This window comes from Nitrosospira sp. NpAV, assembly GCF_000832065.1.
Classification (GTDB): Bacteria; Pseudomonadota; Gammaproteobacteria; order Burkholderiales; family Nitrosomonadaceae; genus Nitrosospira.
The window spans coordinates 1-57,671 of sequence record NZ_JXQM01000001.1 but is presented as its reverse complement, the minus strand read 5'-3'; the positions used below and the strand labels follow the sequence as shown (position 1 = coordinate 57,671).

The 57,671-nt window shown below is 52.6% G+C and carries 46 protein-coding genes, 3 tRNA genes and 1 pseudogene (1 of these 50 running past the window's edge); 30 read left to right on the top strand and 20 right to left on the bottom strand.

Going from position 1 to position 57,671, the window contains the following annotated elements; genetic code table 11:
• The 8 genes from SQ11_RS00245 to SQ11_RS00210 all read left to right on the top strand — a co-directional run.
• On the top strand, nt 1–353 hold the end of the coding sequence (locus tag SQ11_RS00245) for a sodium-dependent bicarbonate transport family permease (RefSeq protein ID WP_041512134.1). Its footprint begins 628 nt before the window's first position; only the last 353 of its 981 coding nucleotides appear in the window; the start codon falls outside the window, past its left edge; the stop codon is at nt 351–353.
• A gap of 118 nt (nt 354–471) precedes the next feature.
• Nucleotides 472–795: a transcriptional regulator gene (locus SQ11_RS00240; protein ID WP_306463954.1), complete on the top strand. Its 324-nt coding sequence runs from the start codon at nt 472–474 to the stop codon at nt 793–795.
• A gap of 74 nt (nt 796–869) precedes the next feature.
• Nucleotides 870–1,505 (top strand): cytochrome P460 family protein, encoded by a 636-nt coding sequence (locus SQ11_RS00235; RefSeq protein ID WP_052493891.1) that lies wholly within the window; start codon nt 870–872, stop codon nt 1,503–1,505.
• Nucleotides 1,506–1,831: 326 nt separating this feature from the next.
• The gene (locus tag SQ11_RS00230; RefSeq protein ID WP_232297835.1) at nt 1,832–2,356 is read left to right on the top strand and encodes a winged helix-turn-helix domain-containing protein; all 525 of its coding nucleotides are present in this window, start codon (nt 1,832–1,834) and stop codon (nt 2,354–2,356) included.
• A gap of 1,062 nt (nt 2,357–3,418) precedes the next feature.
• A complete protein-coding gene (locus SQ11_RS00225) occupies nt 3,419–4,774 on the top strand; it encodes a SulP family inorganic anion transporter (RefSeq protein WP_041512131.1) in 1,356 nt (451 codons plus the stop codon).
• 86 nt (nt 4,775–4,860) lie between these two features.
• Nucleotides 4,861–5,277 (top strand): universal stress protein, encoded by a 417-nt coding sequence (locus SQ11_RS00220; RefSeq protein ID WP_198140761.1) that lies wholly within the window; start codon nt 4,861–4,863, stop codon nt 5,275–5,277.
• 440 nt (nt 5,278–5,717) lie between these two features.
• Entirely contained in the window at nt 5,718–6,149 is a 432-nt protein-coding gene (locus SQ11_RS00215) for a hypothetical protein (protein ID WP_041512129.1), read from the top strand.
• Nucleotides 6,150–6,424: 275 nt separating this feature from the next.
• Nucleotides 6,425–7,012, top strand: coding sequence for a gamma-glutamylcyclotransferase (locus tag SQ11_RS00210; RefSeq protein WP_052493889.1), 588 nt, complete (start codon nt 6,425–6,427; stop codon nt 7,010–7,012).
• A 236-nt stretch (nt 7,013–7,248) separates the two neighbouring features.
• Here SQ11_RS00210 and rsgA read toward each other — a convergent pair whose 3' ends face one another.
• From rsgA to SQ11_RS00195, 3 genes are all read right to left on the bottom strand, one after another.
• Nucleotides 7,249–8,031 (bottom strand): ribosome small subunit-dependent GTPase A, encoded by a 783-nt coding sequence (gene rsgA / locus SQ11_RS00205; RefSeq protein WP_232297834.1) that lies wholly within the window; start codon nt 8,029–8,031, stop codon nt 7,249–7,251.
• A 110-nt stretch (nt 8,032–8,141) separates the two neighbouring features.
• The gene (locus SQ11_RS00200; RefSeq protein WP_052493888.1) at nt 8,142–8,483 is read right to left on the bottom strand and encodes a 4a-hydroxytetrahydrobiopterin dehydratase; all 342 of its coding nucleotides are present in this window, start codon (nt 8,481–8,483) and stop codon (nt 8,142–8,144) included.
• Nucleotides 8,484–8,651: 168 nt separating this feature from the next.
• The gene (locus SQ11_RS00195) at nt 8,652–9,908 is read right to left on the bottom strand and encodes a M48 family metallopeptidase (RefSeq protein WP_041512127.1); all 1,257 of its coding nucleotides are present in this window, start codon (nt 9,906–9,908) and stop codon (nt 8,652–8,654) included.
• 103 nt (nt 9,909–10,011) lie between these two features.
• Between SQ11_RS00195 and orn the strand changes: the two genes are divergently transcribed.
• Together orn and glgP are read left to right on the top strand one after the other, a co-directional pair.
• Nucleotides 10,012–10,557, top strand: coding sequence for an oligoribonuclease (gene orn / locus SQ11_RS00190; RefSeq protein WP_041512126.1), 546 nt, complete (start codon nt 10,012–10,014; stop codon nt 10,555–10,557).
• A 337-nt stretch (nt 10,558–10,894) separates the two neighbouring features.
• Nucleotides 10,895–13,450 (top strand): alpha-glucan family phosphorylase, encoded by a 2,556-nt coding sequence (glgP, locus tag SQ11_RS00185; protein WP_041512125.1) that lies wholly within the window; start codon nt 10,895–10,897, stop codon nt 13,448–13,450.
• A gap of 197 nt (nt 13,451–13,647) precedes the next feature.
• On the opposite strand, the gene glgA is transcribed toward glgP, so the two are convergent.
• A complete protein-coding gene (glgA, locus tag SQ11_RS00180) occupies nt 13,648–15,132 on the bottom strand; it encodes a glycogen synthase GlgA (protein WP_041512124.1) in 1,485 nt (494 codons plus the stop codon).
• Between the two features lie 382 nt (nt 15,133–15,514).
• Nucleotides 15,515–17,734 carry a 1,4-alpha-glucan branching protein GlgB gene (gene glgB / locus SQ11_RS00175; protein WP_232297833.1) on the bottom strand — a complete coding sequence of 740 codons (2,220 nt, stop codon included), beginning with the start codon at nt 17,732–17,734 and terminating at the stop codon, nt 15,515–15,517.
• 425 nt (nt 17,735–18,159) lie between these two features.
• On the opposite strand from glgB, the gene glgC reads away from it, so the two are divergent.
• From glgC to SQ11_RS00130, 10 genes and pseudogenes are all read left to right on the top strand, one after another.
• Entirely contained in the window at nt 18,160–19,437 is a 1,278-nt protein-coding gene (gene glgC / locus SQ11_RS00170; protein WP_041512122.1) for a glucose-1-phosphate adenylyltransferase, read from the top strand.
• A gap of 153 nt (nt 19,438–19,590) precedes the next feature.
• A complete protein-coding gene (locus SQ11_RS00165; protein ID WP_041512446.1) occupies nt 19,591–21,291 on the top strand; it encodes a glycoside hydrolase family 57 protein in 1,701 nt (566 codons plus the stop codon).
• A 196-nt stretch (nt 21,292–21,487) separates the two neighbouring features.
• Nucleotides 21,488–22,291, top strand: a pseudogene (locus SQ11_RS18170) (glycosyl hydrolase); the annotation flags it as partial.
• Between the two features lie 30 nt (nt 22,292–22,321).
• Entirely contained in the window at nt 22,322–23,545 is a 1,224-nt protein-coding gene (locus tag SQ11_RS00160; RefSeq protein ID WP_368730360.1) for an alpha-amylase/4-alpha-glucanotransferase domain-containing protein, read from the top strand.
• Between the two features lie 204 nt (nt 23,546–23,749).
• On the top strand, nt 23,750–24,073 hold the full coding sequence (gene fdxA, locus SQ11_RS00155; protein WP_041512445.1) for a ferredoxin FdxA: 324 nt from the start codon (nt 23,750–23,752) through the stop codon (nt 24,071–24,073).
• Nucleotides 24,074–24,100: 27 nt separating this feature from the next.
• Entirely contained in the window at nt 24,101–26,866 is a 2,766-nt protein-coding gene (locus SQ11_RS00150; protein WP_041512121.1) for a PD-(D/E)XK nuclease family protein, read from the top strand.
• Nucleotides 26,863–30,420 carry an exodeoxyribonuclease V subunit beta gene (locus SQ11_RS00145; protein WP_052493887.1) on the top strand — a complete coding sequence of 1,186 codons (3,558 nt, stop codon included), beginning with the start codon at nt 26,863–26,865 and terminating at the stop codon, nt 30,418–30,420. The genes SQ11_RS00150 and SQ11_RS00145 overlap by 4 nt, the downstream gene beginning before the upstream one ends.
• An 81-nt stretch (nt 30,421–30,501) precedes the next feature.
• Nucleotides 30,502–31,485 (top strand): lytic murein transglycosylase B, encoded by a 984-nt coding sequence (gene mltB / locus SQ11_RS00140; protein WP_041512120.1) that lies wholly within the window; start codon nt 30,502–30,504, stop codon nt 31,483–31,485.
• 505 nt (nt 31,486–31,990) lie between these two features.
• Complete coding sequence (locus SQ11_RS00135; RefSeq protein ID WP_052493886.1) at nt 31,991–32,500, top strand: hemerythrin domain-containing protein; 510 nt, start codon at nt 31,991–31,993, stop codon at nt 32,498–32,500.
• Between the two features lie 120 nt (nt 32,501–32,620).
• Nucleotides 32,621–33,022, top strand: coding sequence for a PRC-barrel domain-containing protein (locus SQ11_RS00130; protein WP_041512119.1), 402 nt, complete (start codon nt 32,621–32,623; stop codon nt 33,020–33,022).
• A gap of 307 nt (nt 33,023–33,329) precedes the next feature.
• Here SQ11_RS00130 and SQ11_RS00125 read toward each other — a convergent pair whose 3' ends face one another.
• The 4 genes from SQ11_RS00125 to SQ11_RS00110 all read right to left on the bottom strand — a co-directional run bounded on the left by SQ11_RS00125 (nt 33,330) and on the right by SQ11_RS00110 (nt 38,295).
• Entirely contained in the window at nt 33,330–34,427 is a 1,098-nt protein-coding gene (locus SQ11_RS00125) for an ADP-ribosylglycohydrolase family protein (RefSeq protein WP_041512118.1), read from the bottom strand.
• A 73-nt stretch (nt 34,428–34,500) separates the two neighbouring features.
• Nucleotides 34,501–35,574, bottom strand: coding sequence for an ABC transporter ATP-binding protein (locus SQ11_RS00120; RefSeq protein WP_041512117.1), 1,074 nt, complete (start codon nt 35,572–35,574; stop codon nt 34,501–34,503).
• A gap of 11 nt (nt 35,575–35,585) precedes the next feature.
• Nucleotides 35,586–37,154: an iron ABC transporter permease gene (locus SQ11_RS00115; RefSeq protein WP_041512116.1), complete on the bottom strand. Its 1,569-nt coding sequence runs from the start codon at nt 37,152–37,154 to the stop codon at nt 35,586–35,588.
• Between the two features lie 127 nt (nt 37,155–37,281).
• A complete protein-coding gene (locus SQ11_RS00110; protein ID WP_041512115.1) occupies nt 37,282–38,295 on the bottom strand; it encodes a Fe(3+) ABC transporter substrate-binding protein in 1,014 nt (337 codons plus the stop codon).
• 93 nt (nt 38,296–38,388) lie between these two features.
• Between SQ11_RS00110 and SQ11_RS00105 the strand changes: the two genes are divergently transcribed.
• Together SQ11_RS00105 and SQ11_RS00100 are read left to right on the top strand one after the other, a co-directional pair.
• Nucleotides 38,389–38,670, top strand: coding sequence for a hypothetical protein (locus SQ11_RS00105; RefSeq protein WP_041512114.1), 282 nt, complete (start codon nt 38,389–38,391; stop codon nt 38,668–38,670).
• Nucleotides 38,671–38,781: 111 nt separating this feature from the next.
• Nucleotides 38,782–39,102, top strand: a complete 321-nt coding sequence (locus SQ11_RS00100; RefSeq protein WP_041512113.1) for a heavy metal-binding domain-containing protein — start codon at nt 38,782–38,784, stop codon at nt 39,100–39,102.
• A gap of 78 nt (nt 39,103–39,180) precedes the next feature.
• On the opposite strand, the gene SQ11_RS00095 is transcribed toward SQ11_RS00100, so the two are convergent.
• The gene (locus SQ11_RS00095) at nt 39,181–39,873 is read right to left on the bottom strand and encodes an SDR family oxidoreductase (protein ID WP_041512112.1); all 693 of its coding nucleotides are present in this window, start codon (nt 39,871–39,873) and stop codon (nt 39,181–39,183) included.
• A gap of 105 nt (nt 39,874–39,978) precedes the next feature.
• On the opposite strand from SQ11_RS00095, the gene SQ11_RS00090 reads away from it, so the two are divergent.
• Nucleotides 39,979–40,794, top strand: a complete 816-nt coding sequence (locus SQ11_RS00090; RefSeq protein WP_041512111.1) for an SDR family NAD(P)-dependent oxidoreductase — start codon at nt 39,979–39,981, stop codon at nt 40,792–40,794.
• 157 nt (nt 40,795–40,951) lie between these two features.
• Here SQ11_RS00090 and SQ11_RS00085 read toward each other — a convergent pair whose 3' ends face one another.
• From SQ11_RS00085 to SQ11_RS00045, 9 genes are all read right to left on the bottom strand, one after another.
• Entirely contained in the window at nt 40,952–42,010 is a 1,059-nt protein-coding gene (locus SQ11_RS00085; RefSeq protein ID WP_041512110.1) for an AI-2E family transporter, read from the bottom strand.
• Between the two features lie 880 nt (nt 42,011–42,890).
• Nucleotides 42,891–43,301, bottom strand: a complete 411-nt coding sequence (locus SQ11_RS00080) for a heme-binding protein (RefSeq protein ID WP_041512442.1) — start codon at nt 43,299–43,301, stop codon at nt 42,891–42,893.
• A 112-nt stretch (nt 43,302–43,413) separates the two neighbouring features.
• Nucleotides 43,414–45,447 (bottom strand): sodium-translocating pyrophosphatase, encoded by a 2,034-nt coding sequence (locus tag SQ11_RS00075; protein WP_041512109.1) that lies wholly within the window; start codon nt 45,445–45,447, stop codon nt 43,414–43,416.
• A gap of 142 nt (nt 45,448–45,589) precedes the next feature.
• Nucleotides 45,590–46,849, bottom strand: coding sequence for a 6-phosphofructokinase (locus tag SQ11_RS00070; protein ID WP_041512108.1), 1,260 nt, complete (start codon nt 46,847–46,849; stop codon nt 45,590–45,592).
• 197 nt (nt 46,850–47,046) lie between these two features.
• Nucleotides 47,047–47,700, bottom strand: coding sequence for an adenylate kinase (gene adk, locus SQ11_RS00065; protein WP_041512107.1), 654 nt, complete (start codon nt 47,698–47,700; stop codon nt 47,047–47,049).
• A 226-nt stretch (nt 47,701–47,926) separates the two neighbouring features.
• Nucleotides 47,927–50,713, bottom strand: a complete 2,787-nt coding sequence (locus SQ11_RS00060) for a valine--tRNA ligase (RefSeq protein ID WP_041512106.1) — start codon at nt 50,711–50,713, stop codon at nt 47,927–47,929.
• A 139-nt stretch (nt 50,714–50,852) separates the two neighbouring features.
• Nucleotides 50,853–51,218, bottom strand: coding sequence for a hypothetical protein (locus tag SQ11_RS00055; RefSeq protein WP_041512105.1), 366 nt, complete (start codon nt 51,216–51,218; stop codon nt 50,853–50,855).
• Between the two features lie 42 nt (nt 51,219–51,260).
• Nucleotides 51,261–51,683 carry a DNA polymerase III subunit chi gene (locus SQ11_RS00050; protein ID WP_041512104.1) on the bottom strand — a complete coding sequence of 141 codons (423 nt, stop codon included), beginning with the start codon at nt 51,681–51,683 and terminating at the stop codon, nt 51,261–51,263.
• A 7-nt stretch (nt 51,684–51,690) separates the two neighbouring features.
• Entirely contained in the window at nt 51,691–53,190 is a 1,500-nt protein-coding gene (locus tag SQ11_RS00045; protein ID WP_041512103.1) for a leucyl aminopeptidase, read from the bottom strand.
• Nucleotides 53,191–53,603: 413 nt separating this feature from the next.
• Here SQ11_RS00045 and SQ11_RS00040 point away from each other — a divergent pair, with 413 nt between their 5' ends.
• The 3 genes from SQ11_RS00040 to SQ11_RS00030 all read left to right on the top strand — a co-directional run bounded on the left by SQ11_RS00040 (nt 53,604) and on the right by SQ11_RS00030 (nt 55,824).
• Nucleotides 53,604–54,107, top strand: coding sequence for a methylated-DNA--[protein]-cysteine S-methyltransferase (locus SQ11_RS00040; protein ID WP_041512441.1), 504 nt, complete (start codon nt 53,604–53,606; stop codon nt 54,105–54,107).
• Nucleotides 54,094–55,005 carry a site-specific tyrosine recombinase XerD gene (gene xerD / locus SQ11_RS00035; protein WP_041512102.1) on the top strand — a complete coding sequence of 304 codons (912 nt, stop codon included), beginning with the start codon at nt 54,094–54,096 and terminating at the stop codon, nt 55,003–55,005. The genes SQ11_RS00040 and xerD overlap by 14 nt, the downstream gene beginning before the upstream one ends.
• Nucleotides 55,006–55,152: 147 nt before the next feature.
• Nucleotides 55,153–55,824, top strand: coding sequence for an OmpA family protein (locus SQ11_RS00030; protein ID WP_041512101.1), 672 nt, complete (start codon nt 55,153–55,155; stop codon nt 55,822–55,824).
• A gap of 77 nt (nt 55,825–55,901) precedes the next feature.
• Here SQ11_RS00030 and SQ11_RS00025 read toward each other — a convergent pair whose 3' ends face one another.
• Nucleotides 55,902–56,342, bottom strand: a complete 441-nt coding sequence (locus SQ11_RS00025; protein WP_041512100.1) for a YbaN family protein — start codon at nt 56,340–56,342, stop codon at nt 55,902–55,904.
• 202 nt (nt 56,343–56,544) lie between these two features.
• On the opposite strand from SQ11_RS00025, the gene SQ11_RS00020 reads away from it, so the two are divergent.
• The 4 genes from SQ11_RS00020 to SQ11_RS00005 all read left to right on the top strand — a co-directional run bounded on the left by SQ11_RS00020 (nt 56,545) and on the right by SQ11_RS00005 (nt 57,609).
• Nucleotides 56,545–57,009, top strand: coding sequence for an FKBP-type peptidyl-prolyl cis-trans isomerase (locus tag SQ11_RS00020; RefSeq protein ID WP_041512099.1), 465 nt, complete (start codon nt 56,545–56,547; stop codon nt 57,007–57,009).
• Between the two features lie 165 nt (nt 57,010–57,174).
• A tRNA-Tyr gene (locus SQ11_RS00015) sits at nt 57,175–57,259 on the top strand.
• A gap of 125 nt (nt 57,260–57,384) precedes the next feature.
• Nucleotides 57,385–57,458: transfer RNA gene (locus SQ11_RS00010), tRNA-Gly, on the top strand.
• Between the two features lie 76 nt (nt 57,459–57,534).
• Nucleotides 57,535–57,609 (top strand) — tRNA-Thr (locus SQ11_RS00005).
• Nucleotides 57,610–57,671 lie beyond the last annotated feature (62 nt).

Sequence of the window (57,671 nt, the reverse complement as noted above, 5' to 3'; positions counted from 1 at the left end):
TATGCATATTCCTGGCCGATATGGGGATGGAGGCGGGAAAAAGACTGTCGGAATTCAAGCAGGTGGGTGTCTTCCTGGTCGGCTTTGGCATAGTGATGCCCTTGATCGGCGCCACTGTCGGGATACTTACGGCTCATTACTTCCTTCACTACTCCGTAGGCGGAGTCACCCTGGTGACGGTACTCGCGGCCAGCTGCTCCTACATCGCGGTACCCCCGGCGATGCGTCTTGCGATACCGGAGGCTAATCCGTCTTTCTATCTAACACTGTCGCTCGGATGTACTTTTCCATTCAACGTGGTGGTCGGCATTCCCTTGTACTACGGCGCGGCCCAGTATTTGGCCGGACAGTAAGCCCAATTATTCCGGGATGATTTGTCAATTCATTAAGAATTTGAGAGATGGGCTGTGATTTGTTGAAAGCATTCGAATCCAGCCTATCGTGTAACCACTATCGGGAGAAACCATGATAATGAGACCAGAAACATTAATTGCGATGAAGCGGATCGAAATTGTAGTGGACGAAGAATCACTGGGTGATTTGCTTGATCTATGCAGGTCGGCTGGCGTGCGCGGTTATACCACCATCAAACATGCGGGCGGACTGGGCTCGCGAGGTGAGCGGCGTCCGGACGACTATGCGTTGGAGGAGAAAAATGCGGTGGTGATTCTTGCCTGCGAAGAAAAACAGGCGGAGAGGGTAGTCATGACGATCCGTCCTAAATTAAAGGAGTTTGGCGGAATGTGCCTGGTTTCAGACTGCGAATGGGTGATAGGGCCCGCCGTATCATATTGATGCTACAGTCATCATTGATGCGGTTTGGAATTTGAATCTCGTAATCCGTTTCCAAATAATCGAAGGAGTTGATTATGCTGAAGCAGCGACTTTCCAGGAAAATATTGTTAGGTAGCGTTTTGCCATTATTGCTGTCAGGCATGTTAGTCACGCAGGCCACCCCTGCGAATGCATTGGATACCGTATACGCTAAATTCAATAAAGCGGGGGAACTGGTTCGTCCCGTTCACTACCGGGAGTGGATTTTTGTCGGTTCTCCTGTCACTCCCAAAGACATGAATGATGGCAAACCGGCATTTCCGGAGTTTCATAACGTTTATATTGATCCCGCAAGCTGGCGTTACTGGAAAAGAACGGGAAAATTCCGCGATGGAACCATTTTTGTGCTGGAAATGGTCAGCGTGGGTGACAAGAAATCATCCAGCGGAAACGGCTACTTCCAGGGAGAGTTTAGTGGCGTCGCAGCCGCAGTCAAGAGCAAGAAACGCTTCAAGGATAAGATAAATAATTGGGCCTATTTTGGCTTTGGCGACAAACCAACCGCCGTGGCGCAAGCCGACGATGCCTGCGCGGCATGCCATCAGGCCAACGCCGCTGACGATATGGTTTTTTCCCAGCACTACCCGGTATTGCGCGCGGCCAAGCCGGGGGAAAAGCCCAAGCGCCGGGGAATAGGCCAGGGCAGTATGGATCTCGAACGTGGGCAGTAAGGGCGCCGATTGGTGAGTCCGCTTCGTAGTATCTTTGATGCGAGAACTGCATGAATTCATGCTCCCGCAACGTGATGCGGGAAAGAAAGGCGGGCCGGCTCCGCGCTAAAATGGTTTGTGACGGTTTCTCCATATAAGCGGTGTACATCGATACAACGGGTTTCAATCTGCCTGGGAGTCGCTGAGTTGCCGGGTCACTGGCGAAACGGACTAAACCTTTGAATTCTTACTTCGCAGGTTTTTTCTTACCATTACCAGCAGCCCAAGTGCTTATGAAACCATGCAGACAAGACTTTCGGGCAACCAATTGTGTGGAATCATCCGTTGTGTATTCAACATTAACCTTATTCGAGCATGCGATGGCGAGACCTGTGACGGGAAGAGAATTTGTGAAGACGGCGAAGGAAAGAATTCAGACCGCAAAGACGGTTGATGCTTTACGGGCAGCTCAAGCTCTACTATTACCACTGGAGTTCGGTCTCTCGCTGGAACAGACGGCTACTATCATCGGACTTTCCAAAAGTCGCACGGGAAAATTACGGACGCGGTTTCAACGTATCGAGACCGGTGTCGAACAGGTTAAAACAAAAAAAGGGCTTCGTAATCATGCGCGCATGAGCCTGGATGAAGAAGTGAATTTTCTTACTCCTTTCATTATCGAGGCACAGAATACGGGGGCTTTGCATATTCCACAATTGAAAGCGGAACTTGAACGCCGTGTGGGCAGATCGGTATCGACGTCGACGGTTTATCAATTACTCAGGCGCCACGGATGGTCAAAACTTGCACAGCATCCGAGAACCGATATTGAGGTGATGCAGGCATGGAAAAGAATGGGTTCGAAAAAATAGACCTCTCACAGGAAAGGATATTTATATCCTTCCTGTTTGCGGTGGTTTTCGGTTCATAAAATCTATTTGCCATCTTCTGCCGACAAGCGGCCCCCATTTTCAATTCCATCAAACTGTCTCGGGTCGAAGAAATAGTTTCTAGTAAAGTAGTATTTAATCTCCGGATCTCTCCATTTCCTTTCGTATATCCGCTAGTCGAACGTACCATTTCACGCAAATCGTTCCTATCTAAGCCCCTTTTGGTTTTTCATCCTGACGGGAAATAACTTCGGGTCGAATTCGAGGAACCAGCAGTGTTGGCTGGCGTGAGAACCCCTTTCCTCTGGCGGCGTCGGCACTTTCGTTTAGAGATGATGCTCGTGGCCCTGCGTCCGATGGCCGCCCCTGATGCTTACACCATTGGCAGATCGATGTTCAGCTACCTGTCCGGTGCAGGCAGCTACATCTCCATTCCGCGATCCGGTGAAAAACCCGGACCGACATAATCCTATCCGAATCCAACCATAACAATATCAATAAAAGATCACAAATAGAGATTTATGCAGATCTCTTTCAATCGACCTCGTGAGTTTGATATTTTCCGCAAGAGGGTATAGAGACATAAATATATAATTGATTTATATAAAAAATATAAAATATTAAGCCTGCTTTTAATCATAGGTTTCTGCTATGGACGACGATATTCATACCAGAAATCTTATTGTACTTCACAAATTCTTTATAAATAGCAAACAGTTTCTTCACACATGTAGTGATATGTTAGCGTCGTGTTTAAGGCATTAACGAAGCGTTGCGATTTATATAACGCTTTCGATGAAGGCAGTTGCTAAGCATTCATTACAAAATGCCATCGCACTGGATCGGGAAAAACTTTTGGAAGAGGTTGGGTTGTTGGGGGATCGGGCGCCATACGCTGTTTATGCTATACGTCAGATCAGCCGTTTTTCTCACCCGTAGGGCAGCAGAGGTCAAAGCAATGACAGAATCAGGCTTCGTGGCGGTTTATTCTTTTTGTATGTAAAACTTTTCGATAGTTAAATTTTTTAAGGAAGGATGAGTATTATGAGTTCATATACTTCAGACAAACCGCTTGTACCGTCGGATGATCACCAATCCGACGGGACACCGGAACCAATTGTCCCCGTAGGGTCAGCGGGATTTCAGGCTAAATATGTTGCCCGCGATCTCCAGGCGGGGATCATAACGGGAGCCATGGCGATTCCCCTGTCTGTCGGGATTGCCTTGATGTCCGAGTATCCCATCAAGGTGGCCCTGGCGACTGTTGCGTTCGCCTGTTTCATCGGTTGGATCAATGCTTTCATCAGGCCGGGCAACTACATTGGCACTCCTGGGGTGGCAGCGGGCTTGGCGCCAGTCCTGGCGATGGGGGTTCACAGTTTTGGCATCGAAAACATGGCGTTCGTTATTTTCCTGACTGCCGCCATGCAAGCGGTGATATGGAAATTCGATTGGCAAAAATATATTTTGCTGGCGGTGCCAAGCTATCTTGTCGAAGGACTGCTGGCGGGGGTCGGCTTGAAGATCGCTCTCAAGTTTTTGACATTTACCTATGAGTTGCCCGCTGAGCAAGAATCTGCTGATGCATTCTGGAACGGTGCACGTGTACAAATGGCGCTCGTATCCTTAGCCGGTTTTTCCATGTTTGTATACCTGTTTTCGAAATTCAAGGATACAAAACCAGCGATTCCCTATTTCCTGTTGATCGGGGCAAGCATAGCGCTTGCACAATTCATGCCCATGTCCATGTTGCACGTGGATGATGTGGACCTCGCATTGGCTTTGCCGATACCGCACTTCGACAGCGCATTGACCTGGATGTATGTGATCGGCTTTGCGGCCATGCTGGCGGTGATCGATGTGATAGAACAGGTCATGAGCAACGCCGCCATCGAGAAAATAGATCCGCTAAAACGCAAATGCAACACCAATAACAGCTTGCTGGCTATCTGGATATCCAATATGGGTTCCAGCTTCTTCGGCGGCATGACCAATCTGGACGGCCTGGCAAAAAGCACCACCAATAGATTGGCCGGTGCCATGACCAAGTTCTCCGTCCTTATCGTAGGCATCGTGGTCACATTCTTTGTCCTTAACTCCCAGTATCTTGAGTATCTTCCCAAGTTTTCGCTGGCGGCCATCATGATTTTCTCCGGCTGGAAAATGATCATGGGACTATGGCACGTGGCCCATTACGGCCAATACGCCATGATATTGGCCACGCTTTGCGGCCTCCTAGTCTATAAGGTCGGTATTTTCGAAGGTTTGCTGATCGCCATGGCGGTGCACGGCCTTGTCAACTATCTGGTTTTCAAGCAAGCTGGCAAAATACCGAGCAAGGTCATTGTCAAAAAATATTTTGAGAAATTCTCGGTGAACGCAAATGGCGGTGCCGACTGATCGGTAGTTTCCTGGCAACGGATGGCGGGCCGAGGCATGCCCGCCATTTTATAGATCTTTCTTTATCAAGAGGAATTCAAATGTACATGAAAATCATGGTCGCGATAGGCGACGATGAAATTTCCCGGAATGCATTACAAGAAGCTCTGAGTATTGCCGGCGCGTACGGCGCCAAACTATGCGTGGTTCATGCCGTGGCGGAATCCGATGCGGACGAAGAAAGTGGCGGGAATCGAGAAAAGGGGGCGGGCCTACTTGAAAGAGCCAAGTCCAACGCCAGCAATGCGATCACGGTGGAAACCCGCCTACTGGACGCGGACGGCGAATATGGTTTGAACGGCGTATCGGAAGCTATCGCCAATGCCGTCACCGAATGGGGGGCCGATTTACTTGTGGTAGGAACAAAGGGCCGGCGAGGCCTGGAACGCCTGGTTATCGGGTCCGTGGCGGGGCAACTGGTGAATACGGTGGATACTTCGATTCTTCTGGTTCGTCTCCCGTAAATCCTCACAAAAAAAATGGGATCCGGGTTATTCGGATCGATCTTGCGAATGCAAGGAATGGGCGGGAATTGTGAAGAAATTGTTCCTGTACCTGGACGGCATTCAATAATTTTACCGGATTTCAGATGTTGAAAGTGGGGGAGCAACGGCTCGTAAGTTAGTCTAGAAAACTTGGAGGAGTCGGGATTGGATTATCGGCTTGCCGGTCTCGGTTAATGAAGTATTTCGAAGGCTTGGTTTCCTCCCGTTTGCTCCCCCTGCGGATTCCCGATGCGCAACAAAAAAGTGTATTAGATTCAGAAAAAGCTCTTTACAAATGTCAAGAAAGTGTATAATAGATGTCAAGAATTTGTGAATAGACGTTAGATTCAATCCGTAATAAGAAGTCGCCGAGAATCAGCTTCGGAATAATTAGTACCGTTTCGTTTTGTGGAAGATTAATGAAAAGCAGGATTGTTAAAGTGCTCATTCTCGCAAGTATAGGGTTCATCGCGCTTCCGGTCTCCGCAAAGGAGGGCAACACCGGGGTGGCGGGTGCGCAAATAGATATTTCCTGCATACAGAACGCCATTGACGAACGTGATACTTCGCTGGCAAATATGGTAAATATCTGGTCATCCTTAGCCGGGAACGCACTGGAAGCCCGGCGCGACGCAGAAAAGGCCAGCTGGAATATCCCAAGCTATAAAGAACGGCGGTTTTCTCAAAGAAAGGCGTGGAGCGATTACGGAAAGAGTCTTCGCGCTGCGAATGCCGAAAAAAAGAAGGAGCGGGTACGTATATGGAAGAAATTCGATCACGACCGTAAAGAGTGCGAGGGCGCTTATTCACCCGAAATGAACACGGGTAGTACCTATGACGCAAATCTATAGATACAAGCATAAGCGCTCCACAGGGTCGGAAGCTATGCGGTAGAAGCTGTAACTGAAAAACGAAGGAATAAATCAGATAATAGAAGTTAGAAGTATAGGAAAAGAGTGTGTTAGAAACGGTAAAAGGATAGCGGGTGGCAATAAACCGGCATTCCGGCCAGCACGAATGACACAACCTTTATCTTAGTTGTCGTTAAGTAGTGGTTCTAAACATGTATCCGTCAAGCATTCAGATGCTCCGGATTTTTTCCAACCATTTTTATAGATAATCAATCATGCAAAAAATATCGACCCAGACATTTTTCTATTTCGCCTACGGTGCAAATATGTTTTCCCGTAGGCTTCAAGCCTCGAATATCGCACCATCCGCTGTCGCAATCGATGTCGGTTTCGTTCAGGGCCACAGATTTACTTTTGGCAAAGTCAGCCGCGATGGCTCGGGTAAATGCGATATCGAAACGACGAATAATCCCAATAATCGGGTTTATGGAGTTCTTTACAAGATAAATGTAAAGGACAAGGAGAGCCTCAACGCGGCGGAAGGCCTTGGAACAGGATACAGTGAAGCCAATGTTCAGGTGGTTACCGCAACGGGTACGTACCCCGCGGCAACTTACGTGGCCAGCTATAAAGAAGCGGTGCTGCGGCCCTATCAATGGTATAAGGCATTCGTCATAGCAGGTGCTCTCGACCATGGCTTGCCGATTGAATACGTCGAATGGCTGCGGACATTCGAAGCACAAGCGGATTCAAATAGCGATCGCCGTGCCGAGAGGGAGGCGCTGTTATTTGGCGACCTGCCGCTAAGCCGTTTTCATGTCGATGTGGATAGCACACGGCAGGCTCTGGCTAAAGAGGCATAAGGTACTTCAGCGTCATCTGAGCGCTTGTCGGCAGTTGTAAAGTCTCCCAAACCGGGGTTATTTGCTCGCGGAAAGTGTTTGTTTCGTCTGCGTAGGTATTTAACCCCGGAATCTCCCGGAATCGGCAGCGATAGCGTTCCGGTTAGTCCACATTAGTTTCCCCTTCTTGGCCGATAAAATAATCGTTGGCCTTCGAAATCCTAAAGATTATCCCCCCATACCCTCTCTTTCACGTTTTAAGCGCGGCAAGCTGCCAGCGTGTGATAGAAACGTAGGCGCCGCCGGCTGATTTTTCCTTCCTGCACCGCTTGAGTAAGCGCGCAACCCGGTTCAGCGGTATGGCGGCAATTGTTGAATCTGCATCGTCCAATATAAGGATGAAACTCAATAAATCCCCATGCCAAATCTTCGCCATCAATATGGTGCAGGCCGAATTCCTGCATACCCGGAGAATCGATAATGCGAGTGTTTTCATCGAGGTGGAAGAGCCGGGCATGGGTAGTGGTATGCCGTCCGGTATCAAGCGCAACGGAAATACTGGCGGTAACGCGTTCAGCATCCGGACTCAGAGCGTTGATGAGGGTGGATTTGCCCATGCCGGATTGCCCAACCAGAACGCTAAGCTGATCTTTAAAATAGGGTAGAAGCGGCGCAACGCTGGTTTTGGCACTGATTTCCAGCAAGGGATAACCTAAGTCCCGATAAAGGGAGAGGGAGGCAGCAGCAGCACGCGTAGGTTCAATAAGATCTGCCTTGTTGAGTACGATCAAACCCTTGATACGCTGGTTCTCGGCGGCTGCGAGACAACGATTGACAAGTTCCTCGCTAAAGCTCGGCACGGCCGCCACCACGATGACTACCTGGGTGACATTGGCAGCGATAATTTTTTCACGATAAACGTCACTGCGGTAAAGCAGCGCACTGCGGGGTAGAATCGTTTCGATCACGCCTTGTCCCGACGCGGTGAGCTTGATTTCCACATGATCACCGCATGCCGCACCCCCTTTTTTTCCGCGCATTACACAAGAAAGTGATTCGTGGCTTGCGGTTTTAACAAGAAAATGCCGGCCAAACGCAGCAACTATCTGTCCCGGAATTGCTGATGGGGAAGAAGTGCGGCGAGTTGGACTCAAATCTTGAAGAGCGTGTCTATTTTTGCGGCACAAATGAAATCATTCTCGGACAATCCATTGATGGCGTGAGTGGTGTACTCCACGTGACATTTATTATAGCCAACAGTCATATCCGGATGGTGGTCTTCGCGATGCGAGATCCATGCAATGGCGTTGACAAAAGCCATCGTCTGATAGTAATTGTTGAAATTGTAGGTCTTTGCAATGAGTTTGCCGGAAAACTCCCATCCATCAAGCTGATCCATCAGTATGGTAACTTCCGTGGATGAAAGCGGCGGCATTCCCCCCTCGCAGGGCCTGCATTGCTTGGTGGCCAGATCGTTGACAACAGTATCCATTAGCGCTCCCACTGGTTAATGATATAAATTAAGTCGATATCCCACATTTAAGAAGAGGCCGCAAAAATTTCAATTTCGCAGCCATCTGATTTCCATATATCGGTCATAGGCGCCGGCGTCAATATTCTTGTTACCCTGGATCTTGAATTTTTCAGACGTGCCTTGGTGTCAATTATGCGCCAGGTTTTGTAGCCGTGCTATTCTCATTGCCGCGGGCGGATGCGAGTCATAAAACGCCGAATGCAGGGGATCGGGGGTAAGCGTTGCCGCGTTGTCCTGGTAGAGTTTTACCAGGGCTCGTATGAGATCTGTGGCGGACGCATTGTGCGCCGCATACTCGTCCGCCTCAAACTCGTGCTTACGCGAGTATAGGCTCGCCAACGGTTGGAATAGAAAGGTGAATGCAGGCATTATCAGAAAAAACAGAAGTAGCGCCATCGCAGTTGAAGGGAGGGCAGAAACCGAAACTCCCAATCCCCGGTAAAACCAGTCCTGCTGCATCAAATAGCCAAGCACCCACAAGAATATCAGGCTCATGGCAAATGTCCAGAGGATGCGCTTAATGACGTGACGGCGCTTGAAATGTCCCAATTCATGCGCCAATACCGCTTCAATCTCGGACCCATCCAGCCGGGAGAGAAGGGTATCAAAGAAAACGATCCGCTTGGTTTTGCCGAAGCCGGTGAAGTATGCGTTGCCATGATTGCTGCGGCGCGAGCCATCCATCACGAAAAGACCGCTGGACTTGAAGCCGCACTTACGCATGAGTTGTTCAATACGCATCTTGAGCGGAGCATCTTCAAGCGGCGTGAATTTGTTGAACAGGGGGGCGATCCAGGTGGGGTAAATGGCCAGAACCGCCAGATTGAAACCCATCCAGGCGAGCCAGACATATATCCACCAGTTTGTACCCATTTTTTCCATTAGCCAGAGCACGACAAACAACAAGGGCATGCCCAACAGCATCCCCAGTGCAGCCCGGCCGGCGAGGTCCTTCAGGAACATCCGAGGCGTCATTTTATTGAAGCCGAATTTTTGCTCGATAACGAAGGTTCGATAATAGCTTATGGGAATGCCAGCCAGGCTTATCAGCGACATGACGCTGATAATTAGCGCCATGCCATGAGCAAGCGGATTGCTTAACCAGGCCGACCAGAATGCGGCCAGCGCATTCAGCCCGCCTCCCAGGGTAAATATCAGCAAAAGCCCTGTTTCCAATAATATGCTGGCGTAGCCGAGGCGGGTCTTCGCGCACGTATAGTCCGCAGCTTTCTGGTGTGCTTCAAGATCGATCCGCGAAGAAAAATTTGCCGGCACCTTATTGCGATGGGCGAGAACATGATGGATATGCCGTGTTGCCAACCACATCCGCGCACAGAATGTAAGCAGCAGGGCAACGAGAAATACAGCTGTAAAAGTTTGCATATATTATTCGCCGATGATCGAATTGATGAGCCTGACGAAAGGTGACGGGCCACCACCAATATGACACAATTACAGATTGAAAATTCAGGAAACCGGTTCAATTATGGCACAAGATAGCAATAACCTCATCTGGATAGATATGGAAATGAGCGGATTGAACCCGGATAATGACCGCATCATCGAAGTTGCTTTGGTAGTCACTGATTCTCAATTGAACGTGCTGGCTGAGGCACCGGTTCTGGTGATATCACAATCCGAAGCGGTGCTGGATGGAATGGATAGCTGGAATAAATCCACTCACTCCAAATCCGGTCTGATAGACAAGGTCAAGGCATCCAGACTGAATGAGGCCGAGGTGGAAATGCGCATGATCACATTTCTGCAGGAACATATTTTACCCGGGGTTTCTCCTATGTGCGGCAACTCGATCTGTCAAGATCGGCGTTTTCTGGCTCGTTGGATGCCACAACTGGAAGCCTATTTTCATTATCGTAATCTCGATGTGAGTACTCTGAAGGAATTGGTAAAACGTTGGAAGCCGGAGATCGCCGCGGGGCTGACCAAGCAATGCAAGCACGAAGCCTTGTCGGATATTTATGATTCCATTGCCGAGATGAGCTATTATCGCGAACATTTTATTAAAATATAGAATACCGCTAAATTCCGTAGTTGACCGCTCATTAAATCCAGTTAGGCTCAAAGAGTCGCCATGGTTATCTGGGTTTAACAGATCATGTTAAGATTACCAATAATGTTTCGTATTATTTGACTCCCCCTTCGGGTGGGGTCGCTACGGGGGTGAATCACATAGTTTTGCGATATGGCGCGTTGTTCGCCACGCCTTGGAATGAAACAGCCATTCCGCGTCGTGCGCCTTGCTCCGCACCCAGAGAACCCCACACTTCACCTGCCACTACCGGATTTAGGATAAACGCGATCTCCGGGTGGAGATAATCTTTTTCCAACTCTTTCAAGGAAAATCACGCATGTCTTCCGGCACCGCTTTCACTATCGCTGTCAACCCAAAAATTCCCCCTCGCCTAGCGCGTCTTGAGGAGCTTGCCAACGATCTCTGGTACAGCTGGGATCGTTCCACACGCTCGTTGTTTTCGCGCCTGCATCCCGGACTCTGGGGTGCGGTAGGGCATAATCCCAAAGCCTTTCTCAAGCGGGTGGATGAATCGATATTGCTGAAAGCGACGGAAGATCCGGTGTTCATGGCTAACTACAATAGCACAATATCCGCCTACGATTCCTATCAGTCCGGGCCGGCACACCCGGATAGCGGCGGAGGTTTTCAGCCAAATGACCTGGTAGCATATTTTTGTTTCGAATTTGGATTCCACGAGAGCTTCCCGATCTATTCCGGGGGTCTCGGCATCCTTGCCGGTGATCATTGCAAGGCAGCGAGTGATTTGCGCCTGCCATTGATTTGTGTCGGGCTACTTTATCGTCAAGGGTATTTTTTCCAGACCATCGATAATCAGGGGAACCAGCAAGTCACCTATACCGACTCGGATTTCGAGGATTTGCCGGTCGTGCCCGTACTACATGAGAATGGTTCGGAAGCGCGCATCGAGGTGGAATTGCCGCATCGCAAGGTGGTCGTGAAGGTCTGGCGGGCAAAAATCGGTCACGTAGTACTCTATTTGCTGGATACCGATCTACCGGAGAATTCAATGGGAGACCGTGATATCACCCATCAACTCTACGGTGGCGACAGAATCATGCGCATCGAGCAGGAGATCATTCTTGGCGTGGGCGGCGCCCGTGCGCTACGGGAAATCGGGATCACCCCGACGGTATGGCATATCAACGAGGGGCACGCGGCATTCATGATGCTGGAGCGCATGCGTGATTTGGTGAAGCACGGTCTGGATTTCGCTGGCGCGCTGGAGGCGGTTGCGGCAAATACGGTGTTCACTACCCATACTGCGGTTCCGGCGGGACATGATTATTTCAGCCATGATGTGATATCAACATATTTCGAGGGATTTTGCCAGAATCTCAAGATAAGCCGCGAGGAGCTTATTTCGCTGGGACATGTGCCAGGCAGCAACGATTTCAACATGACGGCCCTCGCCATTCACGGTTCACGCTTTCACAATGGCGTAAGCAAGATACATGGCAACGTATCGGCGCACATCTGCAAAGATTTATGGGCTCAGATCGAGCCGGAAGAAAATCCGATGGCGTACATCACAAACGGCGTTCATGTGCCAACCTTTCTGGCGCAGGAATGGTCCGATCTGTTCGATCGCTATCTCGGTTACGAGTGGCGCACCAATATTACCGATCCTGAATATTGGTCACGTATAGAGGGTATCCCTGATCATTTGTTCTGGAGCGTACGGCAAACGCTGAAATCGCAAATGCTCTATGGCATACGTGCCCGTCTTGCGTTGCAGAATTCGCGCAATCACGGTTCTGAAGCGCATCTCGATCGCCTGCTCAGATTCACCGACCCCATTAATCCAAATATCCTGACACTCGGCTTTGCCCGCCGTTTCGCCACTTATAAACGCGCTGCATTGCTGTTCGAAGATCTTGACTGGTTGCGAAGAATTGTGATTCATCAAGAACGCCCGGTGGTGATGATTTTTGCGGGCAAGGCACATCCCGCCGATGTGCCAGGACAGGACTTGATCCGGCGTGTCAGCCAGATTGCGCAGCGTCCTGAATTCGAGGGGCAGCTTCTTCTGGTCGAGGGCTACGATCTCCGTCTTGCCCGCCGGTTGGTGGCGGGAGTGGATGTGTGGCTTAACAGCCCGGTATATCCTCTGGAAGCCAGTGGCACCTCGGGTATGAAAGCGGGTATAAACGGCACAATCAATCTGAGTGTCCTCGACGGTTGGTGGGGAGAAGGTTATAACGGTAAGAATGGCTGGGCCATCAAGCCGGGGCCGGAGAATATGGCGCCATCGTTACGCGACAAGGAAGAAAGCAGGGATTTCTACGAAACCCTGCAAGACCATGTGGTGCCGCTCTATTACAACCGCGATAAATTCGGTTATTCGCCAGGGTGGGTGAAAATGGCCAAAAACTCGATGATGTCGCTGCTGCCAAGATACAATGCCGCACGCATGGTCAGCGAGTATGCCAAAAATTTTTATGTGCCAGCCAGCAGGCAGGGTGCGCTGTACGCCGATAAAGATTTCAGCGGCGCAAAAAAAATTGCCGTGTGGAAAGCTTTTGTGAGAAAGGCGTGGCATGGCGTATCAATACGCCGATTGGACACGCCGGGGAAGCGCATTAGTTTTGGCGATGCGCTGCATTTCGATGTAGCGGTGAGACTGAACGGTTTGCAGCCTGAGGACGTAGTGGTGGAGTTGCTGATTTGCCGTCAACTCAAGAAAAGCAAGCTATGCGATTTCAAACACTTTGCGTTCGAGTTTTCCGGTATTGAGGAATCGGGTGAGTATCAGTTCACGCTGAATCTTACTCCGGATTTATGCGGAAAACTGGAATATTACATACGCGTTTATCCGTCCCACCCATTGCTGACGCATCCCTTTGAAATGGGCATGATGGTCTGGCTATAATCGACGCCACGGCCTAGATCCGATAGTTGGATGAGGTAAAGTGTGCGGTTTTCGGGATGCGGAACAAGGCGCAACGATGTGGAACGACTATTCCCATTCAAGCGTTGCGAACACCGTAACCCGGCTTGCCATCATTTTGCGTCCCCATGGATTATTTTGGTTAATGCGCGGCGGCCAACCACCGGATTTGGGTTCAATCAAGATCGCAGCGACAAGTAGATTCTCCGGTAGGCGTCGGCGCTGGAGCGCCAGCTGAAATCTTTGGCCATGCCGTTTTTCATTAAGCGGCGCCAGACAGGTTTATTATTGTAGGCGACGGTGACCCGCTGGATAGCACCGAGAAAGCTATCGGCGGTCATATCGAAAAACAGGAAACCGCTAGCGCTTCCATCAGCAAGGGTTGCGGGTGTGCAATCGACCACCGTGTCTACAAGTCCCCCTGTCGCATGTACCAGCGGGGGCGTCCCATAGCGTTGGCTGTACATCTGATTCAAGCCGCAGGGCTCGAAACGGGAGGGCATCAGAAAGCTATCCGCTCCGGCTTCGATCAAGTGTGAAAGCTTTTCATCAAATCCGATATGTATGGCGATTTTTCCGGGATGGTTTCTCGCCAACGCCGTCAATGCCTGTTCCAGCTTGACCTCACCACTACCCAGAACTGCCAGTTGCGCCGGCAGTCCGGTCAATTGCGCCGCTACCTCAAGTAACAGATCGTAGCCTTTCTGGTAAGTGAGTCGGCTTACAGCTCCGAACAGCGGAATGCGGGGATCGACGGCCAATCCCAGCAACTGCTGAAGTGCCTGTTTATTGGCGGCTTTGGCCGCGAGTTTATTGGCGCTGTAATTTCGCGAAAGATTGGGATCGGTGGAAGGATCCCATTCGATGGTATCGATGCCATTGACGATGCCGCTGATATGCTTGCTGCGTGCCGACAGTAAACCCTGCATGCCAAAACCCAGGGATTCCTCCTGAATTTCCCTGGCATAGGTGGGACTCACGGTCGCGATGTGATCGGAATAATAGAGCCCAGCCTTGAGAAACGACATGCCGCCATAATATTCGGCCCCATTTATGTGGAAGCTGGCGGCGGGCAATCCCAATTGAGCAACCGTGTCTGCAGGAAATATTCCTTGGAAAGCAAGATTATGGATCGCCATCAGGGAAGCCGCTTTTTCGCCAGGATGAAAATTCAGATATGCCGGCACGAGACCGCTTTGCCAATCATTGCAGTGAACGACCTGTGGGCGCCAGGGAAGTGGGCTGGCATCGCTCGCCAGAATTGCGCCAATTTTTGAAAGAAGACCGAAACGCAATGCATTATCGGGCCAATTATGACCCGCCGCATTCACATAAGGGTTCCCTTCACGCCGGTAAAGACTGGGGCAGTCGATGATAAATACGGGAACACTCGCAGACGCCCTCAACGGTAATCTGGCGGATAGCAGTAGCGAGGCCGGGAATGGCGGCTGAGCGGCGAACTCCGCAATTTTACGTTTGTGTTTGAGTCCATCCAGTACTTGAGGATAGCCCGGGATAAGCAGGCGGGCGTCCACTTTCAGCTCCCGCAATGCCGCCGGCAATGCCGCGCTCACATCACCCAGTCCACCGGTTTTGAGTAGAGGATAGACTTCCGGTGTTATGAACAGAACGCCGGGAGGTAAATTTGATGGAACAGGCGACATGAGTGGGTCCTTGATCAACCGGATTTAGGTTCAAGCCTTACCTGTTTTGCGTCGGGGCATGATCCGCCACGCAAAACATTGTATTCCTGACGGTGCGATTTTTGCGGCTGCGAGGGAGGCTGAGAGCGCTTCACGGCTGTGTCCGGAATACTGTCACGTTCTTAACCGGTCCAGATCGAAATCCCTCGCTTCCGGCCTTTGGCTTGGGGCTCCACAATCAGCCACGGTTTGCGTTGCCCGAGCTTCCCCGCTATAGGGTACGAGTTTTCGGTCATTCTCGCCGCTTGCGCGGCGTCCATGGGACTACGACCAAGCTCTGGGACTTCTCCCGACCGGCAAGACTGCCCTGCAACCCGTCTCGCACCTCTCGCTTCCTAACGGATTATCTGGGCTCAAGCGAAAGGATAATTCCCGCGAGCGGTGGCAGCGTAATAATAACGGAATCCGGCAGCCCCATCCATGGCTGGCCTAATGTATCGATTTCCCCCATGTTGCCCACATTACCGCCACCATAGTGTGAAGAATCGCTATTGAATATCTCATGATAGGGTCCTGGGGAAGGGGCGCCAATGCGGTAGCCTATTCGCGGGACCGGTGTAAAATTAAGAATGACCAGCACGGGTGAACCATCGCATGCGCGCCGGATATAACTGATAACGGAGTTATCGGCGTCGTGGCAATCTATCCAGGCAAAACCCTCCGGTGAGAAATCGAGCTGATGCAACGCGGGAATATTGGCGTACAGATGGTTGAGATCGCGCAATGCCGCCTGGACGCCGCTATGCTGTGGATAACTTGACTGATACCAGTCCAGTTCCCGGCTGGAATTCCATTCGCGCCCCTGTGCAAATTCGTTCCCCATAAAATTGAGCTTTTTGCCGGGATAGGTCATTTGATAAGTAAATAACAGGCGCAGATTTGCGAACTGCTGCCACGCGTCACCCGGCATTTTGCTTAGCAGCGAGCCCTTGCCATGCACGACTTCATCATGTGAAAGCGGCAGCACGAAATTTTCGGTGTATGCATACAACTGACCGAAAGTAAGCCTGTCATGATGAAATCGCCGATGGACCGGATTCTCGAGCATATAAGAAAGGGTATCGTTCATCCAGCCCATGTTCCATTTCATTGAGAATCCCAGCCCGCCAACATAGGTAGGCCGGGATACGGCTGGCCATGCGGTGGATTCCTCGGCAAGTGTCAAGGCACCCGGAAACTCTTCGTGCACCATAATGTTCAGTTCACGCAGGAAATCGATAGCCTCCAAATTCTCCCTGCCGCCATATCTATTGGGCAGCCATTCACCCGGACGGCGGGAATAGTCCAGGTAGAGCATCGACGCAACGGCATCCACCCGCAATCCGTCAAAATGAAATTCCGACAGCCAGTAATGGGCGCTGGATAATAGAAACGATTTCACTTCGTTGCGTCCGAAATTAAAAATATAGGTGCCCCAATCCTGATGCAGGCCCACACGCGGATCTTCATGTTCGTACAGAGCGGTGCCATCAAATCGGGATAGGGCGAATGCGTCTTGCGGAAAGTGCGCCGGCACCCAGTCGAGCAAAACACCGATGCCTGCTTGATGACAGGTATCGACAAAAAATTTTAAATCATCCGGTGAACCATAGCGGCTGGTAGCGGCGAAATAACCTGTTGTCTGATATCCCCATGATTCGTCGAGCGGATGCTCGGAAACGGGCAGCAATTCGATATGGGTGTAGCCCATCTCGCGGATATAAGGAACCAGGTACCGGCCAAGTTCCCGATAAGTATAAAAGCGTCCGTCCGGATGCCGTTTCCAAGATCCCGCGTGAATTTCATAAATATTCAATGGTGCCCGCAGCCAATCCCATGCCGCACGATCTGCTATCCACCCAGAATCGTGCCAGCCTATTTCACCCTTATTAGGCGTGCATGCGGCATTATTTGGACGTAACTCGTACTGCGTGGCATAAGGATCTGTTTTGAGAAGAATTTCACCACTGTTGCGATTACGTATCTCATATTTGTAGAGTGATCCCGGGGGAAGACCTGGAATGAATAGTTCCCATACTCCGCTGGAGCCATGAACCGACATCGGATGAACTCGCCCATCCCACCGGTTGAAGCTTCCCACTACACTGACACGCTCCGCGTTGGGTGCCCATACAGAGAAAAGTACGCCGGCAATACCTTTGATTTCCATAGCATGCGAACCCAACGTGCGATAAGCTTGCCGTAGCCGGCCTTCGTTGAACAGATACAAATCATGATCGGAAATTTGCGGCGGAAAAGCATAGGCATCATAGGTTTCGTATACTATTCTTTCAGGCGCTGCGCTACCGTCCTCGATACGCAAGAGATAAGGCATCTGCGGCAAGGCTGGGCCGTGCCATTCGAAAACGCCAGCGGGGTGGACTCGGACCATTGGCTCGAATTCGCCTGCTATGTTGACCCACACATTCGCTGCATAGGGATAAAACGCGCGCACCAGGCTGTAGTCCCGCTCCTTGCGAGCGCCGAGATAGGCGAAAGGATCATGCAGCCGCGCGGCCAATAGGATGTCCAGCATCGGGTTGTTCCTGTAGGGAATGCCGGATTTCATAAGATTTGGATTCATGCCGGGATTATAGCTTGCTTGACGTGGCTATGGATTTAGATCGGTAAACCCAGATAATCCATTCGGACGAGAGAGAATGGCGAGGCGGGTTGCGAGAGGCGGTTCTGCTGAGGCGCGCTAAAATGCCCGAAATTGACCGCCAGCACTTGGGAGGCCCCACAGAGCCGCCATATGAATTATCTGGATTTAACACTACGATAAGCTTCGCCATCGCAATAGGTGCATAGGCGGAAAAGAAGTGGTATAAACATAATGCAGATGTTCCATTACGCGTGTTCTCGCTGTATTGGTTTCGTGTGGAAGTTTTGTTCAGTCGGGCGCATGAATAGCAACGCCGGCCTTTACAAGATATCCCAGAAAAACAAGGCCCTGTATTACGCGGATTTATGGAACATCCGGTATAAAAACATGCGGAGGACTATCCGATGACACAAGAAGCGGATTTGCGTTTTCATAGCCAGGTTACGCGTAATTCAATCGCGTTGATATTGGCGGGGGGGCGGGGTAGCCGTTTGCGGCAGCTTACCGATTGGCGCGCCAAACCCGCCGTGCCTTTTGGCGGCAAATTCCGCATCATTGATTTTCCCCTCTCAAACTGCGTTAACTCCGGTATTCGCCGGATTGGCGTCGCCACTCAGTACAAGGCGCAGAGTCTTATCAGCCATATCCAGCACGGATGGGGTTTTCTCGACGGGCGCTTTAAGGAATTCGTCGAGCTGCTGCCGGCTCAGCAGCGGATCGAGGAAACCTGGTACCAGGGAACCGCCGACGCCGTGTACCAGAATATCGATATCCTCCGCCGGCACGATCCTCAGTATGTGCTGATCCTGGGGGGTGATCATGTTTACAAGATGGACTATAGCAAATTGCTGGCGGATCATGTGGAGAAGGCCGCAGACATGACAGTGGCGTGTATCGACATTCCGGCGGCTGAAGCGGGCGCATTCGGCGTCATGAGTATTAACGACGATTGGCGCGTCACCAGCTTTGCGGAAAAACCCGCGGACCCCACGCACATTCCGGGGCAACCTGGACAAGTGCTTGCGAGCATGGGTATTTATGTGTTCAATGCCTCGTTTCTTTTTGAGCAATTGATTCACGACCATGATGAACGGCGCTCGTCCCATGATTTTGGCAAAGACCTGATTCCGTACCTCGTGCCTCGTCACCGGGTATTCGCCCACCGTTTTTTTGACAGTTGCGTCAACGTGGCATCCGGCGTGCCTTACTGGCGGGACGTGGGCACCATCGATGCTTACTGGGAAGCCAATCTTGATCTTACTCATGTGACGCCGGATCTCAATTTGTATGATGAGGATTGGCCGATCTGGACTCATCAGGAACAGTTGCCCCCCGCTAAATTTGTATTTGATGATGATGATCGGAGAGGTCAGGCGCTCGATTCGATGGTTTCGGGCGGGTGCATTATCAGCGGCTCGACGGTGCGACGCTCGCTATTATTTTCCAATGTTCAGGTACGCAGCTACAGCAGCATCGAGGATTCGGTAATTCTACCCAATGTGGATATCGGCCGTAACGTGAGCCTGAGGCGGGTAATAGTGGACAAGAATTGTATGATTCCACCGGGTTTGATGGCGGGATTCGACCCGGAAGAGGATCGTAAGCGATTTCATGTCACCGAAAATGGCGTCACATTGATTACCTCCGAAATGCTTAACCAAAGAATACATCATGTCAGGTAACCAGGAGATAATGCCAGAGAAATCCTGAATAAGTCCCAAGTTTTTCGGTAACACGCGCACGACAGGACCTATGCTGGGATTCCTCAAGAAATCAGGAATGGAAATTATGAATAATTTATGGCACGTAAGCTGTCGAATCAGGTCTATATCGAAATGCAACCAATAAATTTTGTCCTGCTGTGGCACATGCATCAGCCGGATTATCGCAATTACGAGACGGGCGAATTCATGCTGCCGTGGGTGTATCTGCACGCCATCAAAGATTACACCGATATGGTATCGCATCTCGAGGCGCATCCTTTAATGAAGGCGGTTGTAAATTTTGTGCCGGTGCTGCTGGATCAACTGGAGGACTATGCCGCACAGTTCGCCATGGGAGATATACGGGACCCGCTGTTGCGTTTGCTGGCGACGCCTGACCTGGAGCAAGTCTCCGCCAGTGATCGCCTGCGTGTATTCGATAGTTGTTTTCGCAGCAATCATGTAACGATGATGCAGCCGTATCCGGCATATAAGCGTCTGTATGATATGCATGAAACGTTGCGGGGACACGGAGAGGCTGAGCTGGCCTATCTTTCCGCCCAGTATCTGGCGGACCTGCTGGTATGGTATCACCTGGCGTGGACCGGGGAGAGCGTGCGCAGAACCAATGAGACCGTGGTGCGATTGATGACGCAAGGCGGGGGTTTCAGCCATGCTGACCGGATGCAATTGCTCGATCTTATTGGGAAATTGATACAGGAGTTGATTCCGCGCTACCGCAAGCTGGCCGAGTCGGGTCAGATCGAGTTGTCCACTACGCCGCATTACCATCCGCTCGCTCCACTGCTGATCGATTTCTCCTCCGCTCGCGACAGCATGCCCCATGAGAATCTGCCAGCGGAGCCGGCTTACCCTGGAGGGAGGGGGCGCGTCGCGGTTCATCTGGCCTCGGCCATCGAAAGTCATACGCGGCGCTTCGGCATACGCCCCGGGGGCGTGTGGCCGGCGGAAGGCGCCGTATCCGCGCCGTTCCTGGAAATCCTGGCGGAACATGGTTGTCAATGGACCGCCAGTGGCGAAGCCGTGCTGGCCAATAGCTTGCGCCATTCATATGAAAACCAGCATCTACCAGACCGAGGACGTTATCTCTATCGTCCCTACCGGGTACGAGGTAAAACCGACAGCGTTACCTGCTTCTTCCGCGATGAGAAGTTATCGGACATGATCGGCTTCGAGTATGCGAAATGGTTCGGACGCGATGCCGCCGAGCATTTGGTGCACTCCCTTGAAGATATCGGCCGTAATGCGCTGCCCGGAGAGAATCCGGTGGTAAGCGTGATTCTGGACGGCGAAAATGCGTGGGAGTACTACCCGTACAATGGATACTATTTTCTTAATGATCTGTATGGGATACTTGAAAACCATGCCTCGATTCAAGTCACCACTTATCATGACTATATTGCATCGATGAAGCACATTGACGCGACCGATCTGCCGGTATTGGCTGCCGGTAGCTGGGTATATGGCACGTTCTCCACATGGATCGGCGACCGTGATAAGAATTACGCCTGGGATCTGTTGTGTGCAGCCAAGCATAGCTACGACCTGGTAATGCAAAGCGGACGATTGACCGATGAAGAAATGCTCAAAGCCGAGCGGCAGCTGGCTTCCTGCGAAAGTTCCGACTGGTTCTGGTGGTTAGGCGATTATAATCCGCCTTATGTGGTATCGAGCTTCGATCAGTTATTTCGCGAAAACCTGGCCAATCTTTATGGTCTGCTAAAACTGCCAACGCCAAAAACCGTACTCGAACCCATCAGTCATGGGGGCGGTGCTCCCGAGTCTGGCGGCACAATGCGACGCGCTTCTTGAGATAGGTTATCGCAAACTTTCCGCCTCAAATGCGGCGCTTCCTTACTGAAGCGATTTCGGTGGCGGGACCTGGCAAGAACGGATGTTCCGGCAGCAGGATATTTATACATACAGTAAGAGCACTAAGTAGCGGCGCAGTACGCACGCAAGCATCCGTATAAGTCCGTGGCGAAATATTTCTCCCGAGGATAACTCGATGCCCCAACCCATCTCCCTGCTTTTCGGTGTTCATGCCCACCAGCCTGTCGGCAATTTCCCAGAAGTGCTCGCTGACGCGCATCTGCGCTGTTATCAACCTTTTTTGCGTGTGCTCTATCGTTATCCTGATTTTTGCTTTGCAATGCATATCTCCGGTTGGCTATTGGACTATCTGATTGACAGTTATCCAGAGGATATGGCGTTGTTGCGGGAAATGGTGATGCGCGGACAGGTTGAGCTATTCGGCGCCGGTGACACGGAGCCCGTATTGGCGGCGATTCCCAACCGGGATCGCATCGGCCAGATTTAGACCTTCTCGGATAAACTGGAAATGAAACTTGGGCACCGTCCTCAAGGCGCGTGGCTGACAGAGCGCGTCTGGGAGGCGACGGTGGTGCCGGCTCTGGCCGATTGCGGCATCCGCTATGTGATCGTGGATGATTATCATTTTCTCTGCGCAGGTAAAGCCGCAACAGAATTGGACGGCTATTTCACCACTGAAGAAGATGGGCGTAAGCTTGATCTCTTTCCCATCTCGGAATCCTTGCGTTACAAGCTGCCGTTTTCACCGGCCAACGAAGTCGTGGCGTATATCGAGTCGCTCGCTGAAAACACAGCGGGCGGCGGTAATGCGGCGATTTATTTTGATGATATCGAAAAGTTCGGTATCTGGCCGGAAACGTATCAATGGGTATATGAAAAGGGCTGGCTCGATAAATTCATTCAGGGGGTGCTGGCATCCTCCAGGATTCGTACCCAGCATTATCGTAACTATCATAGCGGGGGAAGAACCCGCGGTATCATTTATTTGCCCACCACTTCATATATCGAAATGAACGAGTGGACATTGCCCGCCCAACCCGCCAATATCTATGCCGGTCTGATACAACAAGCTAAAACCGCAGGCTGGTATGAGCGTCACAAGGCATTCCTGCGTGGGGGCATCTGGAAAAATTTCCTGTCCCGTTATCCCGAATCCAACTGGATGCATAAACGCATGCTGGGTCTTTCCGCGCGGCTGGCTGCCTTGCCGGAGGGGAAGAGGGACGCCGCAATGAAACAAAGACTCTATGAGGCCCAGGCTAACGATGCCTATTGGCATGGTTTGTTTGGGGGATTGTATCTACCCCATCTGCGGCGTGCAGTTTATAAAGCGATCGTCGAACTGGAAGCGATGCTCGATGCGTGCGCACCACGCCCCGCACGTTTCGTGGAAGATACCGATCTTGACGGAACGGAGGAAATATATTTACAGAATGGTTTGATCCAGGCAGTGCTGAAGCTGGATGACGGCGGCGCCATTTATGAACTTGATTCGTATGCATTGCGGCATAATTTTGGCGATACGTTACAGCGGCAGGCTGAACATTATCATCATAGAATTCATCGGAGCGGGCATGGCGCACGCGAACACAACGGTACGGGAATCGCCTCGGCACATGACCGGATCAGTTTCAAGCATAAGATAGAAACGATTGATATGGAAGCTGACGATCATGCGCGAGGGCTTTTTGTGGATCGTTTGAATGGTGTGTTTGTGAGTTACCGGCATGAGTCGTCTGCTGTCGATGGAACATGCTTCCGGGCGGATGTGTTTCCGCTGCATATTAAAAAAAGTTTTAACCTTACAGATAACCGGCTGCTTGTGTCATACCGTTTTGCCGGTGAAGTGGAGGGGATATTCAGCACCGAGATCAATCTCGCCATGCCAAGTTGCGATGGTTGGGGTGGCCGCTACATCCATGAGGGTCAGATTCCCGGCGGATTCGGCCAATTGCTTGAATTGTCCACTATGACCCGCTTGACGCTGGATGACGATGAACTGGGTGGAAGTATTGTGCTAAATATCTCATCTCCAGCGGCATTACGTGCACAGCCTCATTATTCCGTATCACAATCAGAAGGCGGATTCGAAAAAATCATGCAGGCTGTGACACTGATGCTGGAGTGGCCGCTCAGTGTTGGGGAATTGATTATTACTTTGGAGTTCAATACGAAAAAGAGCAGGCCCGACGGATTACCCGGTAACGGAAGGGGTGGGGTTAAGCCCGGATAATCCATTGGGCCGCGCTCCGGACCTATGCGAGTGCTGGTCAGCTTGCACCCATTTTTGCCGCTTGCGCCTGAGCGAATCACACCGGTGTTTAAACCCCTGATAATGGCGTGGCTATCCTCGCACAACCGGGTAATAGAGTTTAGTGGTGTCCGCAAAATTTCTGGTAAAATCGCGGATTCTCAAAGAGACAAGCAAGGACTCGTCATGACTTATGTGGTAACTGAAAGCTGTATCAAATGCAAATACACTGATTGCGTAGATGTGTGCCCGGTGGACTGCTTTCGCGAGGGGCCTAATTTTCTGGTGATCGATCCGGACGAGTGTATAGATTGCACACTATGTGTGGCTGAGTGTCCGGTGGAAGCGATTTTCGCCGAGGATGATGTGCCGACGGATCAACAGCATTTCATAACACTTAACTCCGAGTTATCAAAAGACTGGAAACCCATCATTGAAAAGAAAGATGCCTTGGCCGATGCCGATGATTGGGCAAAGGTAACGGATAAGCTGGATAAACTGGAACGCTGATCCGGCAGCGGTAGCTTGTCACCGCGCATGTTTCCCATTCTGAATTTTCCACAAGCTCCTCTCAGCAACATTTTCGCGGATCTCGCCGTAGGCCTGAAAGCCGGCCTTACGGTAATTACTCCCAATCGACGCCTCGCGATCGCGCTTAAACGCGAGTTCGACGAATGCCAGGCCGCCCGGGGAATTGCGGCCTGGCATGCCGCGGATATCCTCCCGTTTTCCACATTCATTGAACGTCTCTACGAAGAGGCGTTTTATTCCGGGCAGGCGCCTGAATTACCGGTGCTCCTCACCCCCGCTCAGGAACAGATCCTGTGGGAAGATGCCATTCGCCGTTCAGATACCGGCGGAGACTTGCTTGCCATCGGAGCAGCCGCGCGGCTTGCGCGCGAAGCGTGGCAGCTTGCCAATGCGTGGCAACTCGTTCCATTGCTCAAGAATTTCTCCCTCAATGAAGATTGCAAGGCATTTCAGGATTGGTCCCAATGCTATGAGAAAACAACCCGTCGGGCGCAACAGATTGATCGTACGCGTCTTTGCGACCTGGTAAGCGAATTATGCGAATATGCGGTGGTCAGCAAACCGAAGCGCTTGGCTTGCTACGGTTTTGATATCGTCACACCGCAGCAGGCGGCGTTACTGATTAAACTTGAGAAGGCGGGTTGCGAAGTGATGCGGGTGAAGCCGCAGCTTCAGCTGCGCAGCGGCAATGCGGGGCGCGTGGTATGTGACAACAGCGATGACGAGATTCGTCGTGCGGCGGTGTGGGCGCGGGCGCGAATCGAGGCTGATGGTACCGCCCGCATTGGTGTTGTCGTTCCGGAGTTTTCGAAGTATCGCAGCGCAATCACGCGTATTTTTAGTTCCGTGATGGAACCGGATGTCCAGCAATCGCTGCCAGGCACCGCCAGACGCATGCTGCCCTTTAACGTATCGCTTGGCATGGCTCTGAGTGCTTATCCACTTGTAAGCGCAGCTTTCCTGATACTCGACCTCAGCGGGCGGGAAATGGAGTTTGCGCACGTCAGCCTTTTACTCCGTTCGCCCTTCCTGGACGGGGCTGAGAGTGAAATGGTCGCTCGCGCGCAACTCGATGCACAGTTGCGCAAGCGCGCCGAGCCTATGATTACACTCGAACGGCTGCTCCTCCTGATTGAACGTGACGAAGGCGAAGCAAACTGCCCGATCCTGGTACAACGGTTGGCGGCTCTTGCTGAATTCCGCAAGGCAGCGCTATCCCGTCTACAAACCCCCTCAGCATGGGCGAGAGTGGTTTCCGAAGCCCTGCGGATTGCCGGTTTTCCTGGCGAGCGTGTCCTAGACTCATCCGAGTATCAGATACTGGAAAAATGGCATGAAGTTCTTGCCGACTTTGCCACGCTCGGCAGCGTAGTGTCACGCATGGGATATAGCGACGGGGTATCGCGTCTCCGCCGCATGGCTGCGGAAACGCAGTTCCAGCCCAGGACACCAGACGTTCCGATCCAGATACTTGGCGTGCTCGAGGCCGCGGGCATGGGGTTCGATTATCTTTGGGTCATGGGGTTGTCCAATGACATATGGCCATTGCAACCAAGTCCGAGTCCGTTTCTGCCGATTGAGCTACAGCGGGCCGCGAGTTTGCCACGGGGCTCGGCGGTCGCGTCAATGGAACTCGCGCAGCGCTTTACTGACGCGTGGCTGTCGAGCGCGGATGAGATCATTCTCAGTCATTCGCGACACGGCGATGATCACGATACCCGTGAACTTGCACCCAGTCCGATGATCGCAAACATCGCTGTCCGCGAACTTGTATTGCCTGTTTACGCCAGCCACCGTGATCTGATTCATAATGCGGGCCGGCTTGAGCGCATCACTGACGACAAGGCACCGGCAATTGACCTGGCGCTTACCGGAATGAACAGTGACGTCAGCGGCGGCACGGCGGTGATAAGAGATCATGCCGCTTGTCCATTCCGCGCGTTGGCAATGCATCGATTCGGCGCCGAAAGTATGAGAACTCCTCATACGGGGCTTGATGCAATGGAGCGCGGTACGTTGGTGCACCATGTGCTCGCACAGGTATGGAACGAACTCAAGACCAAAAGTAGGCTGGATACCATCAGCGATGACAGTCTTGAATCATTGCTCATGCACGCCGCGGATAAGGCGATCGCGCGCGTTCAGCGGGAACGCCCAGACACGCTTTTGGGGCGTTTCGCGGAAATTGAGCGCCGGCGCCTGGTGCGGCTGGCGCGTGCATGGCTTGACGAAGAGAAAGCGCGTGGCGGTTACACAGTCATCGCGATTGAAGACAAGCGCAGCATCGACATCGGGGGGCTCCGGTTGTCGACATGTCTGGACCGCGTAGACGAATTCGGCGACGGACGCCGCATCATCATCGATTACAAGACTCGGGCGCCATCCGTGAATGCCATGCTTGGCGCTCGCCCAGAGGAGCCGCAACTGCCGCTGTATCTCGTCGCCGCCGAGCCGGCTGCCGTCGCGGTGGCATTCGCGCAGGTCAAGATGGGCGACACGCGATTCGCTGCCCTTGTACGCGATAGCGATGTGCTGCCTGGCGTGAAGATGCTGCCCGAGTCGCGCCTGGGTAATCGTTACCGTTCATGGGAGGAGCTGGTTGGCGCCTGGCGCACCGATCTTACTCGTATCGCAATCAGTTTTTCCAGCGGTGATGCCCAGGTTGATCCCAGGGAATTTCCGCATACGTGCCGTAATTGTGATTTGCGATCCATCTGCCGTATTGATGAGCGAATGGAGACCCTATTTACCGGGCAGGAGGATGAAGAGTGAGCGCCGCCCCGATTGTGCCCGACACTCCCGATCTCGCCGAGCGCCGGCGTGTGCTCAATCCTGAATATTCCTTTATCGTTCAGGCGCCTGCCGGTTCCGGTAAAACCGGACTTCTGATTCAGCGTTACCTCGCGCTGCTTGCGTGTGCCGATGAGCCGGAAGAGATCGTTGCGATTACGTTTACCCGCAAAGCTGCGGCGGAGATGCGCGAACGGGTGGTTGGGGCGCTTGTGGGGAGCGACAACACATCCGATCCCGCCAAAACCGCTGAAACCGCACACGAAAAACTCACCCGCGAACTTGCCGATGCCGTCTTGCGGCGAGATAAACACGCTGCCTGGCATATCATCGAGAATCCGGGGCGGTTGCGCATTCAAACGCTCGATTCGTTGTGCGCGTCGCTAACGCGCCAGATGCCGATACTATCGGAATTCGGTGCGCAACCGGAAACAATCGAGGACGCATCCGATTTATATCTCGAAGCCGCGCGCGCAGCCATTGGTCTGATGGAAGGCGACGACGCGGTGGCGCAGGACATCCAGCACCTGCTGGAACATCTCGACAACGACGTGGCTCGCGTCGAAAGCCTGCTTGCCGAAATGCTGGCGCGCCGCGACCATTGGTTACGCCATGTTCATGGCAAGGATCGCGATGAACTGGAGGCGGCATTGAAGAATACGCGCCACGCGGTGCTGAAGCGCCTCTGTGGTTTATGCGGACGCTATCCGGTCTCGGCACAAAGTGAATTGGCGGGACTGGCGCAGTATGCCGCCGGTAATTTAGCCCTTGGGGGAGGGAAACCGTCATTTGCACCGTTTGAGGGGCTCAATGCAGGCGTTGAGCTGCCCGGCGATGACGAACGGGATGTTGCCGTCTGGATTGCCATTGCCGATCTGTTACTCACAAAAGAGGGGGCCTGGCGGAAGCAACACACGGTCAGCGATGGCTTTCCGCCCGGCGGCACCCAAGCCGAAAAAGCAATCGCAAGGTTATGGAAAGAAAGGGCGCTTGTGTTGATGGGTCGGCTTGTGGCCGATGATGGGGAGGCATTGCGCCATGCGTTACGTGATATTCGTCTCTTGCCGCCACCGGCTTACACCGAAAAGCAATGGGAAGTGCTCGGCGCGATCACGCGGTTGCTGCTGCGCGCCGCCGGACAACTCAAGCTCGTATTCCAGTCGCATAACAAGGTGGATTTCACGGAAGTCGCGCAAGGCGCCTTGCGTGCGCTTGGCGAGCCGGAGGCGCCCACTGATCTTGCACTTGCGCTCGACTATCGCATTCGGCATCTATTGATAGACGAGTTCCAGGATACATCGATCAGTCAATATGAACTGGTCACCAAACTCACCGCCGGATGGGAACCGGGAGACGGCCGCAGTGTGCTGGTGGTCGGAGATCCGATGCAGTCCATCTATCGTTTTCGCGAGGCGGAGGTTGGATTATTCTTGCGTGCCCGTGCGGCGGGGATCGGCAACGTTATCCTGCATCCCGTTTCTCTTTCCAGTAATTTCCGGTCGCAACGCGGTATCGTGGATTGGGTCAACCATGCTTTCGACCAGGTAATGCCGCAGCAGGAGAATATCGCGCTCGGTGCGGTTCCCTATACGCCATCGATGGCGACGCATGGCATGCTTGCCGGTGCGGCAGTCAGCGTACATCCGTTTTTCAATAATGACCACCCAGCCGAGGCGGCGAAGGTGGTGGAAATCGTCATGCAGGTGCGGCGTGATGATCCGTCTGCCACCACGGCAATTCTAGTGCGCAACCGCAATCATCTTCACCAGATCGTGCCCAGGCTCAAGGAAGCTGGAATCAGGTTCCGGGCGATCGAAATCGAGGGGTTGGGCTTCCGGCCAGTGGTACAGGATTTGCTGGCACTGACGCGCGCGCTGGTGCATCCGGCGGATCGCCTGGCATGGCTTGCACTGCTGCGCGCGCCATGGTGCGGCCTTACACTTGCGGATATCCATGCGCTTATTTCGGCAGGCGCAGCCGCTATTCCTGACAACGCGGGCGATCCGCCCGATGTTGAGAAAGGGAGACGAAGCATCAAGGCAAATAATCGAACGATATGGGAGTTGTTCAATGACGATGCGTGTATGGCGGCACTTTCCTCCGATGGCTGCGCCCGGTTGCTGCGTGCGCGCGACGTGCTGAGGAATTGCATGGACAATCGTTGCCGTCAATCGCTCCGGTTGACCGTGGAGGCGGCATGGCTTGCGCTGGGAGGTCCTGGATGTATCGAAGATGCGACAGATCTGGAAGACGCTGTGGTCTATCTTGATTATCTTGAAGCGCATGAGGAGGGTGGAAGTGTTCCTGTACTTTCCACCTTGGAAGAAGGACTTGCCAAGCTCTATGCGTTACCTGACCTGAAAGCCGACGATACGCTGCAGATCATGACCATCCACAAGGCCAAGGGACTTGAGTTCGACTGCGTAATCATACCCGGTCTCGGCCGATTGCCGCGTATCAGCAACAAGCAGTTGTTTCTATGGATGGAACAGCCGCGTATCAAACTGTTCGCGGGGGAGTCAAATGAAGGAAGCGATTTATTGCTTGCACCCATTCAGGAAACGAATGCGGACGCTGATCGCATCTATTCCTGGTTGGAAAAACTCGATGGTGAGAAGGAGTGTTTTGAGGATGAGCGGCTGCTTTATGTTGCTGCGACGCGCGCCAGACAGCGCCTGCATTTGCTTGGCAGCACGGGTGTTGTTTACGATGGTGGAGGGGGTTTCAAACTAAAGCCTCCCGCCGGCAAAACATTGCTGAACAAGATTTGGCCTGTGGTCCGGCCAGCTTACGCAGATGCAGCAGCACAAATAATAGCTTCGGATATGGGTTCGGTCGCAGAGGGAGAAGAAAATAGGAAAGAGAAAAAGCCCTCCGTCGACCAATCGTTACATCGTCTTGTTTCCAACTGGGCGTTGCCAGCCGCGCCGCCATCGGTGCGGTGGAACGCGCAGCGGGAAATGACGCCGGTGAGCGGCGATATCGAGTATTCATGGGCGGGTGAAACGGCTCGCCATATTGGAACTATCGTGCACCGCTGGCTGCGCCGTATCGCCGAGGATGGAGTGGAGAATTGGAGTATGGCGCGGATTCAGATTCTGCGGGATACTTTCAAACGTCAGTTGATTGCATGCGGTATGGATCGCAATGGCAGCGATACCCATACAGCCGTCGGACGCGTAATAATGGCACTCGCCCACGCGGTGACCGATAAGCGCGGGCAATGGTTGCTTGGACCGCAGCAGGATGCCTACAACGAATTGCGCATGACAACAGTTATGGCGGGCGAGCACAGGGATCTCATTATCGATCGCACCTTTCTTGATGCGGAGGGTCAGCGCTGGGTTGTGGATTACAAGACAAGCAGCCATGAGGGTGCCGATGTGGAAGGATTTCTTGATCGTGAGCAGGAGCGCTATCGGCTTCAATTGGATTGCTATGCAGGACTTATGCGCATAAGCACTGAGGGGCGGGTGAGGCGAGGGTTGTATTTCCCGTTGTTAAGGGGATGGCGGGAGTGGGGCGGTGAAGGATAGAGCCCAACGGATGGGATCAATGAAACCTCCAAGTTATTCGCAAGTATCAATAAACGATTGTTGTTGGATGGCGGGATAATCATGCGACTGCTATTGTATGCGTTCGGGTTTCTTTCAATCGCTGGGAGCGCACCAGCCATGGCCGAGCCGTTGCGTCCGGAGATAGAAACCTTTATCGGTGAGATGGTGGCACGGCATGGATTCGAGCAGGCCGGGCTTGAGAGTATTCTTGGTGCGGCGCGGTTTCAGCCCGCCATCATTGATGCAATTTCACGCCCGGCAACTTCCAGACCATGGTATGAATTTCGTCCTATTTTTGTCAACCCACGGCGGATTGCGGGCGGCGTTGATTTCTGGAACAGCCATGCCGGAACGCTGGAGCGGGCGCACAGGGAATTTGGTATTCCCGAGGAAATCATCACTGCGGTGATGGGTGTGGAAACCATTTATGGCGCTCAGACCGGTAAACACCGTGTACTGGATGCATTGACGACACTGGCATTCGACTATCCGAAACGCGCCGGATTTTTTCGGGACGAGTTGGAGCAGTATCTGCTGATGGGACGTGAGCAAGGTGCGGACGTGCTTAATATCAGGGGCTCCTATGCAGGCGCGATTGGTATTCCACAATTCATGCCCAGCAGCTATCGGCGTTACGCGGTGGATTTTGACGGTGACGGTAGAATCGATTTATCCGGAAGCATGGCGGACGCAATAGGCAGTGTCGCGAATTATCTGAAGAGCTTCGGCTGGGAGGCAGGGCAGACGGTGGCAGTTCCTGCCCTGGTGAATGGCGAGAATTATCGCAATGCTTTATTCTCAGGAAGCAAGCCACTGTATACATTGCAAGAAATGCGGAAACTGGGTGTCATGACGCGGGCGGATATTCCCCGCGACCGTCCGGTCACGCTGGTCGAGCTGGCGAATAACAATGGAAACGAGTATTGGCTGGGTTTTAACAATTTCTTCGTTATCACGCGCTACAATCGCAGCGTACATTACGCCATGTCCGTATGGCAATTGGCGGAAGAGATTCGTGCGGCACGGAATTCCGGTTCGCAATAAACATTCCTCCCCGTGCCATGGCATCGGCAACGCATTTCTATTCTTGACGATGTGCTGCCAGTCGTTTTTCTGAAAGAACAGACGTACAGGATACGGCCCTCTCGGCATTATCTTTTCCGGTTATCTCCCGTATCCCTGCTCTCCTCATAAGCCTTCAGTTTCATATTCGTTCATTCCATAGTTGCCTTTTCGCAGATCCGCCAGGAATTCTGCCCGTTCGTTGAGAATTTTTCCGGAAAGGGAGCTACCCCGCGCAATGCTATCAACGGGGCGAGCCAAGTTCACACACATCAAATACATTCGGAATGAAACAGATTTCATTGCCCCTGGCAGGGCAGCGCTTCAAAGCCGTAAATCTTTTATTTGAGTGTCTGCCATCGCACGGACGTCCTGAGTCAACTATTACATTATCACCCGCTCGGTGTTGAGAAACTATTTTCGTATCGCACTGATCCTTGAAGCCGCAGCTGAAGCATTTATTTTTAATATTATAGGAGAATGAATCATGCCCACGACCGGAAGCACCACCTCAGGAAAGACAACCATGCGTAGCACAGCCACACGTACGACGAAAAATGATGCGATCAAACTCCTGACCGAGGATCACAATAAGGTCAAGAAATTATTCAAGGAGTTTGAAAAACTCTGCAAAAAGAATGATGAGGGGGGAAAGGAAGAACTTGCGGCCCAGATCTGTAAAGAATTGACCGTGCATGCGCAGTTGGAGGAGGAAATATTCTATCCTGCAGTGCGTGAAGCCATTGATGATGATGAGTTGATGAATGAGGCGATGGTGGAACATGGATCGGCTAAGGACCTGATCTCACAAATCCAATCCATGGCAGCCTCGGATCCGATGTATGACGCTGTCGTCACCGTGCTGCGTGAGTATATTAACCATCATGTGGAAGAAGAGCAGAATGAAATGTTTCCCAAGGTGAAAAAGTCGGATATGGATCTTGAGGAGGTTGGCCTCGAAATGGTCGAGCGTAAAAAAGTATTAGTAGAGGATTAAAAGAACCGAAACTCTTCTTCAATATATATATCCCGGTTGGTTCCGCCCTTGAACGAATAGCTTCTCTGGGCGGACAGCAGTAACGAGAATTTCTTAAATTTACCTTCGCAGGAGACAAACATGAGTTATGAAGATCGCGATACCTACGGTATGTACAAAAACTACGATGAAAAAGGCCCTGGGCCTCGATTAATGGGCGCTGACACGCTCGTCGGAAATGATGTCTACAATCATAAGGATGAGGACTTGGGCGATATCAAGGAAATTATGCTGGACGTGAACAGCGGGAGAGTCGCTTATGCAGTGTTATCTTTTGGCGGTTTTCTCGGCATTGCCGATAAGCTGTTTGCCGTGCCCTGGAGTGCGTTGAAACTCGATACCGTGAACAAGCGCTTCCTGCTTAATGCGGATAAGAAGAGCCTCGAATCTGCCCCCGGATTCGATAAAGACAGCTGGCCGGATATGGCGGATCCCACTTGGCAAGACACGATCCATTCGTACTATGGAACCAAACCCTACTGAAGATGGTTCAAACCCCATCCGGTACGGTTATTCGGTGAGCGATCGTAAGTGCCCGGGTGTGAAGCTGTGGCTGCCATCCGGGGTACTCGCCCGGTTGGATGGAGATCTTTGATGACATCCCCCAGATTTATTCAGGCCGTTGCGACACACGGCGCATTGCGAGCGTGAAACACCAATCTCCATGTATTCAATGCTGTAGAGAGGATACGGCCAGCACGGAATCCCTGGTTCAACGGGGATTTACCGTGCAAATGAGCTTGCAAGACAGCGCTCCTTCGATACTCCTCGTTACGCGTGCTTGCAGAAGCTAGTTAACATGTCCGCCGGCGATTGAAGCGCCTACCCGCGAGGCCAGCTCCATCGCAAATCGCTGAAGCGTTTCTGCTTCGTCCAGGCCATCCAGAAAGTGCCGGGGTATTCCCGATAACCCGACTTGGGCTCCGACGAGCGCACCGGTCAAAATAGCGCGGGCTTGATTCTCGCCACCGCCATTGATGGCGTGGAGCACAGCCGATTCAAAATCATCCGGAAAGCGGCTAGTGAGATGGTAGGCTGCGGGAAGCTGGTGATAAATGGCGCAAGTCATGCCATACACGACAGAGACTTTCCATGCAGGCTCTATACGGATCTCGGGGTCCAATGCGGCCGCGGCTACATAGGAAGGCGTGAGCAGGGCATCCGGAGAGACGAAATATCCGCTTTCCCGCGGAAGGTCCTCCTGAGGCGGCTGCATGTCTGTATGCGCCATCGTATGGAATGGCAGTTTTCCCGCTCTTGCCAACCGCATGAGCTTGCCGGAAAGGCTCTTGTTGAGCTTGTGCCCTTGCACCAGGAGGCCCAATACCGCCCCATACGCGACAGTCAGGGTAACCACGGTATCGTCGATCTGGGTAAGCCGCGTATTGCTGGAGATGGCGGCTGCCAGTTCCTGCGGCTGGAAAGCATAGCGAACCGCCAGGGCGAGCGTCCGTCCTATCGCTTCGGTGGTGTCGGCCTGCCCACCTACTTGTCCCCAAGGCAGGTTCCGCTGGATGCGCTTGCGCCAAGCGTCGCGGATCGACTGCTGGGTATATCCGCCCGGGCCGTTTACGGGCATGCCGTTGAGCAACGGGAAGATTTCCTCATCCATGCGCCGGCAGAAATCCGCTTCATCATAGCCGCCGCGCTCGATGAGTGAACAAAGCATGAGCCGGAGAATGATGCCGCTCTGAGAGAGCTGGCCCGCTTTGAGCTCGCTATGGTAGCGCCCGGGCTTGGGATCGGCATAGGTCGTGATCCAGTCGCCGTAGTCGTGGCGGAGCACCGCCAGGTCGTAGTACCAGTGAGGCCCGAGGCCTAAGGCATCCCCGATAAAGGCGCCCATGATGGCGCCGGCGGCGCGGTCCTGTATGGCGGGGTCGGACATGTTCTGATCCTCCTCTCGGGGTTAATTTCAATTATCTACATAAATCTTTTGCAGGCCCGTCTGGATTGCGGGATTACGATGCAGACTGGCTGAATGCAACCACGTGATCGGCTTCCAGTCTGATGCCTATTTTTTCACCGATGGCATGATTGTGGTGGCTGGGTACCAGCGATAGCGCGGTGCTGCCACCGGGCAGGCGAAGCGTGTACAAAATATCCGCACCGCGGAAAGCCTTATGTACGACTGCCGCTTGAATGGGACTGGTATCATCGTGCACGATGTCATCCGGACGTATCAATACATCGACGGGATGGCCCTTTACACAGAGTTGGCAATCCGGTTTACATTCATGCTGGAACTGCCCCGTCAAAATCCCCAGCTCTATCTCCACATGGCGCGGGTCAAGTATCTTGCCTGAAAGGAATACACCCTGCCCGATAAAATTTGCGACGAAACGGTTGGAAGGTTTGTGATAGAGATTATAGGCCGTATCCCATTGCTGGATTTCACCGCGATGCATGACGCCAATTTCATCCGCAATGGCAAATGCCTCGTCCTGATCGTGGGTCACTAACATAGCCGTGGCGTTCTGGCTCTTGAGGATATCGCGTACTTCCAGGCTCAAACGCTCGCGCAACGTGACATCAAGATTGGAGAAGGGCTCGTCCAGCAGCAACAAGTCAGGGCGCGGGGCCAGGGCGCGCGCCAATGCCACGCGTTGCTGCTGGCCACCGGAAAGTTCGTGCGGGTATTTTGCCGCCGCATCGATGAGCCCCACGGTTTGCAGCAATTCGGCGATGCGCGAGTCGCGACCGGTTTTCTGCATGCGGTGGAGACCAAAACCGATATTGGCCGCGACGGTCAGATGGGGAAACAGCGCATAATCCTGAAATACCATGCCGATATGCCGCCGTTCCGGTGGCATACAAAAGCCAGCATTGCTTACGATTACGCTATTAACCAGGATTTCTCCAGCCGAGATGGGCTCGAATCCGGCGATGCAGCGCAACACGGTTGTTTTACCGCACCCGCTTGGTCCCAGCAGGCAGCCGATTTGCCCTTTCCTCAGCGTGAGCGATAAATCGTTTACGACGACTTGTTTGCCGTAGGCATGCCGGATATCCCTGAGCTCAAGCAGTGCGTTCATGACAAAGGTATTTATTTCTCTGTTTGCCGCACGAGCAATATTATCGGCAGCAGACCCGCCAGCACGAGCGCCACTGCAGGTAACGCGGCCTGCTCCCATGCCCCTTCCGAAGTCATCTCGAAAATTCTCACCGCCAGCGTGTCCCAGCCGAAAGGCCGGGTCATCAAGGTAATGGGCATCTCTTTCATCACATCCACGAATACCAGGGCGGCAGCGGTAAATATTCCACCTTTCAGTATCGGTAAATGTACGCGCCGCAGCATCGTCCATCCATTCAAACCAAGTCCCATCGCGGCTTCATCGATGCTGCCGGTGATACGTTGCATGGCGCTGTCTATTGGACTATGACTGACCGCAAGAAAACGCGTAATATAAGCGATCAGCATGGTGAAGAGGGTGCCCTGGATCAATAGCCCGGTTTCTATATTAAAGAATTGCATGGCCAACTCGCTCAGCCAGTTATCCAGCCAGGCGACCGGGACGAAAATTCCTACCGCCAAAACGGCGCCAGGGAGGGCGTAACCAATCGTGGCGATGCGCACTGCGGCATGAGTAGCCGGATCGGGGTGACGGCGTGCCGCATATACCATAAGCAGCGCGACGGAACAGGTAAGCAGGGCAGCGAGTGAGGACAGCAGCAGTGAATGCCCGAGAAATTCCAGGTAGCGCTGGTCGAAGTCCTGAGCGAAAACATCTGCCGCCCAAACGCCTAGCTGCGTAACCGGCAACAGGAACGAAAGGAACAACGTGCCGGAGGCAAAAAAGACCAGCAGCCATGAGCGCCAGCCGGTGAGTGGGATACGATTAACTCGCCCACTTTGCCTGGTTTCAGCATAGCGCATACGCGAGCGGAATCGTTGCTCCACGATGATCATCGCAAAGACGATCACAATCAGTAACGAGGCAAGTTGCGAGGCAGCTGCCAGGGAAAACATTCCGAACCAGGCCTTGTAAATGGCGGTGGTGAAGGTATCGTAATTGAACACCGCTACCGTACCAAAGTCCGCCAGGGTTTCCATAAGCGCCAGCATTACACCTCCTGCTATCCACGGTCGGGCCATGGGCAGTGCCACCTTGAGAAACCCTTGCGTGCGATTAAAGCCCAACGATTGAGCAGCCTCCAGCGACCGCCTACCCTGGGTGAGGAAGGCATTGCGCGCGAGCAAATAGACATAGGGATAAAATGCCAGAATCATGACAGTAATGACGCCCATCCTGCCGCGCACGTTGGGAAACCATGAGAGTTCCGGTCCCAGCCAGGCGCGTAGCGTAGTTTGTACCGGGCCAGTGTAATCGAACAACCCCAACGCAACGAATGCGGTGACATATGCGGGGATGGCGAGCGGCAGTAATAGCGCCCAGGAAAAGAACTTTCGCCCCGGAAATTCACACACCGCGGTAAACCATGCCAGGCTGACCCCCAACAGCACGGTGCCGGATGCTACGCCCAGGACGAGCCAAAATGTATTAACCAACAGACTGGCCAGCGTCGTTTCGACCAGATGCTGCCAGATATCGCTGGCGGGCGCAAAAAATGATGAGATGACGGTGCCAACAGGGATCAGCACGAGCGCAGCCATCAGGAAAGGGATTAGACGCCAGCCTGATGAGGAGCGATAAGTGGAGCTTAAAAATCCGGAAAACCCGTATCTCGTGGTAGTATTGTTTACCGTTGAGTTCAGCGTACTACCTTTCACCCCTTATGCCTTATCGATAACCGGACCGGTCCATCAGTTTCACCGCCTCTGCTTGCAATTCACCGGCTTTGGTCACATTTACCGGGTTTTGTTTGAAGTTGCCCCAGGCCGCAACGGCAGGATCGGTTTTTACCTTGGGATTCGCGGGGTACTCCATATTGATATCGGCAAACAGATTTTGGGCTTTTTCCGATGAAAGGAACTCAAGCAATTTGATCGCGGCGGGTCCATTATGGGCATAACGGGTAACGCCAGCTCCCGAGATGTTCACATGAACTCCGCTGCCCGCCTGATTGGGCCAGAAAATCGCCAAAGGCAATGTGGGATTCTTTTCCATCAGGCGGCCATAATAATAGGTGTTGGCCAGGGTAACGTCACATTTCCCGGCGGCGACGAATTCCATCGCCTTGGTGTCATCGGACAAGGGATCGGTAGCTAAATTGGCGACCCAGCCTTTTACGATTTGCTCGGCCTTCGCCTCGCCTGATTCAGCGATCATCATTGCCACCAGCGACTGGTTGTATACTTTCTTGGAAGTGCGTAGACACAAGCGTCCTTTCCACTGGGGTTCGGCCAGCGCTTCGTAGGTAGAAAGGTCGGCAGGTTTCACTTTTTGTGTATTGTAAATAATGGTGCGGGCGCGCACCGACAGACCAAACCACTGTTTCTGGGGATCTCGCAGATAAGCGGGAATGTTGGCTTCTAGTGTTTCTGACTCTATGGGTTTCAATAATCCTTCCCGCGCAGCTTCCCATAAATTACCCGCATCCGTAGTGATCAGCATGTCGGCGGGGGTATTCTTTCCTTCCGCCTTCAGGCGCGCGAGCAATGCGCCTTCCTTATCGGTAACGAATTTCACGTCGATACCGGTTTCTTTGGTAAAAGCATCAAACATCGGCTTGATGAGTTGCTCGATCCGTGCCGAATACACAACAACTTGCTCCGCGTGAGATACACTGGCGCCAAACAGAGTGACACAGCAAAACATTGCGGTAAGATAGCGATCGATGCAAGATCTCGACATTTTTTATTTACTCCGGATATAAGTAGCAGGACAGGTCACAATCACCCATTATAAATGATAATAATTATCAGTGAAGGTTTGCATTAATATACCATGGATAAACCTCAACCAATCTCCTCTCGTCACCGCTTGCAAGAGCTTCTCGCGATACCCGAGCGACAACGTACGGAAGCCCAGTGGGACGAGATTAATGAACTCGAAATCACGCTGACTCCCGTCAATCGAGCAATATCTTCAGAGCGAGGTAACCGGCGCCCAGCCGCCGCGCCCCCCGATCAGTTTAAGCTGCGCGATGGGGTGCAGAATAAAAGGCCGCCGAAAAAGCTTCGCAAGAGACCGCCCAAAGGAGGAGGATCGGGAGGAGGGGCACCATAGGACCTGCCGCTTAAACGGCCGGCAAATCCAATCGGGTTGCGCTTGCTACCCGACCTGCAATTCTGATGATCTGTTGATCATCACCTTTCAAAATATTATTGGGGGAAATATATGCAACTTACAACGACACCGAGCATAGAAGGGAAGCGTATCACCCGATATTGTGGTGTCATCGCTGGCGAAGCAATCCTTGGTGCCAATCTGTTCAAGGATCTTTTCGCGGGAATCCGGGATCTGGTGGGAGGACGCTCCGCAACCTATGAGAAGGAGCTTCAGCGAGCCCGCGAAATCGCGCTTGAAGAACTACGTCAGCGCGCCCAGGATCTCGGCGCAAATGCGGTGATAGGCATCGATATCGATTACGAGATAATGGGTAAGGAAAACGGCATGCTAATGGTTTCCGCCAGCGGAACTGCGGTAGTGGTCGAGTAAGCTCGACCAACCCGACTATCGCGGGCAGCCGTTTCCTCTTTCATTTGGAAAGTATCGGCATGGACAAGCCGGCCATGCCTACCATGGAATCGTTTGACCGTCATAAGCAATGAATTTTCCTGAATCAGCCCGAGTGAGTTGACTGATGACATGTCGCATGCCGGAGACGCTTTGTTCCGTGGAGATCAATGCATTCAGGCCGCCCATATCGGTCTTTACCCATCCAGGATGCAATACTACCGCAGTGACACCGGCTGATTTGAGATCGATGGCCAGGCTCTTTACCACCATATTTACCGCCGCCTTGCTTGAGCGGTAAATATAACTGCCGCCACCGCTGTTGTCCGCAATACTGCCCATTTTACTGCTGAGGGTGATGATCTTTTTTTGACTGCCGCGGGCGATTTGGGGAGCAAATGCTTGAGCCATTTTTAGCGGGGCTATAGTATTGACGAGAAATGCGTGCATCCATGCTTCCTGATCGATGTTGTCATCCTTGTGACAGGATGTATAGATACCGGCATTATTAAGGAGCAGGTCGATGGATTCGTTAACGAGTGATCGCGCCAATTTCTCAATCTGCGCATGGTCCCCTACATCAAGTTTGTGCACGGTGATCTGCTGAGGAAATTCAGCCGCCAATGTATTGAGCGCATCGGATTTCTCCGGATGACGAGTGCAAGCGAAAACACGCCAGCCATCCACGGCATATTGTCTAGAAAATTCCAGACCAATCCCGCGATTGGCGCCTGTGATCAACGTAGTTTTCATATCTCTCTCCTTATGCACATGCCCATGGTTTGACTTTCGTTGTGACCCGATACTCGCTTATTATGTAGAAAAAATTAACTTGATGACAATAATAGGAGTGAAAACATGACTCAGCGAATCGCATTGGTCACCGGCGCGTCCAGCGGTATCGGCCGAGCTACGGCATTGCTTCTTGCGGAAAATGGCTATTATGTGTTCGCCGCGGCCCGGCGCATGGACAGGCTGGAACAGATACGTTCCGATGACATTGAACCCATCGAGCTGGATGTTATCGATGAAGACGCCATTTGCAGGACGGTAAATCACGTCATATCGACCAAGGGTCGGATTGACGTATTGGTGAATAATGCAGGTTATGGTCAATTGGGCGCCATCGAGTGTGTTTCGATGGAAGCGGCCCATCGACAGTTCGAGGTTAATGTTTTCGGGTACGTGAGATTCATGCAGGCGGTCTTGCCGCATATGCGGGAGCAGAAGTCAGGGCGCATCGTAAACATTACATCGGTCATGGGCAAGATATCAACGCCGGGGTTTGGCTGGTATGCGGCATCCAAGCATGCTATAGAAGCATTGACCGATGCCGTGCGAGGCGAGGTGATGGAGTTCGGGATCGATGTCGTGCTTATTGCGCCAGGTTTGATCAAGACCGAGTTTGTACCCAAGCAATTGGAACTACTCAAAACTGTCGCACATCCGACTGCTTATCAGAAAATTATTACAGGCCTTTATGCGCTTCTGGTTAACGAACCCACATCACCGGGTCCAGAAATCATTGCGCAGGCGGTACTTGATGCCACTAAAAACTCCAGTCCGCCGGTGCGGCATGCCCTACCCTTGGATGCGAAGATGGCCGTAGCCGCCCGGTGGTTGTTCGGCGCTCGTCTTTTTGCCTGGGTAATCCGGCGTCAGATGAAATTCTGAAATGATATGAACAATTCCCGATATACCGGCAGTTATTCTGCCCCTCCTAAATCAAGCAAGTGTCCGGTCTTGGCTGAGGACTATGCCACACATAAAATCCTCCATGAAAGGATAATGCTAAATTGAAGAATGAGCGGGTCAACCACCGGATCTGAGATCAATCTCTTGGCGCTTCCTTCGTTGCAGAAAAGAGATCCCATACGGCGATGAATAGTGCCGCAATCACCGGACCAATGACGAAACCGTTCAGACCAAAAATGACCATACCCCCGAGTGTCGAGATAAGGACCACATAATCGGGTATCTGCGTATCCTTGCCGACAAGTATGGGCCGGAGAACATTATCGACCATTCCAATCACCAGCACGCCAAAGGCGATGAGGGTTATGCCCTGCCACAGGGCTCCGGTGAGCAGAAAATAGATTGCCACCGGTGCCCAGATCAGCCCGGCACCCACCGCGGGCAACAAAGATAAGAAAGCCATCACAAAACCCCATAGCAAGGCTCCTTGTATACCCAGAAACGAGAATATTACACCGCCCAGGGTGCCTTGCATCGCGGCCACGGCAATATTGCCCTTCACCGTGGCACGAACGACGGTGGTGAATTTGCTGAATAAATGCCGCTTGTGTTCTACGCTTAGCGGAATCGCTTGCTTGATCCTCGCCGACAGAACGGCACCGTCTCTCAACAGGAAAAATAGCAGATACAGCATAATGCCGAAACTGATGAAGAATTCAAACGTATTCTGCCCCATGTTGAGCGCCTCCGTTGCAATGAGCTGGCTTCCCTGCAACGCGCCATTCGATAACATATCCTTCATCCCGGAAATACTCGTGAGTCCCACGCTATCCAGGAAATTGATCATCCATGATGGCAATGCACCCATGATTTGCTGAAAATAGGCACCGAAATTCAGTTCTCCCGACTGGATACGCTGATAGATGGTGACGCCCTCCCGCAGCAGCGAAGCCGTAATCAATGTGAACGGAAAAATCACCATAATCAGACAAAGCAGCAGGGTAGTGAGCGCCGCAAGATTCTGGCGCTGGCGCATGAGGACGAGCAGCCGACGATAAAACGGCGTAAATATTATGGCTAGAACGGACCCCCAGAATACCGCACCGAAGAAGGGCAGCAATATCCATCCGAACGCCAGGGAGACGGCGATCAACATGAGCAGGAAGGTTTTTTGCTGAAGGTCCGGGGAATTCATCTAAATCCAAGGATGAAGGGAAAAACTGCATTTCATTGAGCTTGTGCAATCCTACCTTAACTTGGCCGCCGGCTGGGTAGAGAAATGAAAAAAGTGAGAGGGCGTTGCGCGCAGGGAAGCTTCCCAGTCGAGCTAAAGTAGTTCAAGGAAGGGCGACAATAGCGTATGACTCATGCGAATTGCAGCGGTATGCTATTGTTTTGGGCAGACCGGTGAAAACCGGCCATTGCCACTAAAGAACGTAGCAACACCACCCCGCCGCATTAAAGGCGGTAGCCATTATCTCGGCTGGCAATTTTCCCTACTTGCCCAAGATACGACAGAGGTTGTCTAAGCGATAGAAATTTTACGATGAAAAAATAAATAATTTCATGTGAAAATTTCAGCACCAAATAACTATCGTCCAAGCCCCAAAGTCATATAAGAACTACATTACAATGAACCACCTGTTTAGAATTCCGAAGAGCGATATCAGGCCGAGAACCAATACTATGAGGGTTACCAACGTTTTATCCGTTTTCATCGCCATTTCTCCTTCTCAAATTGACACACTTATAAAGAGTACATTCAAGTTAGAAGCATAACCATAATATCAGTATGGTTAAGTGACATGCAAATATTTACTTACCCAGGCGATCCATGGGGATGCGAGATGGCGGTGAGGCGGATTGCGGGACGGCTTGCCGATTGGAAGAAGAAGTCTATGGGCCTGGTCTATGGATCTGGCACGCGGCGAACATGGGGTAGGCCAACCGCCATCCGCATCACCCGAAAATACCGGTATTTCGATAAAGGCGGGCGGAGTCTTCGTTGAGTTAGGGGTGGTCCGAGAGGGATGGCGTTATCAGTGGATAAGCTTGGAATGATGTTGATGAATATCTCAACCGGATTTCAACAGTGCGTCCATCCCCGCCTGTGCAATTTGCGCATCTTGATTGGATCTCACACCGCTGACTCCCACAGCGCCAATGAATTGACCGTTCATCGTGATGGGTAAACCACCTTCGATGGGCAGGGTTCCAGGTAAGCCGAGATAACGGATGCGTCCTTCGGTGACGTGTTCTTCCCATACCTTGGTGGGACGGCGAAAGGCAATGGCGGCGCGGGCTTTCTGTATTGCCACTTCGATGCTGCCGAACTGGGTATGGTCAAGACGTGAGAGATGAAGAAGGTGACCGCCGTCGTCGACAATAGCAATCACAACCGGCCAGTCATTGCGCCGGGCTTCTGTTTCCGCGGCAGCGGCGATCTTTTTGGCGTCGTCGAGGGTAAGGGTAATTCTATTATCCATAAAAGTGGCCCGGTAGATGAAAAATAGATGGTAAGTGCGGCGGCTACCCGCAATTGCAGCAAAAACAAAGCACGCCGGAATTATCGGGCGTGCTTCGTGAAAACAATGCAAGTTATATCAGCGGTACAATCAATAATGCGACGATATTCATGATCTTGATGAGCGGATTGATCGCAGGGCCGGCGGTGTCTTTATAGGGGTCGCCAACGGTGTCACCGGTTACGGCGGCCTTGTGCGCCTCCGAACCCTTGCCGCCGAAGTGGCCATCTTCAATATATTTCTTCGCGTTATCCCAGGCTCCGCCACCCGCGGTCATGGAGATTGCCACGAAAATACCGGTAATGATGGCGCCAATCAGTACTCCGCCCAGAGCCACGGGGCCCAGCATGAGACCAACGATGAGGGGTACTGCCACGGGCAGCAATGAGGGCAAAATCATTTCCTTGATCGCGGCCTTGGTTACCATGTCCACCGCCCTGGAATAATCCGGTTTGGCGGTACCTTCCATGATGCCGGGAATCTCCTTGAATTGGCGGCGCACTTCCACCACCACTGAACCGGCAGCGCGGCCGACCGCCTCCATCGCCATGGCACCGAACAGGTAGGGAACCATGCCACCCAGAAACAGGCCAATGATCACCATGTGATCGGATAAATCAAAGCTAACCGATTTACCACCACTCGTAAGCGCATGGGTATAGTCGGCAAACAGCACCAGCGCGGCCAGACCGGCGGAGCCGATGGCATACCCTTTGGTTACCGCCTTGGTGGTGTTACCCACTGCGTCAAGCGGATCGGTGATATTGCGCACCTCCGGTGGCAAGCCGGCCATTTCCGCGATACCGCCGGCATTGTCGGTGATGGGACCGTAAGCGTCCAGCGCCACGATGATCCCCGCCATCGACAGCATCGAAGTCGCCGCAACAGCAATCCCATACAGGCCCGCCAGTTCGAATGTACCCCAGATAGAAAGACAAACGACCAGCACCGGCGCGGCAGTGGATTTCATGGACACACCCAGACCGGCGATGACATTGGTGCCATGACCGGTGCTGGATGCTTCCGCGATATGCTGAACCGGCGTATATTCGGTGGAGGTGTAATACTCGGTAATCCATACCATGGCGGCGGTCAGCGCCAGCCCTATCAATGCGGCCAGATACAGGTTCATCGAAGTAACCAGCTTGCCCTCGATCATTACACCATCACCGAGCATGATGGTCGTGATGGGATAATATGATACTGCCGCCAGTCCGCCCGCCACCGCCAAGCCACGATAAAGCGCATTCATGATCTTTCCGCCTTCACGTGCCTTGACGAAATAGCAGCCGATGATGGATGCGATAATGGAAACTCCTCCCAGCACCAGCGGGTAGAGCGCCGCATTCGGACCGGCATTGGTGATGAGCAGGCCACCCAACAGCATGGTGGCGATAATCGTCACGGCATAGGTTTCGAACAGATCGGCTGCCATGCCGGCGCAGTCACCCACATTGTCACCCACGTTGTCGGCGATAACCGCCGGGTTGCGTGGATCATCCTCCGGAATACCGGCTTCAACCTTCCCCACGAGGTCGGCGCCGACGTCGGCACCCTTGGTGAATATGCCGCCGCCGAGACGGGCAAAAATGGAAATCAGCGAACTACCGAAGGCAACGCCCACCAGCGCATGCGTGGCTTCCGATTCAGTGGCGCCCATGCCGATAAGCACGGCGAAGTACCCGGCCACTCCAAGCAAACCCAAGCCCACCACCAGCATGCCGGTTATCGCGCCGCCCTTGAAAGCCACATCCAGCGCGGCGTTGAGCCCCTGCGTGGCGGCTTGTGCGGTACGTACGTTGGCACGCACAGACACGTTCATGCCAATATAACCGGTTAATCCTGACAGAAAAGCACCGAGTGCGAAGCCGACAGCGGTCTGCCAACCCAGAGCCAAAAAGATGGCCATCAGCAGGATAACGCCGACGATGCTGATGGTGGTGTATTGGCGATTCAGGTACGCGGAAGCTCCTTGTTGAATCGCAGCGGCAATGTCGCGCATGCGCTCATTGCCGGTGGGCAGACCCACAATCCATTTTATCGAAATCACTCCGTATACAAGTGCCGCCATCGCACAACCGACTGCGATGATTAAACCATTAGCCATTAAAATCTCCAGTTAAAGTCAGACCAGCTGAAAACACATACGAAATTCCGATCCCGTAATTCCGCATTAAGTGCTTATTCCTAAATAAAAATAGAGTTATGAATGCCGATTAACTGTTTCCCATTGGTTCCACTGGAAACATTCAAATTGTAAAATCGCTCAATTTTTTTGCTACCGCCACATTTTTCAGGCGTACGTAGTTAGGTAAACCTTCCTTATAAGGTGGATAGTCTTCACCCTTGATAAGAGGCGCAAGATACTCCCTGCATTTGTCAGTGATGCCAAAACCATCCTTGCTGATAAAATTCTTGGGCATCATTTTTTCAACGTTGGCGACTTTGCTGAGCTGAGCCATGCCGACTTTCCACCGGTAAGGCTTGCTGGAGAGGCGCTCAATCGTGGGCATTACCGAGTTATGGCCTTTGACGGCAAATTCGACAGCCGCCTTGCCCATCGCGTAAGCTTGCTCCACATCGGTTTTCGACGCGATATGACGAGCGGCGCGTTGCAGATAGTCCGCCACACCCCAATGATATTTGAGTCCCAGACCATCTCTGACGATGTTTGCCACGACGGGTGCGACCCCGCCCAGTTGAGCGTGACCGAAAGCATCGCGCACTCCCTGGTCGGAGAGAAATTTGCCATCCTCTCCTTTTACCCCTTCAGATACCACTACCGAGCAGTAGCCAAATTTCTTGACGTAACTATCCACCTTGGCGAGAAATTTCGATCTATCGAACGAGATTTCGGGAAACAGAATAACAACAGGAATCTCACAATCCTTACTGGATGCCAAGCCACCCGCCGCCGCGATCCATCCGGCATGACGCCCCATCACTTCCAGCACGAATACCTTGGTCGATGTCTTCGACATACTGGCTACATCGAAGCTCGCTTCAAGCGTGGATACGGCGATGTATTTTGCCACCGAGCCAAAGCCGGGGCAGCAGTCTGTGATGGGGAGATCGTTATCCACTGTTTTTGGAACATGAATGGCCTGGATAGGATAGCCAAGCGTGTCGGCCAACTGCGATACCTTGAGACAGGTATCGGCGGAATCACCGCCGCCGTTATAAAAGAAATAGCCGATGTTATGTGCCTTGAATACTTCGATCAGACGCTCGTATTCGCGCCGATTCTCTTCAAGGCTCTTTAATTTGTAGCGGCAGGAGCCAAATGCGCCTGATGGCGTATGACGCAGCGCCCTGATTGCCGCGATGGAGTCTTTGCCGGTATCGATTAGATCTTCGGTTAGCGCGCCAATAATGCCGTTACGACCCGCATAAATTTTACCTATTTTACCTTTTTGCTGGCGTGCGGCCTCGATGACGCCGGCGGCGGATGCGTTGATGACGGCGGTAACTCCACCTGACTGCGCATAAAAAGCATTTTTTGCTGCCATATTTCTCTCCTGATTATTTAAATCTCTTGCGGCTTACGCCTATACAACGGCGCGCGCTGCTCCGCGGCGCTAAAGGTCCGGCAGCGCCATAATGCGTTGGCAAAGCGTAGAATCTTCTGCCGACGCAGCATTGCTCTGTTCGCGAATTTAAAAGGCGGGCATCAATAATCCCAGTCCGCCAGGAATCGTGACTGACGTTATTTCAGTGACGCGAAAATGGTATCGCGGATACTTTCAACCGATCCGACCCCCGCTATTTTCACATACTTGGGGGCACCCGTCCCACCGCTGGCTGACCATCTCGAATAGTATTCTACCAACGGTTTAGTCTGGGTGTGATAGATTTCGAGCCGCCTTCGCACGGTCTCTTCCTTATCATCGTCACGCTGTATCAGCGGCTCACCCGTCACATCATCCTTGTTGTCCGTTTTGGGTGGATTAAATGTCACATGATAAATACGGCCCGAGGCCGGATGCAGGCGGCGCCCCGACAAACGCCTGATGATCTCCTCGTCGGCGACGTCAATTTCAATTACGTAGTTGATGGGTACGCCAGCGGCTTTCATCGAATCCGCCTGGGGAATAGTACGGGGGAACCCGTCAAATAGAAACCCTTTTCTGCAATCCGGCTGCGCGATACGCTCTTTAACCAGATTGATTATGATGTCATCGGATACAAGTCCGCCCGCATCCATGATTTTCTTTGCCATGAGACCCAGCATGGTGCCTGCCTTGACCGCGGCGCGCAACATATCGCCGGTCGAAATCTGCGGAATGCCGAAACGTTCCTTAATGTAATTGGCCTGCGTGCCTTTTCCCGCGCCAGGGCCGCCTAATAGGACAATTATGATTGTTCCCCCTTTTTATATAAGGTTCTCCCTGGTATGGCGGGGAGAATGAGAAGCATCTATTCGTTGGTTTCGGTGATTATAGCGCAGCAAAAGTGAAAACTTGAAGTTTTTACGATGATTTACAGTAATGGCGAGCCGGCAGTGGGGGGCTGGAATATCAGCGGTTGCCACAGCTTAAGCAGGCTGATTCATATGTGACGGAGCGCCGGATGATCGAGAGCGTGATTCAGTCTAGTTTCTGCAGCTGTTCCTTGAGTTTTTCCAATGTCGCATTAAAAGTTGCAAGCCGTTCTTTTTCCTGTTCCACTACCTTGGCCGGGGCGCGTTCGACAAAATTGGCGTTGGCAAGCTTGATTTGCGCTTTGGTGGTTTCACCTTCAATACGAGTCATTTCCCTGGCCAGGCGTTCGCGCTCTGCGGCGATGTCCACCTCGATTTTCAGCATTAACCTGAATTCGCCGACGATTGCCACGGGTGCTTCGGCATGGGGCAATCCATCCTGCATGATTTCCACACCCGAGAGTTTGGCCAGCGCCACCAGGTAGGGAGAAAAAGCGGCCAGGGTCTGCCGGTCCCCCGCAGCCAGTAGCGGAACCCTTAATGCCGGGGATAAATTCATCTCGCCGCGCAAAGTGCGGCAGGCATTGATCATCTCCTTGAGTGCATGAATATGCTTGATGGCGTCTTCACTGATATTCGCCGGATCGGTCTTGGGATAGGGCTGCAGCATGATGCTCGCACCTTGCTTGCCGGCGAGTGGGGCGATTTTCTGCCACAATTCCTCCGTAATGAATGGAATGATGGGATGGGCCAGGCGCAACGTGGTTTCCAGTACTCGTGTGAGGGTGCGGCGGGTTGCGCGTTGTATGGCGTCGCGGTCGCTGTTTAACTGCACCTTGGCAAGTTCAAGATACCAATCACAATATTCGTCCCAGACAAATTCGTAGATTTCGCGTGCTGCGATATCAAAGCGGTAGTCACGGAAAGCCTGCTCTACCGCGCTTTCCGCCTGTTGCAGGCGGCTGATGATCCACCTGTCGGCGTCCGAATATTCCAATGGCGGCTCATTGGCCAATTCCGTGACCAGGCCCGTATCTTTGCCCTTGCAATTCATCAATACATAACGCGTGGCATTCCAGAGTTTATTGCAGAAATTCCGGTAGCCTTCGCAGCGCTGCATATCGAATTTGATATCGCGGCCATGAGAAGCGAGACTGGCAAAAGTGAAGCGTAGCGCATCGGTACCAAATGCGGGAATGCCGTCTGGGAAATGCTTGCGCGTGATTTTTTCGATAGATTCAGCCTGCCTGGGATTCATCAGGCCGGTAGTGCGCTTTGAGATCAGATCCGGCAATGCAATGCCGTCGATAAGATCCAGCGGGTCCAGCACATTGCCCTTGGATTTGCTCATCTTTTGGCCTTCGGCATCCCGGATCAAGCCGGTTACATAGACTTCGTTGAACGGCACTTTCCCGGTGAAATGCAGCGACATCATGACCATGCGCGCTACCCAGAAGAAGATGATGTCAAAACCGGTGATAAGCACTGAAGTCGGCAGGAATGTTCCGAGTTCCGGTGTTTTTTCAGGCCAGCCGAGTGTGGAGAAGGGCCATAGCGCGGACGAGAACCAGGTGTCGAGAACATCCTCGTCCTGTGTGAGCTTGCGTTCGCCAGCCTCGCGTTGCGCTTCCTCCGGACTGTGTGCGACAAAGATATTGCCATCCTCATCGTACCACGCGGGAATCCGGTGCCCCCACCACAATTGTCGTGAAATGCACCAGTCCTGGATATTTTCGAGCCACTGGTTGTAAACGTGACTCCAATTTTCCGGCGTGAATTTCACCTCACCGCCCGCTACCGCTTCCAGACCGCGTTTTGCCAGCCCTTCCATCGCCACATACCATTGATCGGTGAGCATTGGCTCAATGACCGTGTGCGTGCGGTCGCCACGCGGTACCATGAGCTTGTGCGGTTTGGTCTCAAGCAGAAGCCCCCTTTTCTCCAGAGCAGCGATAATTCTCTTGCGCGCGTCGAAACGGTCCAGCCCTTGATATTCGGCAGGAGCGGAATCGTTGATTTTGCCGTCCAGCGTGAAAATATTGAGCGGTACAAGTTTGTGCCGCTGCCCCACCTGATAGTCATTGAAATCGTGTGCGGGGGTAATTTTTACGCAACCCGTGCCGAATTCAGGGTCGACATAGGAGTCCGCGATCACGGGGATGCTTCGTTCGCATAGTGGCAAACGTACATGACGGCCAATCAGATGGCGGTAGCGCGCATCGTCCGGATGTATGGCGACCGCCATGTCGCCCAGCATGGTTTCGGGGCGTGTGGTGGCGATAATCAGTCCTTCTTCCAGTTTATCCGGGCCTGGATTTGTATTTTCGAGCGGATAGAGAATATGCCAGAGAGATCCCTCTTCCTCCGTTGATACGACTTCCAGATCGGAAACCGCGGTTTGCAGCACCGGGTCCCAGTTTACCAGCCGCTTGCCGCGATAAATCAATCCCTCGTGATAAAGCCGCACGAACACCTCCGTGACGGCGCGGGATAGCGCCGGGTCCATGGTGAAACGTTCGCGCGACCAATCGCAGGAAGTCCCCAGCCGCCGCATCTGGCGGGTAATGGTGGAACCGGATTCCTCCTTCCACCGCCACACGCGCTTGAGAAATTCTTCACGCCCCAAGTCACGGCGGTTGATATTTTGCTGATCCAATTGACGTTCCACCACAATCTGAGTGGCAATACCCGCATGATCCGTTCCTGGCTGCCATAACGTATTGTCTCCACACATGCGGTGATAACGTGTCAATGCATCCATCAAGGTATGCTGGAAAGCATGCCCCATATGCAGCGTGCCGGTTACATTGGGCGGCGGTAACATAATGCAGTAGGCAGGGGTCGTTTCAGCGGGTGTGCCGCCGGGCATGGGCTTAAAATAACCCGCGGATTCCCAGCGGGAATACCAACGGCTTTCAATGGACCGGGGTTCAAAGCTTTTTTCGAGTTCCATGGATATCAGACCGGCGAGGCTGGCAAATTAGCGATTATAAATTGAAGATCTGGACGCACAATGTGGCCGCCAGGATTCATCTCTGACAAACTGGCAACGAATGGTCGTGGAAAATTTTGGATTGATGCAACAGAATTTATCAAAGACCAAATAGACGGCATTCCAGTGCCTGAATCAATGCGTTACGCGCTCCGGCATCCAGTTCGACTCCCGCATCCTTGAGTGCGGAATCCAGAATCTGCTCCAATAAGGATGTGATGTCAGACTGAGGCGACAGCATTGAAGGGGGAAGAAATACCGCTTCTGTAAGCGTCGGTATATTGTCGGAAGCTGCAAGAGAGAGCTCCTCGGATGCGGTTCTGAGAATCAGGTCTGGAGAGGTCGCATTTGCGTCCGCTTCATTCAAAGCCGAATGCCCGCCTTGATGCTTGCGCAGCAACGCGTCGAGCTTCTCCAGGATCTCGTTGTAATCAGTTTCCGGCGAGGTTTCGCTGCTGTCTGTCATGGGATTCCGCAATTCACGAGGGTCGTGGGATGCAAGAGGGGGTTATACCATTCCGAGCTTGTGATGGCGAATTTCATATCCCCGGTCTTTATAAAAACGGTAGCGCTGCCGTGCGGCCTGCGTATCTTCCGGCATGTTTCCGGTAATTTCGATCAAGCGTCGGAAACGGCTGAAGAAGGGTGGGTGCTCACTATCCAGGTTGAGTAGTACATCATCGTGTGGCAGTTCGCTGCACTGGTGACCGAGCACGACCGGAGTTACCCCTGCCAACTTGTCGCTCGTGCGACAATGCGGGATAAAATCGGTCGGGGAGAAAGTCCACAACAATTTGTCGAGCCGCTCGATCATCGCTGCATCAGAACTATAAACCATCAGCTTGAGGCCTTGCCGTACCGCCTTGGCGACGAGGCGGCAGGTAGTCTGCAATCTATCGCCCCCACCAGAATAAAAGTCGATTTCAGTCATAGCGATGTTAGCGGGCCTTCGTTACCGTCCGACCGATTAAAAATCGTGTCAACAGCGGCACCGGCCGGCCTGTGGCACCCTTTTCTTTCCCGGATTTCCATGCGGTACCGGCGATATCCAGATGAGCCCATCGATACTTCTTGGTGAAACGCGCCAGGAAGCAGGCCGCGGTAATGGTTCCCGCGGCGCGTCCACCTATATTCGCCATGTCAGCGAAGTTGCTTTTCAACTGCTCCTGATAATCATCCCATAGTGGTAGACGCCAGGCGCGATCCGCCGCTTGCTCGGAGGCCCGCAGCAATTCCTCCGCCAGTTTATCATCAGTGCTGAGCAGACCCGATGCCACATGCCCCAGCGCGATGACACAGGCACCGGTAAGAGTGGCGATATCTATTACCGTATCGGGCTCATAGCGCTCGGCATAGGTTAATGCATCACATAAAATCAGCCGTCCTTCGGCATCGGTATTGAGGATTTCTATGGTTTGCCCGGACATGCTGGTGACGACATCGCCAGGTTTGGTGGCATTGCCGCCGGGCATGTTCTCGGTGGTGGGAATAATGCCCACCACGTTGACGGGAAGATGCATGCGGGCAATTGCTGTAATGGTACCCAGTACGCTGGCTGCCCCGCACATGTCATACTTCATTTCATCCATCTCTGCCGCGGGTTTCAATGAGATGCCACCGGTATCGAACGTAATTCCCTTGCCCACCAGCACGACCGGCTTTTGTTTTTTCGCCTGACCCCAGTATTCCAATGCGATCAGCTTGGCGGGTTGACGGCTGCCGCGTGCGACAGCCAGCAATGATCCCATGCCGAGCTTTTCCATATCTTTCTGGTCCAGGATCGTAACCTTGAGCTTATAGGCCTTGGCTATACTTGCGGCTTGTTCCGCCAGATAGGTCGGAGTACAGATGTTGGGTGCCAGATTACCGAGATCCTTGGCCAGATTCATGCCGTCGGCGATAGCGAGCCCCTGTTGCAAGGCTTCCTCGCTGGCGGCAAGCTTCGCTCCACTGGCCGTGCCGAGCGTAACCTTGCGCAGGTGCGGTTTGGCTCCCTCCGCTTTGCTTTTGAGACGATCAAAGCGATAGATATTTTCCATTGCCACAATTGCGGCTTGTGAAACCTTCCAGGCAGTGTCGCATTCTTTAACCGGCACATCAGTCAAAAACAGAGTGGCATCGGCGGCACCCGTTTCATGCAACGCCTTAAAGGCGGCGCGCACCGCATCCCGATATACCTTGCCGTTGACCTCCTGTTCCTTGCCAAGCCCCACCAGCAATACACGCTCGCAGAGCGTGCCGGGCACATTGTGCAGTACCAATGTCGAGCCCGCCTTTCCTCTCATATCCCCGCTGCGTAATATGCCGCCGATATAACCACCAGCGACCTTGTCCAGGGCTTCCGCAGCTTCAGTCAATTTATTCGGCTCGAATACCCCCACGACCACGCAGGCACCGCGCTGTCTCCCCGGATTTCCGCTTTTTATGTTAAATTTCACTGTTTGCTCCTTTTAACCGAATCCGATAATTGTACGGGGCGAAGGTGTGTGGTTTTTGGGACGCAGGGCAAGGTGTTGCGAACAATGCACTCATGTGCCACAAAAACCATGCAATTCACTTCGTAGGGGACCTCACCCAGAAGGTGAGAATCAAGTAATGCGAGATATTGTTATTAATCATAACACTGATCTATCAAATGAGTGGTCACTACCGGATTCAGGTTTAATTGTTCTCGCCGGCAGTTGATCCAAGCCCATAATAACCAATTATCGCCGGTCTGTTTGGATAAAGTCAAAACGGACGGAATATCCGATTAGCGATAATTTTCATTGGATATGCCGGACACAGGGCAATGGGATGCATCGTTGCGGATGTTGTGTATAACAGAAAATTGGCGATAAACAATGCTGTAATGACTAAACCGAAGACTAATCCTAGAGAAAAATCAGCGGATGCCTATCAGGCAAAACTGGTTGCGCCATTTGCTGTTCTTGGTATTCGCATCGAGGAAGACTGGTTGACCGATATCGAATATCTGCCACTGGAGACGCCGCCTCTTGAGCCGCAAACTCTTCTGGCAAAGGAAGTTTGCAATCAATTGCAGGCGTATCTGACTGATTCGGGTTTCGTATTTGATTTATCGTTGCACATCGGGGGCACTATTCATCAGCGCCGGGTATGGAGTGCTATTCAGGATATTCCCAGTGGTACAACCCGCAGTTATGCCGATATCGCTACACAACTGCATTCCGCACCACGGGCGGTGGGGCAGGCATGTGGCGCCAATCGGCTTCCCATTGTTATTCCCTGTCATCGCGTCATTGCAAAAAACGGCGGGCTGGGCGGCTTCATGAATGCAAGCGACGGCATCCCGCTCACTATCAAGCGTTGGCTGTTGCATCATGAGCGCGACTGAGTTCAATGCAGGGTTATTGGATGAGTTCTCTGATGCCTTATGGCTGGAAGATGGGCTGTCGCGCAATACTCTGGAGAGCTATTGCAGCGATCTGCGGCAATTCAGCGAATGGTTTGCGAAAAAAAGATGGGATGACCGTGCGCTGACAGCCGCGACGCATGCCGATTTGCTCGAATTTCTTGCCTACAAGGTTTCGATCAGAGTCAAGGCCAGCACCACCAGCCGCGAGTTGTCGAGCTTGAAGCGGTTTTACCGTTTTCTCCTACGCCAGGGAAAAATCGAGGCTGATCCCAGTCTCAATATTGACACGCCAAAACTCCCCCGCGGCCTGCCCGCAAGTCTGACCGAAGCAGAGGTGGAGGCGCTGCTGAACGTACCCGATGTGGAACAACCACTGGGGTTGCGTGATCGCACCATGCTTGAGGTGATGTATGCCAGCGGGTTACGCGTATCCGAGTTGGTCAATCTTGAGGCTGCGCAAGTTAGCTTGAATATGGGCGTTATACGCGTGATGGGGAAGGGTGGGAAAGAGCGATTGGCGCCGCTGGGCGAGGAAGCGCTGGAATGGGTAATTCACTACATTAAAGAAGCACGATCCATGTTACTGCGTGGAAAAGTCACCAATACGCTGTTTGTTACAGCCCGCGGTTCAGCCATGACACGCCAGGCTTTCTGGCATCTGATCAAGCGTCATGCACGTCTCGCTGGGATCAACAAAACCTTGTCGCCCCATACGTTACGTCATGCTTTTGCTACCCATCTACTCAATCACGGTGCCGACCTGCGTGTCGTGCAACTATTACTGGGCCACGCCGATATTTCCACCACGCAAATTTATACTCACGTGGCGCGAGAGCGGCTGAAGCAGATCCATGCCCTGCACCACCCGCGCGGATGACGGCATGTGATGGCAAGCTGCTTCATTCTTAAAAGCGATTTGTGTCCTTTTTTCTTCCTAAGTTATTGCAATAGATACCCATAGAATAATTTCTGCCAAAGGCAGATAATTCTTACCATAATCAACCATCAACAATGAAGGGAGACCATGCGTAATCAATTGTCAGTTATTTCCATAGCGGCAGTTCTGATATTGAGTGGCTGTGCCAGCTCGCCTGCAACACAGAGCGCTACCACCCGGGATACCGCTATAGGCGCGGGTATCGGTGCAAGCGCGGGTGCAATAATCGGCGCTCTTGCCGGTGGCGGGAAAGGGGCGGCGATTGGCGCGGCGGCCGGTGCCGGCGCCGGGGCGATTGCAGGAAATGTCTGGTCGAGGCGAATGGAGCAGCAGAAACAGGAAATGGAACAAGCCACATCGGGAACGGGGGTGCAAGTTGTCAAGACCGCAGACAATCGCCTGAAGCTGGATATCCCCAGTGATATTTCATTTGACACCGGGCGCGCGGAGATCACATCCCATTTCCGCCCGGTATTGGATAGTTTTGCGACCAGCCTGACCAATAATCCGGGGACTCTGGTGACTATTATTGGCCATACCGACAGCTCAGGCAGCGATGCCGTCAATAACCCGTTGTCCTTCAACCGTGCGGCCAGCACACGCGATTATCTGATAAGCAGGGGTGTTTCTTCAAATCGCATCAGTATTGATGGCCGCGGTTCCCGCGAGCCAGTGGCGGCAAACGATACGCCCGCAAATAGGGCAAAAAATCGTCGTGTCGAAATCTTTGTAGCCGAGCCGCAGGCTGCAGCGCAGTAAACATTAAGAGGGGTAGGATCATTCGCCTGCTTCCAGAGAAAGATGGGCGTACCCGACTCGGTTCGTGTTCTATGTTGTCATGCCTCGGCATCTCTCACCGGTATGCGCCAGATAAACATCGCCAGGACGACACCCAATGCAGCCAGCATCGCTTGGTGCCAAACGGTTGGCATCAACAGGATGGAGCTGCCGAATGATAGCGCCAAGAGCAGGTATACCCAGCGCTTGACGGAGCGCCGAATGCTGCGATGCTCGATCCATTCGCGGATTATGGGTCCGGCGATGCGATTCGCCAGCAGTTTGTCGTGGAAATGGTGTGAACTGCGTGCGAAACAGGCGGCCGCGAGCAAAAGGAAAGGCGTTGTGGGTAATACCGGCAGCACTATTCCCACTAGGCCCAGTATTACCGCGGCGAATCCCACTGTCAGATAGAGCGCGCGTACCAGGCGTGAATCATGAAGGCGCACCGGACTTGCTCCCTGCTCCTGCTGTATCTCCTCGGTCATACGCTCCTGCATGCGTGCGGTGTCTCCAGTGATTGATAACAATTACAGAATCAACGGATCCATTAATCAGGCTGCGGCATGGCTTGGTATACCGGGTATAATATTCGAGAGTCGCGAGAGGCGAGCAGAATATATTGACAAAGCATATTCCTGATTAAGGAACCATCATTTTGAGAGTATCGTCGATAATTTTAATTCAATTTTTGAGGAAGCCATGACTAAAGTGAGCACCCTGATTAATTTGAGCGTATTGATGTTGGGTATGATTCTTCTGCCCCAAGTTGCATTTTCCGAAACTCAAAAAGGAGCAACCAACGTGACTGAGCTCGTAAAAAAAGATACAAAAATAGGAACCGGCGAAGAAGCAGTTATCGGCAAAATGGTCGAGGTTCATTATACCGGTTGGCTTTACGATGCGACTGCATCCGACAAGAAGGGTGCAAAATTCGATAGTTCCCGTGATCGCGGCACGCCTTTTTCGTTTCTATTGGGCGCGGGGCGTGTAATAAAAGGTTGGGATCGCGGTGTTACCGGTATGAAAGTGGGTGGACAGCGCACGCTGATTATTCCCGCCGAGATGGCCTATGGGGCACGGGGAGCCGGTAATGTCATTCCACCGAACGCGGCGTTGATATTCGAGGTGGAGCTATTAGGCCTGCGTCAAGGTTCTACGCACTAATATCGTCAGTGATGATTTGTCAATGGATGGCAGCCCCCCGGAGGGGCTAGAGGAAGCGCCATCACTATTTCATTGTTTCGAATATTCCGGTTTGATGAGTATAAGAAACCCTGAAATGCACGTTGACTTGTCAGTCTAAAACATTCACAATTAGGAGTTTCGTTTGGAGGGGTTCCCGAGCGGTCAAAGGGATCAGACTGTAAATCTGACGGCTCTGCCTTCGAAGGTTCGAATCCTTCCCCCTCCACCAAACCAGCTGTGCTTGCGGGTGCGGCAGCGGTGGGGGATATGGGGGCAGGTCGTCCTGGGCGCGGGATGGATGAGTTGGTATTAGGTAATTGATTGGGCTGCTTCTATTCGAGTTAATTGCTAGTCGCGGGTGTAGCTCAATGGTAGAGCAGAAGCCTTCCAAGCTTACGACGAGGGTTCGATTCCCTTCACCCGCTCCAGATTCCAGGCTAAATAAAGCTGGAAAACCGGAAGGTTATTGTTTTAAGCAGAGAGGTATAGGCAGAAACAGTGCTTGCCCATGTAGCTCAGTGGCAGAGCACTCCCTTGGTAAGGGAGAGGTCGCCAGTTCAATCCTGGCCATGGGCTCCATAGGTATTTAAATTTTAAAAATCTGGATATAAAAAGCTTTAAAAAGGGCACAACATGGCAAA

Excerpts from the sequence above, each read along its gene's own strand:
- SQ11_RS00030 (WP_041512101.1), top strand. The coding sequence starts at position 55,153 with ATGCGTAATCAATTGTCAGTTATTTCCATAGCGGCAGTTCTGATATTG.
- SQ11_RS00240 (WP_306463954.1), top strand. The coding sequence starts at position 472 with ATGAGACCAGAAACATTAATTGCGATGAAGCGGATCGAAATTGTAGTG.
- fdxA (WP_041512445.1), top strand. The coding sequence starts at position 23,750 with ATGACTTATGTGGTAACTGAAAGCTGTATCAAATGCAAATACACTGAT.
- SQ11_RS00120 (WP_041512117.1), bottom strand. The coding sequence starts at position 35,574 with ATGAACGCACTGCTTGAGCTCAGGGATATCCGGCATGCCTACGGCAAA.
- glgB (WP_232297833.1), bottom strand. The coding sequence starts at position 17,734 with ATGAATCCAAATCTTATGAAATCCGGCATTCCCTACAGGAACAACCCG.
- SQ11_RS00100 (WP_041512113.1), top strand. The coding sequence starts at position 38,782 with ATGCAACTTACAACGACACCGAGCATAGAAGGGAAGCGTATCACCCGA.
- SQ11_RS00075 (WP_041512109.1), bottom strand. The coding sequence starts at position 45,447 with ATGGCTAATGGTTTAATCATCGCAGTCGGTTGTGCGATGGCGGCACTT.
- SQ11_RS00160 (WP_368730360.1), top strand. The coding sequence starts at position 22,322 with ATGAACGAGTGGACATTGCCCGCCCAACCCGCCAATATCTATGCCGGT.
- SQ11_RS00110 (WP_041512115.1), bottom strand. The coding sequence starts at position 38,295 with ATGTCGAGATCTTGCATCGATCGCTATCTTACCGCAATGTTTTGCTGT.
- SQ11_RS00235 (WP_052493891.1), top strand. The coding sequence starts at position 870 with ATGCTGAAGCAGCGACTTTCCAGGAAAATATTGTTAGGTAGCGTTTTG.
- SQ11_RS00200 (WP_052493888.1), bottom strand. The coding sequence starts at position 8,483 with ATGGATACTGTTGTCAACGATCTGGCCACCAAGCAATGCAGGCCCTGC.
- SQ11_RS00025 (WP_041512100.1), bottom strand. The coding sequence starts at position 56,342 with ATGCAGGAGCGTATGACCGAGGAGATACAGCAGGAGCAGGGAGCAAGT.
- SQ11_RS00210 (WP_052493889.1), top strand. The coding sequence starts at position 6,425 with ATGCAAAAAATATCGACCCAGACATTTTTCTATTTCGCCTACGGTGCA.
- mltB (WP_041512120.1), top strand. The coding sequence starts at position 30,502 with ATGCGACTGCTATTGTATGCGTTCGGGTTTCTTTCAATCGCTGGGAGC.
- SQ11_RS00095 (WP_041512112.1), bottom strand. The coding sequence starts at position 39,873 with ATGAAAACTACGTTGATCACAGGCGCCAATCGCGGGATTGGTCTGGAA.
- SQ11_RS00150 (WP_041512121.1), top strand. The coding sequence starts at position 24,101 with ATGTTTCCCATTCTGAATTTTCCACAAGCTCCTCTCAGCAACATTTTC.
- glgC (WP_041512122.1), top strand. The coding sequence starts at position 18,160 with ATGACACAAGAAGCGGATTTGCGTTTTCATAGCCAGGTTACGCGTAAT.
- SQ11_RS00060 (WP_041512106.1), bottom strand. The coding sequence starts at position 50,713 with ATGGAACTCGAAAAAAGCTTTGAACCCCGGTCCATTGAAAGCCGTTGG.
- SQ11_RS00070 (WP_041512108.1), bottom strand. The coding sequence starts at position 46,849 with ATGGCAGCAAAAAATGCTTTTTATGCGCAGTCAGGTGGAGTTACCGCC.
- SQ11_RS00215 (WP_041512129.1), top strand. The coding sequence starts at position 5,718 with ATGAAAAGCAGGATTGTTAAAGTGCTCATTCTCGCAAGTATAGGGTTC.
- SQ11_RS00090 (WP_041512111.1), top strand. The coding sequence starts at position 39,979 with ATGACTCAGCGAATCGCATTGGTCACCGGCGCGTCCAGCGGTATCGGC.
- xerD (WP_041512102.1), top strand. The coding sequence starts at position 54,094 with ATGAGCGCGACTGAGTTCAATGCAGGGTTATTGGATGAGTTCTCTGAT.
- SQ11_RS00020 (WP_041512099.1), top strand. The coding sequence starts at position 56,545 with ATGACTAAAGTGAGCACCCTGATTAATTTGAGCGTATTGATGTTGGGT.
- SQ11_RS00115 (WP_041512116.1), bottom strand. The coding sequence starts at position 37,154 with ATGGCTGCGCTCGTGCTGATCCCTGTTGGCACCGTCATCTCATCATTT.
- SQ11_RS00080 (WP_041512442.1), bottom strand. The coding sequence starts at position 43,301 with ATGGATAATAGAATTACCCTTACCCTCGACGACGCCAAAAAGATCGCC.
- SQ11_RS00195 (WP_041512127.1), bottom strand. The coding sequence starts at position 9,908 with ATGCAAACTTTTACAGCTGTATTTCTCGTTGCCCTGCTGCTTACATTC.
- SQ11_RS00040 (WP_041512441.1), top strand. The coding sequence starts at position 53,604 with ATGACTAAACCGAAGACTAATCCTAGAGAAAAATCAGCGGATGCCTAT.
- SQ11_RS00130 (WP_041512119.1), top strand. The coding sequence starts at position 32,621 with ATGAGTTATGAAGATCGCGATACCTACGGTATGTACAAAAACTACGAT.
- glgP (WP_041512125.1), top strand. The coding sequence starts at position 10,895 with ATGTCTTCCGGCACCGCTTTCACTATCGCTGTCAACCCAAAAATTCCC.
- SQ11_RS00165 (WP_041512446.1), top strand. The coding sequence starts at position 19,591 with ATGCAACCAATAAATTTTGTCCTGCTGTGGCACATGCATCAGCCGGAT.
- SQ11_RS00085 (WP_041512110.1), bottom strand. The coding sequence starts at position 42,010 with ATGAATTCCCCGGACCTTCAGCAAAAAACCTTCCTGCTCATGTTGATC.
- SQ11_RS00135 (WP_052493886.1), top strand. The coding sequence starts at position 31,991 with ATGCCCACGACCGGAAGCACCACCTCAGGAAAGACAACCATGCGTAGC.
- SQ11_RS00125 (WP_041512118.1), bottom strand. The coding sequence starts at position 34,427 with ATGTCCGACCCCGCCATACAGGACCGCGCCGCCGGCGCCATCATGGGC.
- orn (WP_041512126.1), top strand. The coding sequence starts at position 10,012 with ATGGCACAAGATAGCAATAACCTCATCTGGATAGATATGGAAATGAGC.
- SQ11_RS00220 (WP_198140761.1), top strand. The coding sequence starts at position 4,861 with ATGAAAATCATGGTCGCGATAGGCGACGATGAAATTTCCCGGAATGCA.
- SQ11_RS00105 (WP_041512114.1), top strand. The coding sequence starts at position 38,389 with ATGGATAAACCTCAACCAATCTCCTCTCGTCACCGCTTGCAAGAGCTT.
- rsgA (WP_232297834.1), bottom strand. The coding sequence starts at position 8,031 with ATGCGCGGAAAAAAAGGGGGTGCGGCATGCGGTGATCATGTGGAAATC.
- SQ11_RS00225 (WP_041512131.1), top strand. The coding sequence starts at position 3,419 with ATGAGTTCATATACTTCAGACAAACCGCTTGTACCGTCGGATGATCAC.
- SQ11_RS00055 (WP_041512105.1), bottom strand. The coding sequence starts at position 51,218 with ATGACAGACAGCAGCGAAACCTCGCCGGAAACTGATTACAACGAGATC.
- glgA (WP_041512124.1), bottom strand. The coding sequence starts at position 15,132 with ATGTCGCCTGTTCCATCAAATTTACCTCCCGGCGTTCTGTTCATAACA.
- SQ11_RS00050 (WP_041512104.1), bottom strand. The coding sequence starts at position 51,683 with ATGACTGAAATCGACTTTTATTCTGGTGGGGGCGATAGATTGCAGACT.